Source organism: uncultured Actinomyces sp., assembly GCA_900541895.1.
In the GTDB taxonomy this organism is placed as follows: domain Bacteria; phylum Actinomycetota; class Actinomycetes; order Actinomycetales; family Actinomycetaceae; genus Pauljensenia.
In genome coordinates, this window is record UWSI01000011.1 from 1 (window position 1) to 50961 (window position 50961).

At 56.0% G+C, this 50961-nt stretch carries 48 protein-coding genes; 22 read left to right on the plus strand and 26 right to left on the minus strand.

The features are described from left to right. Both QZR18_RS04230 and QZR18_RS04235 read left to right on the plus strand, forming a co-directional pair. Positions 1-1784 (plus strand): helicase HerA-like domain-containing protein (locus QZR18_RS04230; protein ID WP_295910431.1); only part of this gene is annotated, 1784 nt, incomplete at its 5' end. A gap of 178 nt (positions 1785-1962) precedes the next feature. Next, positions 1963-2418 carry a Dps family protein gene (locus tag QZR18_RS04235; protein WP_178705681.1) on the plus strand — a complete coding sequence of 152 codons (456 nt, stop codon included), beginning with the start codon at positions 1963-1965 and terminating at the stop codon, positions 2416-2418. A 113-nt stretch (positions 2419-2531) separates the two neighbouring features. On the opposite strand, the gene aroD is transcribed toward QZR18_RS04235, so the two are convergent. From aroD to QZR18_RS04250, 3 genes are all read right to left on the minus strand, one after another. After that, positions 2532-3386, minus strand: a complete 855-nt coding sequence (gene aroD / locus QZR18_RS04240) for a type I 3-dehydroquinate dehydratase (RefSeq protein WP_178705678.1) — start codon at positions 3384-3386, stop codon at positions 2532-2534. 25 nt (positions 3387-3411) lie between these two features. Continuing rightward, a complete protein-coding gene (gene dusB, locus QZR18_RS04245) occupies positions 3412-4644 on the minus strand; it encodes a tRNA dihydrouridine synthase DusB (RefSeq protein ID WP_178705725.1) in 1233 nt (410 codons plus the stop codon). An 84-nt stretch (positions 4645-4728) separates the two neighbouring features. Next, positions 4729-6123: a glycine--tRNA ligase gene (locus QZR18_RS04250; protein ID WP_178705675.1), complete on the minus strand. Its 1395-nt coding sequence runs from the start codon at positions 6121-6123 to the stop codon at positions 4729-4731. Positions 6124-6291: 168 nt separating this feature from the next. On the opposite strand from QZR18_RS04250, the gene QZR18_RS04255 reads away from it, so the two are divergent. From QZR18_RS04255 to QZR18_RS04280, 6 genes are all read left to right on the plus strand, one after another. After that, positions 6292-7212 carry a hypothetical protein gene (locus tag QZR18_RS04255; protein ID WP_295910457.1) on the plus strand — a complete coding sequence of 307 codons (921 nt, stop codon included), beginning with the start codon at positions 6292-6294 and terminating at the stop codon, positions 7210-7212. Further along, positions 7209-7997, plus strand: a complete 789-nt coding sequence (locus tag QZR18_RS04260) for a hypothetical protein (protein ID WP_178705669.1) — start codon at positions 7209-7211, stop codon at positions 7995-7997. The genes QZR18_RS04255 and QZR18_RS04260 overlap by 4 nt, the downstream gene beginning before the upstream one ends. Before the next feature lie 231 nt (positions 7998-8228). Continuing rightward, positions 8229-9530, plus strand: a complete 1302-nt coding sequence (locus QZR18_RS04265) for a hypothetical protein (RefSeq protein ID WP_178705667.1) — start codon at positions 8229-8231, stop codon at positions 9528-9530. 3 nt (positions 9531-9533) lie between these two features. Next, a complete protein-coding gene (locus tag QZR18_RS04270) occupies positions 9534-10403 on the plus strand; it encodes a hypothetical protein (protein WP_178705664.1) in 870 nt (289 codons plus the stop codon). Further along, positions 10400-11194 carry a hypothetical protein gene (locus tag QZR18_RS04275; protein WP_178705661.1) on the plus strand — a complete coding sequence of 265 codons (795 nt, stop codon included), beginning with the start codon at positions 10400-10402 and terminating at the stop codon, positions 11192-11194. The genes QZR18_RS04270 and QZR18_RS04275 overlap by 4 nt, the downstream gene beginning before the upstream one ends. 37 nt (positions 11195-11231) lie before the next feature. Beyond that, positions 11232-11534, plus strand: coding sequence for a hypothetical protein (locus QZR18_RS04280; protein WP_178705658.1), 303 nt, complete (start codon positions 11232-11234; stop codon positions 11532-11534). Between the two features lie 52 nt (positions 11535-11586). Here the strand turns inward: QZR18_RS04280 and QZR18_RS04285 are convergent, their stop codons facing one another. The 6 genes from QZR18_RS04285 to QZR18_RS04310 all read right to left on the minus strand — a co-directional run bounded on the left by QZR18_RS04285 (position 11587) and on the right by QZR18_RS04310 (position 17598). Beyond that, positions 11587-12309 (minus strand): hypothetical protein, encoded by a 723-nt coding sequence (locus tag QZR18_RS04285; RefSeq protein ID WP_178705655.1) that lies wholly within the window; start codon positions 12307-12309, stop codon positions 11587-11589. Beyond that, positions 12306-13202: an ABC transporter ATP-binding protein gene (locus tag QZR18_RS04290; protein ID WP_178705652.1), complete on the minus strand. Its 897-nt coding sequence runs from the start codon at positions 13200-13202 to the stop codon at positions 12306-12308. The genes QZR18_RS04285 and QZR18_RS04290 overlap by 4 nt, the downstream gene beginning before the upstream one ends. Further along, positions 13199-13588 (minus strand): GntR family transcriptional regulator, encoded by a 390-nt coding sequence (locus QZR18_RS04295; RefSeq protein ID WP_178705649.1) that lies wholly within the window; start codon positions 13586-13588, stop codon positions 13199-13201. Before QZR18_RS04295 ends, QZR18_RS04290 begins: the two co-directional genes overlap by 4 nt. A gap of 190 nt (positions 13589-13778) precedes the next feature. Then, positions 13779-14675 (minus strand): sugar ABC transporter permease, encoded by an 897-nt coding sequence (locus QZR18_RS04300; RefSeq protein WP_178705646.1) that lies wholly within the window; start codon positions 14673-14675, stop codon positions 13779-13781. After that, on the minus strand, positions 14675-16261 hold the full coding sequence (locus tag QZR18_RS04305; protein WP_178705643.1) for an ABC transporter permease subunit: 1587 nt from the start codon (positions 16259-16261) through the stop codon (positions 14675-14677). Before QZR18_RS04305 ends, QZR18_RS04300 begins: the two co-directional genes overlap by 1 nt. Positions 16262-16371: 110 nt before the next feature. Next, positions 16372-17598, minus strand: a complete 1227-nt coding sequence (locus tag QZR18_RS04310; RefSeq protein WP_178705640.1) for a maltose ABC transporter substrate-binding protein — start codon at positions 17596-17598, stop codon at positions 16372-16374. 170 nt (positions 17599-17768) lie between these two features. Here QZR18_RS04310 and QZR18_RS04315 point away from each other — a divergent pair, with 170 nt between their 5' ends. The 6 genes from QZR18_RS04315 to QZR18_RS04340 all read left to right on the plus strand — a co-directional run bounded on the left by QZR18_RS04315 (position 17769) and on the right by QZR18_RS04340 (position 22551). Then, on the plus strand, positions 17769-18785 hold the full coding sequence (locus QZR18_RS04315) for a LacI family DNA-binding transcriptional regulator (RefSeq protein ID WP_178705637.1): 1017 nt from the start codon (positions 17769-17771) through the stop codon (positions 18783-18785). Positions 18786-18818: 33 nt separating this feature from the next. Next, positions 18819-19802 (plus strand): metal ABC transporter substrate-binding protein, encoded by a 984-nt coding sequence (locus tag QZR18_RS04320; RefSeq protein WP_178705634.1) that lies wholly within the window; start codon positions 18819-18821, stop codon positions 19800-19802. A 91-nt stretch (positions 19803-19893) separates the two neighbouring features. Continuing rightward, the gene (locus tag QZR18_RS04325; protein ID WP_178705631.1) at positions 19894-20661 is read left to right on the plus strand and encodes a metal ABC transporter ATP-binding protein; all 768 of its coding nucleotides are present in this window, start codon (positions 19894-19896) and stop codon (positions 20659-20661) included. Next, positions 20658-21590: a metal ABC transporter permease gene (locus QZR18_RS04330; RefSeq protein ID WP_178705628.1), complete on the plus strand. Its 933-nt coding sequence runs from the start codon at positions 20658-20660 to the stop codon at positions 21588-21590. The genes QZR18_RS04325 and QZR18_RS04330 overlap by 4 nt, the downstream gene beginning before the upstream one ends. A 44-nt stretch (positions 21591-21634) precedes the next feature. Then, positions 21635-22030 (plus strand): Fur family transcriptional regulator, encoded by a 396-nt coding sequence (locus tag QZR18_RS04335; protein ID WP_178705625.1) that lies wholly within the window; start codon positions 21635-21637, stop codon positions 22028-22030. Further along, entirely contained in the window at positions 22027-22551 is a 525-nt protein-coding gene (locus QZR18_RS04340) for a VTT domain-containing protein (protein ID WP_295910441.1), read from the plus strand. The genes QZR18_RS04335 and QZR18_RS04340 overlap by 4 nt, the downstream gene beginning before the upstream one ends. A 159-nt stretch (positions 22552-22710) precedes the next feature. Here QZR18_RS04340 and QZR18_RS04345 read toward each other — a convergent pair whose 3' ends face one another. Both QZR18_RS04345 and recO read right to left on the minus strand, forming a co-directional pair. Then, entirely contained in the window at positions 22711-23550 is an 840-nt protein-coding gene (locus QZR18_RS04345; protein WP_178705619.1) for an isoprenyl transferase, read from the minus strand. Continuing rightward, a complete protein-coding gene (gene recO, locus QZR18_RS04350; protein WP_178705721.1) occupies positions 23547-24287 on the minus strand; it encodes a DNA repair protein RecO in 741 nt (246 codons plus the stop codon). The genes QZR18_RS04345 and recO overlap by 4 nt, the downstream gene beginning before the upstream one ends. A gap of 213 nt (positions 24288-24500) precedes the next feature. Between recO and QZR18_RS04355 the strand changes: the two genes are divergently transcribed. Further along, positions 24501-25469, plus strand: coding sequence for a Dyp-type peroxidase (locus tag QZR18_RS04355; protein WP_178705616.1), 969 nt, complete (start codon positions 24501-24503; stop codon positions 25467-25469). Positions 25470-25606: 137 nt separating this feature from the next. Here the strand turns inward: QZR18_RS04355 and leuA are convergent, their stop codons facing one another. From leuA to lepA, 14 genes are all read right to left on the minus strand, one after another. Further along, positions 25607-27367 (minus strand): 2-isopropylmalate synthase, encoded by a 1761-nt coding sequence (leuA, locus tag QZR18_RS04360; RefSeq protein ID WP_178705612.1) that lies wholly within the window; start codon positions 27365-27367, stop codon positions 25607-25609. A 79-nt stretch (positions 27368-27446) separates the two neighbouring features. Further along, positions 27447-28736: a threonine/serine exporter ThrE family protein gene (locus QZR18_RS04365; protein WP_178705718.1), complete on the minus strand. Its 1290-nt coding sequence runs from the start codon at positions 28734-28736 to the stop codon at positions 27447-27449. A 162-nt stretch (positions 28737-28898) separates the two neighbouring features. After that, positions 28899-30035, minus strand: coding sequence for a GTPase Era (gene era / locus QZR18_RS04370; protein WP_178705609.1), 1137 nt, complete (start codon positions 30033-30035; stop codon positions 28899-28901). 5 nt (positions 30036-30040) lie between these two features. Continuing rightward, positions 30041-31351 carry a hemolysin family protein gene (locus QZR18_RS04375; RefSeq protein ID WP_178705606.1) on the minus strand — a complete coding sequence of 437 codons (1311 nt, stop codon included), beginning with the start codon at positions 31349-31351 and terminating at the stop codon, positions 30041-30043. Next, entirely contained in the window at positions 31348-31797 is a 450-nt protein-coding gene (gene ybeY / locus QZR18_RS04380; protein WP_178705603.1) for an rRNA maturation RNase YbeY, read from the minus strand. The genes QZR18_RS04375 and ybeY overlap by 4 nt, the downstream gene beginning before the upstream one ends. Positions 31798-31800: 3 nt before the next feature. After that, positions 31801-32808: a PhoH family protein gene (locus QZR18_RS04385; protein ID WP_178705600.1), complete on the minus strand. Its 1008-nt coding sequence runs from the start codon at positions 32806-32808 to the stop codon at positions 31801-31803. A gap of 1 nt (position 32809) precedes the next feature. Beyond that, positions 32810-33625 carry a 16S rRNA (uracil(1498)-N(3))-methyltransferase gene (locus QZR18_RS04390; RefSeq protein ID WP_178705597.1) on the minus strand — a complete coding sequence of 272 codons (816 nt, stop codon included), beginning with the start codon at positions 33623-33625 and terminating at the stop codon, positions 32810-32812. A 16-nt stretch (positions 33626-33641) separates the two neighbouring features. Continuing rightward, entirely contained in the window at positions 33642-34763 is a 1122-nt protein-coding gene (dnaJ, locus tag QZR18_RS04395; RefSeq protein ID WP_178705594.1) for a molecular chaperone DnaJ, read from the minus strand. A 21-nt stretch (positions 34764-34784) separates the two neighbouring features. After that, positions 34785-35801, minus strand: a complete 1017-nt coding sequence (gene hrcA / locus QZR18_RS04400; protein WP_178705591.1) for a heat-inducible transcriptional repressor HrcA — start codon at positions 35799-35801, stop codon at positions 34785-34787. A 91-nt stretch (positions 35802-35892) separates the two neighbouring features. Continuing rightward, positions 35893-36777 (minus strand): DUF3097 family protein, encoded by an 885-nt coding sequence (locus QZR18_RS04405; RefSeq protein ID WP_178705715.1) that lies wholly within the window; start codon positions 36775-36777, stop codon positions 35893-35895. Positions 36778-36881: 104 nt separating this feature from the next. Continuing rightward, positions 36882-38150, minus strand: a complete 1269-nt coding sequence (gene hemW, locus QZR18_RS04410) for a radical SAM family heme chaperone HemW (protein ID WP_178705588.1) — start codon at positions 38148-38150, stop codon at positions 36882-36884. Further along, complete coding sequence (locus QZR18_RS04415; protein WP_178705585.1) at positions 38147-39409, minus strand: CynX/NimT family MFS transporter; 1263 nt, start codon at positions 39407-39409, stop codon at positions 38147-38149. The genes hemW and QZR18_RS04415 overlap by 4 nt, the downstream gene beginning before the upstream one ends. Before the next feature lie 422 nt (positions 39410-39831). Next, complete coding sequence (gene trmB, locus QZR18_RS04420) at positions 39832-40575, minus strand: tRNA (guanosine(46)-N7)-methyltransferase TrmB (RefSeq protein WP_295910459.1); 744 nt, start codon at positions 40573-40575, stop codon at positions 39832-39834. A 125-nt stretch (positions 40576-40700) separates the two neighbouring features. Beyond that, positions 40701-42560, minus strand: a complete 1860-nt coding sequence (gene lepA, locus QZR18_RS04425) for a translation elongation factor 4 (RefSeq protein ID WP_178705579.1) — start codon at positions 42558-42560, stop codon at positions 40701-40703. 290 nt (positions 42561-42850) lie between these two features. Here lepA and rpsT point away from each other — a divergent pair, with 290 nt between their 5' ends. Both rpsT and msrA read left to right on the plus strand, forming a co-directional pair. Next, positions 42851-43114, plus strand: coding sequence for a 30S ribosomal protein S20 (rpsT, locus tag QZR18_RS04430; RefSeq protein WP_009408961.1), 264 nt, complete (start codon positions 42851-42853; stop codon positions 43112-43114). A gap of 98 nt (positions 43115-43212) precedes the next feature. Then, positions 43213-44007: a peptide-methionine (S)-S-oxide reductase MsrA gene (gene msrA / locus QZR18_RS04435; protein WP_178705576.1), complete on the plus strand. Its 795-nt coding sequence runs from the start codon at positions 43213-43215 to the stop codon at positions 44005-44007. A gap of 166 nt (positions 44008-44173) precedes the next feature. Here msrA and QZR18_RS04440 read toward each other — a convergent pair whose 3' ends face one another. Next, on the minus strand, positions 44174-45694 hold the full coding sequence (locus QZR18_RS04440) for an amino acid permease (protein ID WP_178705573.1): 1521 nt from the start codon (positions 45692-45694) through the stop codon (positions 44174-44176). A gap of 360 nt (positions 45695-46054) precedes the next feature. Between QZR18_RS04440 and QZR18_RS04445 the strand changes: the two genes are divergently transcribed. The 5 genes from QZR18_RS04445 to QZR18_RS04465 all read left to right on the plus strand — a co-directional run. Next, positions 46055-46639: a hypothetical protein gene (locus QZR18_RS04445; RefSeq protein WP_295910451.1), complete on the plus strand. Its 585-nt coding sequence runs from the start codon at positions 46055-46057 to the stop codon at positions 46637-46639. A 112-nt stretch (positions 46640-46751) separates the two neighbouring features. Further along, positions 46752-47570 (plus strand): hypothetical protein, encoded by an 819-nt coding sequence (locus tag QZR18_RS04450; RefSeq protein ID WP_178705568.1) that lies wholly within the window; start codon positions 46752-46754, stop codon positions 47568-47570. A gap of 176 nt (positions 47571-47746) precedes the next feature. Continuing rightward, complete coding sequence (locus tag QZR18_RS04455) at positions 47747-48766, plus strand: hypothetical protein (RefSeq protein WP_295910453.1); 1020 nt, start codon at positions 47747-47749, stop codon at positions 48764-48766. Between the two features lie 176 nt (positions 48767-48942). Then, positions 48943-49932 carry a hypothetical protein gene (locus tag QZR18_RS04460; protein ID WP_178705562.1) on the plus strand — a complete coding sequence of 330 codons (990 nt, stop codon included), beginning with the start codon at positions 48943-48945 and terminating at the stop codon, positions 49930-49932. Positions 49933-50108: 176 nt separating this feature from the next. Next, a partial coding sequence (locus tag QZR18_RS04465) for a hypothetical protein (protein ID WP_295910454.1) occupies positions 50109-50961 on the plus strand: 853 nt, incomplete at its 3' end.

Below are 50961 nucleotides of genomic sequence, written 5' to 3' on the forward strand. Positions count from 1 at the left end.
ACGAGGCCGCACCCCAGGCTGATTCAACCGAGGTAGCAACCCAGCAGGCGGCTCCTGCCGAAAGCCCGGAAGCTGCGCCTGCAGAAAGTGCGCCGGCTGTTCCCGCTACCCCGACCCAGGCCTCGGCAAGTGAAGGCGAACTGCAGGGCTACGCGGAGCAGGTCCGCGCGGGCTACTCCTTCACTTCGCCTTCAATGCGACTGGGCGCTTTCCTGGATGGAGATACTTCGGTTCCCGGCGCACCTGTCGGAATCCCGCTGGGGCTCATGAACCGCCACTGCTTGGTTGCGGGCGCAACCGGTACCGGTAAGACTCGAACCCTGCAACTGATGGCCGAGCGCCTCTCAGAAGCCGGAGTCCCCGTTTTTGTCACCGATATCAAGGGTGACCTCACCGGTCTGGCTCAGGCGGGTACCTCTTCGGAGAAGCTCCTCGCACGTTGCGCAAGCATTGGCCAGAACTGGGAAGGAAAGGCGTTCCCCACGGAACTGCTCACTCTGGGTGGCCGCGGTGAAGGCGTGCCAATCCGTACAACCATCACCGAATTCGGCCCGCTTCTGCTTTCGCGCGTGCTGGGCTTGAACGACACTCAGGCCTCAGCCCTTCAGTTGATCTTCCACTGGGCCGACGGTCAGCAGCTCGCGCTGATCGACCTCAAGGACCTGCGCTCGGTCATTGACTACCTGACAAACAATGACGAAGGCAAGGAAGAACTCAAGGGAATCGGTGGTGTTTCCCCAGCAACTGCAGGCGTGATCCTGCGCGAGCTTGCTGCTCTGGAGGCCTCGGGCGGCGATGTATTCTTCGGTGAGCCCGCCTTCAATATCGCCGATCTCATGCGCGTGTCAATGGACGGTCGCGGCGTCATTTCGTCGCTGGAACTTCCCGACCTGGGCAGCCAGGGCGCTTTGTTCTCGACCTTCCTCATGTGGCTCTTGGCTGAGCTCTTCGAGACTTTGCCGGAAGTGGGCAACCCCGATAAGCCGAAGTTGGTCTTCTTCTTTGACGAGGCTCACCTGCTCTTCACCGATGCCTCGAAGCAGTTCCTCCAGGCGGTCGTGCAGACAGTGCGTCTGATTCGTTCCAAGGGCGTGGGCATTGTCTTTGTTACCCAGTCCCCCACCGATGTCCCCGACGAGGTTTTGGCTCAGCTCGGTTCACGCGTTCAGCACGCACTGCGCGCGCACACTCCAAACGATGCGGCAAACCTCAAGAAGGCAGTTTCGACCTTCCCGACCTCTCCCCTGGATCTGGCTGAGGTGCTGACTTCGCTGGGTACCGGTCAGGCTGTCGTGACGGTTCTGGATGAGAAGGGTCGCCCGACCCCGGTTGCTCCGACCATGTTGGATGCACCCGCCGCTGTCATGGGCCCGGCTGATCCAGGTGGTGTCTCTTCAATCATTAATTCCTCACCTCTCCTGTCGCGTTATCGTGACGCGGTCGATAACGAATCGGCATTCGAATTGATGCAAGCGCGTCTTGCAGATGCCGCTAAGGCCGCTGAGGAGAAGGCCGCTGAGGCACAGCGTCAGCTTGAAGAAGCGAAGGCGCAGAAGGAAGCCGAGAAGCAGGCCGCGAAGGAAGAGGCAGCGCGCCAGAAGGAACTTGAGCGCTTGCAGCGCGAGGTCGAGAAGGCCGAAGAACGCAAGCGTCGCGAGGCCGAAAAAGCTGAGGAGCGTCGTGCACGCGCCACGCAGCGCGTGATTGAGTCGACGGTCAAGTCCGTTGGAACGACTGCAGCGCGCTCGCTGACGCGTTCAATTTTGGGAACACTATTTAAGTAATATTCGACGATTCTTGAGTACTTCTGACGCTTTATCGATGTTGTGTCACAACCCTTGTCGGATATTTCACCTTATGGTGCGAAAGGGAATGCAATCGCCAAAAATGGAGTTGTCAGAAGTGATAGCAGTGGTGCGGCCCTTACGGTTCGCACGTTCAGTTAGGTTTTAGGAGAACAATATGACTCACGCACACCCCGTAGTTGCAGCAGCTTTGCAGCAGGCTCTTGTTGATCTGACCGATCTGTCGCTTCAGGGCAAGCAGGCACACTGGAACATCGAAGGCCTCGGCTTCCGTTCGCTCCACCTGCACCTGGATGAAATCATCGACCAGGTTCGCCTTGCCGCTGATGATGTTGCTGAGCGCATGTCCGCCATCGAAGTTGCACCCGATGCGCGTGCAGCGACCGTTGCAGCGACCTCACTGGTTGATCCGATGGACCCCGGCTTCCTGCCCACCGATAAGACTGCTCGCCAGTACGAAGAGCGCCTGCTGGCGACCTCCGAGCGCATCAAGGCAACCCTTGATCCCGTTGACGAGCACGATCACCTGTCCAACGATCTGCTGATCGGCATTGCAACCGGCCTGGAGAAGCAGGCCTGGATGCTGCGCGCAGCAACCAAGGATCTCAACTGATTAGTTGAGTCTGGCGTCAACTGGGGCGTCTCTTAGGAGGCGCCCCAGTTTTGTCTTTCAGTCCCAGGAACCTCTCAAGGCATAGTTCACCCCGAAAAGCACTCCGGAGGCCTTTATTCGCGCCCGAGCCTCTGGGCCAATTCCTGAGCACTCCACTGACCGGGCGCGCTCTCACGTCCGCTCACGGCAACGAAAGAGGCAACTCCCCCATCTTCAGGTTGAGTCGCACGCGTCTGGCGTCCAAACTCTCCCATCGCTAAAACGATTGAGGGAACCGACACGTACTCAGCCGCCCACCTCTGGACCAATTCAACATTGAGCGCGTCTCGCTCTGAATTTGCCAAAACCGCAAGCTTTGCGACGTCTGCACCCAAGGCCGCCATAGTTTCCAAAAGCTCTCGCATGATCTCCGATTCGGGAGTTACCTCGAAGTCATGGAAGGACATGACGACCTTTGCACCCGCGGCGTGTACCTTCTCGGTCAATGCAGGTGCCGCCGGAGCCATTTCCACATCTACCGCGTCCATCCCGCACTCAGCCAGCAGCTCAACGATCTGGGCATAAACCGGCGTTGAAACTTCAGCATTTCCGCCCTGAGCAACTGTGCGGACAGTAGCCAAAACGGGCACATCCGAAGCCCCCAAGATCTTAGCCGCAGACCTCGAAATTTCTTCACGGGCCTGGTCACTCAGTTCCTCACCTGAAAGCCCCGTAAGAACATCCAGGTAGTCCACGCGCCACTCGAACATATCGTGCGGCTCACCCGAAGCAGCCTCGATCTGTTCAAGGACTCCATGCGCATCCCCCGCCATCAGGGGAACAATGAAAACTAGCGGCTGCCCACCGCCCAGAAGCACTCGGCCTCGTGGGGAAATAGCACCCGCGGGGTCAAGCGATCCCGCGCCCACACCCGAAGGTGCTGCGCCGTAGGCCTCGCCCAAATCACTGCGTCCAATAACAGGCTCCATGACGTCCCCTCTACTCAGCAACCCTTTAGTAGCCAACTTCCGCATGATGAATCGACGCCCGCTCGGCGTCCGTCAAGTATCGGTGATCCAACCATCCGTCGGGCAGGTGCGGGGTCTTCTCTCCCCCAGCGCGCCCACGAGGCCCACGCGCGGCCTCGGGAAAATCTTGATCGAGGTCCAAGTCCGCCAGGCGAGCGCTGAGCTCATCGAGAGTGGAGACCATCCCCAACGCGTGGCGCTGAGGCCCACCCACCTTGAAACCACGCAGGTACCAGCCGATGTGTTTGCGCATTTCACGCATCGCTCGGTCTTCGTCGCCTTCTTCTTCCACACACCAGCGCGCATGGGTTTCAATGATGGAGGCAACCTCGCGAAGCGACGGTGCTGGGAAAGCCGGCCTCCCGTGGTAGGCGGCGACGATATCGCGGAAAATCCACGGACGCCCCTGAGCGCCTCGGCCAACAGAAATGCCATCGCACCCGGTTTGGCGCAGCATCTCTATCGCATCCGCGGCCTCGAAAACATCGCCGTTACCGAAGACCGGAATATCCAAGGCTTCTTTGATGCGCGCAATGTAATCCCAATGCGCTTGGCCCGCGTAGTGCTGAGTTTGGGTGCGAGCGTGTACGGTCACGGCTGCAGCACCGAGTTCTTGAGCGATCTGCGCGGCCTCGAGGCCGGTTTCGTGCCCGCTATCAATTCCCATGCGGATCTTCACCGTCACCGGAATCTCGCGGCCACATGCATCCCCGCTGGCCCGCGCCTGGGTCACAACCGCGCGCAGCAGGTCGGTGTAGAGGTCCCGTTTCCACGGAAGTGCTGCTCCCCCACCCTTTCGCGTCACCTTGGGGACGGGACAGCCGAAGTTGAGGTCAATATGGTCGGCGTATTCGCCTTCGATCATGATCTGGGTTGCGCGCGTCATGACCTGGGGGTTCACTCCGTACAGCTGCACGGAATGCACGCGTTCGGCGGAGTCAGGGCGAATCATCGCCATCGTGCGCGCATTGCCCTCGACCAGGGCTCGCGAGGTCACCATTTCCATGACGTACAGGCCCACTGGCGCATCGACGTGGGGCGTGAGTTCCGCGCCCGCTCTAGTTTCTTCCTCGTTTTCCGCGGCCGGGCGAGCGCTTTCAGTTGCGCCGGGCAGAGCAGCAGGGCTGGGAATTCCAGTCAGGGGCGAAGGCCCACCCAAGGCCTCTTCACCAAACATGCGGCACAATCGGCGGAAAGGCGCATCCGTCACTCCGGCCATTGGAGCCAAGACGACGGGAGTAAACAGCCGCAGTGGCCCAACCTGCAAACAGGCTGGGCCACTAACGTGAGATTGCGAGGTCACTCAGCAAACTCCCAAGCGCTCAATCAGGTAGGACTTGACCTGGTCGAGCGGAATACGGACCTGCTCCATCGAGTCACGCTCACGAATGGTGACGGCGTGATCCTCAACGGAATCAAAGTCGTAGGTAATGCAGAAGGGGGTGCCGATCTCGTCCTGGCGACGGTAGCGGCGGCCAACGGCACCGGCATCGTCGTACTCGATGTTCCACAGGTCGCGTAGTTCCTGAGCCAGTTCCTGTGCCGGACCAGTCAGTTCGTCCTTACGGGACAGTGGCAGGACAGCAACCTTGACGGGAGCCAGACGCGGGTCGAGCTTGAGGACAACGCGCTTGTCGACGCCGCCCTTTGCGTTGGGGGCCTCGTCCTCGTGGTAGGCCTCGATGAGGAAGGCCATGAGGGAGCGGGTCAGGCCGGCGGAAGGCTCGATGACGTAGGGGGTCCAGCGCTCACCGGTCGTCTGGTCGAAGTAGTCGAGCTTGGCACCACTGGCCTCAGCGTGAACACCGAGGTCGTAGTCGGTACGGTTGGCGATACCTTCGAGTTCGCCCCATTCGGAGTTCTGGAAACCGAAACGGTATTCCAGGTCAACGGTGCGCTTGGAGTAGTGGGAAAGCTTTTCCTTGGGGTGCTCGTACTCGCGCAGGTTTTCCTCGGCGATACCCAGGCCGACGTACCATGCCTTGCGGTAGTCGATCCAGTACTGGTGCCATTCTTCATCAGTTCCGGGCTCGCAGAAGAACTCAAGTTCCATCTGCTCGAATTCACGGGTACGGAAGATGAAGTTACCGGGCGTGATCTCGTTGCGGAAAGACTTACCAATCTGGCCGATGCCAAAGGGCGGCTTCTTACGTGCCGCGGTCATGACATTGGCGAAGTTAACGAAGATTCCCTGTGCGGTTTCGGGACGCAGGTAGTGCAGGCCGGCCTCGTCGTCAACGGGACCAAGGAAGGTCTTCAGCAGACCCGAGAATGCCTTGGGCTCAGTCCACTGGCCACGAACGCCACAGTTGGGGCAGGCGATGTCTTCCAGGGACAGGGAGGATTCTTCAACACCCTTCTTATCCGCGAGCTCTTCGATGAGCTGATCTTCGCGAGAGCGCTTGTGACAGTTCAGGCACTCAATCAGCGGGTCGGTGAAGGCCTTGACGTGCCCGGAAGCGACCCACACCTCGCGGGGCAAAATCACCGAGGAATCCAAGCCAACAACGTCCGCGCGGCGGCGAACCATGTAGTTCCACCACTGACGTTTGATGTTCTCTTTGAGTTCCACTCCCAGCGGGCCGTAGTCCCAGGCGGAGCGAGTACCGCCATAAATCTCACCGCAGGGGAAAACAAAGCCGCGACGCTTAGCAAGAGAAATAACTGAATCAAGACGAGAGGTGGATGGCTGTGCCACGAAAACTCCTTTAATAGGGCTCACCGCACCTGGCTGGCGCAGTGGTCTGTGCATATTTTAGCCGGTGAATGCTTGGGGGGCTTGGAGAGTGCCATGCGAGCCAGTAATTGCTGAAAAGTCAGCAGATTGCTTTGCAATATTCCCATGTCATAGCATCAAGGCGTGCGCATGGTGATTTCGACCTTGGCCTACACGATCCCGCGCGAAATGGTCATCGTGTGGGTCCTTGCTTTTGCTCTGCGTCTTCTTTTTATACTTTTTGTCGCATTCAGTAAGTCGCCTTTGGCTCTGAGGTCTTGGCCCTATACAAACGTCCAAAAACTAGATCCGGCAAATTTCCTGCGGTTATGCGCATGGGCATTGACTGCGTTACTTGGCGGAATGGCAATTTTTGCCCGGCAACACGGCTTGAGCACGGACATCGTTCTTGCCCTTGGCTGGCTCACAATCGCTTCAGCCCTTCTTATTCCCCTGTGTCATCTCCCTCTGAACTTTCCGACATGGCTGGATCCCAGATGGCACGACAGTGTCCGCAAAGGGCTTGTTGACGAATTAGGAAATCTTCTTCCCCGCGGCGGCACGGTTCGTACCACTACAGAACTCACGCTGGGCGATAGCCAGAAAAAAGAGTTCTCAACTCGTATTGGCCTTCCTCTAGGCTGGCAGCGCGTTGAGGAAATGCCCTCTTATCTCACGCCTACTCCTTTGGCCCCCGTTGTTCTGATCGCCCAAGGACCTATGGATTACAAGAATCTGCGGCCATCAACGCTGACAATCTGCGCAACTCCGGCAAGCAGTGAGCAACGTCTACCGCTGGGCACTTTGAGCGAGGCAATTTCCAGACAGATTCCGGGGTGGTTTACGCTCGACGAGATCACGCAGAGCAAGCCGAAAGCGTCCCTCATGTGTACGGGAACATACACTGATGAAGGCGTTTCCTTGACAGCTATTCAATGGTCATGGGTTGAAAAACTTGACTCGTCGACATTCGTCAGGATCACCGCCACAGCAACAACAACAACGCGCATGTTTCCCGAGCATTTCAAGGATATGGGAACGATGGTGACGAAGATGAGCGTGGCACCATGAGCACGTATTTCTCCGCTCCCCTCACCCTACCGACAGCCTCGGTTCCCGCGTTCATTGCCCTCGCGGGCCCCGAAGAATCTGCGCGGGAAGGTATTTCGGGGGAAGCCCAGATGGGCCTCGACACTATTTACGAGGCCGATGGTGCTTTGGGCGGGCAAGCGCAGATGCTCCTTGCACCGATCCGTGAGGACAGTACTCCCCTCACGCAATTTGCGGTGTCACCGCGTTACCCCTCTTCCGGGGTTCGCAGGCAGTGCGCCTTCATCGCTCCGGGACAATCGACCATTCTCAGTAGTTTAAAAGAACCTGAAACAACCCAGGTTTATCGTGCGGAAACGCACGATGTACCGCAGATCGTCGCAGAGTTTTCAACCTTTCCTTCCCTCAAGAATCGGTTCGATGGTCCCAAACGTATGCCCATCGAGTTCATTGATGCGGCAAATTCCGGTGATGCCGTAGCCGCGCACGACATCCTTCTTGAAGAGTTGGAGAAATCGAAGAAGCGGTCATCTTTTACTCGTTTCGTTAGGGAAAAGAACTGGGAATACGCCGTGTGGACAAGCTGGATGCGAACCCCTCAGGGCTATCATGTGCACCGCAGTTACACTGTTCTCTCTGTTCCTTGGGCGGCATACGTGGTGAATGCACGCACCCTTCCCGAAAGCTATCTGACACAGCCCTCCAATGCGCACGATCTTGCTCAGCCTTCGGGTCCGGTAGGAGACTTGGAGAAGTGCACGCGAACAGAGCTGTGGAGCCAACTGGCACGCTTCTTCGCTGTGTAGCCAATATCTTTCTCAGCCGAAGAGCTCTTCTCAGTTCCTCACTGTATCGATGTGAACTGGCAATGGCACAAACGCCGCTAAATCCTCGACAAGAATAGAAAAACACACTCTAACGCCATTCCTTGAAAACATCTGATCAACATACTTAGGCTTTACGGGGAGCTCTATGCTGAAGTCCTTGCCCAATGGACATACCGCGCGTACCCTCTGTTGTATACGCAGCGACGCGTCATGACCACAGCGAATGCGGGGTACGCAATGTTACCTGAGACAGCAATATCCAGTATCCCTCATTGTGTTTATGCCCCCGTCTCCGGACGCACCTGGAGTTTCTCCTGGAGCTTCCCAATAGATGTCGAGGGATTGTTCGCTGCTGACAGCCAGTTTCCTGTACTCATTACCTCAGTAAGGAATGCCGCTCAGTACGCTCATGATGCTCGACGCGCTATCGAACAACAGATCGCATCATGTATCCCTGACGCCAGTAATGATCTAAAACGCCTTGAGGATTGCGCTTTAGATACTGTTAAACTTCTCGAATCACTTCGAGAAATCGTGTCCACTTACGCACACGCATCCTATAAGAATCGCGAGAAATTGCGGGCAATTCGCGCCAATGCGAAAAACGCTGGGCTAACCGTACGCGAATGCGGAGAAAGCGCAACAATCATCCTCGAAGACATTAATATTGAAAAGCTTAAAGCGACATTCGATGAGTTAGATTGGCAAAAGCATTGGATACAGGAAGACTTAGATAGCGCCGACTACGAGTTCTATATGGACCTTAACCGCCTCAATACATCGGTACTTGAGCAGTCCCTTTCAGGCTTGGCAAAATTCTTTCTTGCTAAATTCTTTCCTCCCAATGGCAGACACGCACTTTATAAGCTGCCTTCATATTTAAACGGATGTGCACAAAATCTAACGAAGATCGCGCATGGTACTTATCTAGTTCACATGAATGCCACATTCCAGCCCAGTTCTGGCAGTGAAGGCGTTATGGAAGTCAAGCAGTTTTTTGATCAAGGTAAACTTGAAAACTGGCAGCCCAAACGTGGCGCACACGCGCCTGACATACATATCCCGAAGCACAAAACTCCCATAGGGACTGCCTCGGGAAAGACATCCGAAATTTCGGTCCCTATTAAATCACCACACACCCCACAAGAATTCTCACTCTTAGAAAAAGGAGGAAAAATCGCGGGGCGTGGTTTTGCCATCATCGGAGGAGGCCTAAGCGCATACGAATCTTACCAATCAGACAGTTACCATCATCCTGAAATGGGAACAGGCGAAAAAATCGCACGAGCCGGTATTAAAGGCAGCGTTTCTGGATTAAGTGCATATGGAGGGGCCATAGGCGGTGCCAAAATAGGGGCCGCAATAGGAGCATTCGGAGGAGTTCCTGGAATCATTATCGGGGGATTTATCGGTGGAATAGTCGGAGGCTATTTTGCAGAGAGAACAGGAACTTTCTTAACAAATATGGGAACTGATGGGGCCGACTATGCAATCGAGCATTTCTTTGGATAAATCATGTTCGTAGTCCTTATTCCGCTCACCGTTGTGAGTATCGGCTTGTTCATGTGGTGGATTGAAACCTATACCGACTCACCGCTTGCAGTTTTCTGGCGTGCCACTTCATCAGCCAGCCATTCAACTCGTGGTTTCTCGGTACGAATTCCTCTGTTCTGCTTAGGTGGCCTCATAGTATGCACGTCTGTTTTGGCAGAGCTCTCTGGCGTACCGCAGTGGACCTACAAGTCTCTAAGGCTATTTGGCTACTTCTTGTTCGCCGTTGCAGCAGCCTATTTCCTTCCCCTCCCAGTTCCTCACTGCATTGATGCGAACTGGCAATGGCACAAACGCCGCGGACTCATCGACGAGAACGGAAATATTATCCCCACTGGCTCCGCCATCGCTGAAACCTCGATACTCCAGATTGAAAACACCGCCATGACACTCACTGCAACTTGTACACCTCCTAGCAGGTGGCACTCGCTTGCCACGTCTGCAATTCAGAAACCCACGCGAGAAACACTCCTCCTCGCACTCACCGGTCCGGATGATCCCAACGCACGTTTTTCCTCTACGATCACCCTTACCGTGTCACCCATCAACACTATCCCTCAAATAGGCGATCTCACCGAGGCTTTACGTACCACAATCCCCGGGTGGATCACCCTCGAAGAGATTCCTAGTCCCCGACCGCCAGGAGCCATCATGTGCACCGGAATATACATTGATGAGGGGACATCTTTTACGAGTATCCAGTTCCAATGGGCGACACCCACTACACCGGCGCCTCTCCGCTTTACAGCAACGCTAACCACAACGACACATCTATTCCCAGCATGTGCCTCTGACATCTTCACTGTGATCAATACTCTGAAAATTACGCAATGAACACTCAAGATCGACCAGTCATCGAAGTACCAACGTCTCTCGCTCAGACTCTAATCGAAGCGACAATGCGCCGACATGCAACAGAGCTAACTTTGCAGGAATTTCGGGAGGTGGGTGCTGATCTCTTCGAGCTTTTTGATTCCAGCGGAATACTTAGCGAGGAGGCTCAATTGCTGGTTGCACCTATCAGCGAATCTCAGACGCCGCTAACTCTGTACTCTCTCTCGCCAACATACAAGCCATCGTATAAACGCCGCCTTTGCGCATTTATTGGGCAAAAACAGACAACGGTATTTCGAAGTACCACTGACCCCACGCAAACGACGATTTATCTCGTTGATACCGAAGAAGTCCCCCACATCGTGGCAGCAAACTCACCAATCTTCACACGGCGAAACCTCAATGACGGTCCCGCTTCTATTCCATCGGCATTTATTGATGCGGCAAACCATGCCGATCTGGAAACTGCGAGAAATATTCTGCTCACTGGACTGGAGTTCCCCCAGTCAAGCCCCGCCTTTTTACACGATATTCAGAAAAACCGGTGGGAGTACACAATCTGGACAAGCTGGCGACGTACTTCCTCAGGTTTTCATGCACACACTACGAACGCCGCACTATCAATGCCATCGGGAACCTACATGATCAATACTGTTGAATTACCAGACAACTTTCTCAGGCATACTCCCAGCATGCTTGAAAAGATGCGAAAGCCACATACCACAACCGAATTGACCTGCTACAACCAAACAATGCTCTGGATGCAGCTTGCATCCCAAGTTGCACCCTAAGAATCTTCACAACATAAAGGCATCAAAGGAGATTGCCATGACCTCATCAGATCGGATTGAGTGGAGCCCCGAACAAGTCTCGCGTGCCGCACGAGACTGCGACCAGGCAGGAGAGCTTCTCGCTTCTAACAAAGACCTAGAGATCAATGGCGGCGGATCCTACCAAGATCTACTTTCACACAAGACCGAAGCTATCAACGAGCTCCTCTCACAAATGACTTTTATTGCTGCTGGGATCACAGAAGCAATTAAAGAAGTGAATACAGGTTTCATCCGCGCAGAAGAAGATAACCTCTCCATGATCAGAACCAACCAGAGTAGAGTGACGCGAGAGAAATGAGTGTGGGGAGCAGCTGTAGCTGCTCCCCACACTCATTTGGCCGATGTGCCTTTCAGCCGACGCGCCGGATGTGCCCAGAGGCGGTCAGCGACCAGCCAGCGGCCACGACCATCAGAGAGATAAGGCCCAGCAGGTAAGCGGCCGTGGGCATCGGGGGCAGGTAGCCAGACTTGTGGACAAGGCCGAGGACCAGCCACATGACCGGCACACCAATGCCACAGATACCCAGCGGAATCGCACCCATGAGCACAAAGACTCGCTTCCAGGTCACCCCGATGCAGCGGGAAAGTCCACCAATGAAGCGCCCGGCTCCGTCGCACGCCACCCATGCGAGAAGAACGAAGATCCACGAGTCGACGCCGAGCGGGAAGGACTGCTGTCCCATGATGAAGAGCAAGGGATGGATGGCGATAAGAAGCCACCAGATAAGAGACCCCAGGACAATGATGACAACGGAGTGCACGTAACTCGCCACGGTGAGTGCGGTACGTGATCCACCGCTGAGAGCAGAGGCTCGCAAGTCGACGGTGGCGCTGACGATCCCACAGATAAAGAGGAAAGTACCCGTGACAAAAGCGGAGTTTGTGGCGGTCTGTTCAATGTTCTTGGTGACATCGGAGACTGATAGGTAGACGATGCCGTTGATCACGAAGTTGACCAGGAACTGGCAGCTCACTACCAGCAGGTAGAGCACCACAGTGAATCTCGAGTTGACAAGGCCAATGCGCAGGGGGGAGGGGGTGGATTTGATGAGGTCGGGGGTGGCAGTGCTCATTGGTCGTTCTCCTGGATGAGGTAGGCGAAGGCGTCCTGGAAAGAACAGGGCGAAGAGGTCAAGGAGTGGGATGCAATCTCATGGTCAGCGACACCACGGCCACGCAGATCCACGATGACTTCTCGTGCGGACCCAAGCGCACGAGAAGTGATGACGGCGATATCGGAATGATCGGCCAGGAAGCGTTCCACATCGGCGGCGTTACCGGTAATCGCACGGATACGCGAAGTAAACTCGTCAACGCTCTCATGGGCAAGCAGACGCCCATTTTTGAGGGCGACGACATCTTCGGCAACGTTTTCGAGTTCGGAGACCATATGTGAGGACACAACGAAGGCGCGCCGCGGGCGACGTCCCTCCATGCTGTCGGAGGCCAGGGTGAGCAGTTCCTCGTAGAACGCGTATCGGGTGGGAACATCCATGGGAGCCTGAATCTCATCAAGGACGGTAATGGGCGCACCCGATGCCAGTGCCACAGCGCCGGCCAGGATGGCAGCCTGCCCCGAGGACATCTTGCGCAGCTTCTTGCGTCCCTTCAGCTGGAAGGAGAAACGCTGAACGTAGTGGTCGAAGAGTTTCTGATCCCAGGTCGGACGGAGCGCGGCGTAGGCAACCAAGGCCGAAGCCGATGAATTATCAAAGTCCCTGTCGGAAGAGACCACGATTGAGTAACCGAGTAGGTCGTTAGAGCTCACCTCCGTTCCACACAGGGACACATTTCCTGACGACGGCGGAAGCAGGCCACCAAGGATCTGCATGAGCGTCGTCTTGCCCGAGCCGTTGGGGCCGACGAGGGCGGTGACGGTGGCGTCTCCGAGGGTGAGGGAGACATCGCGCAGCGCCGCCTCATTCTCTCCTGGATACGTGTGACTGATTGAGTTGAGGGTGATCATGAGTTGTCCTTGGCGGTCGTGTCGGCGCTGTAGGCGCGGACGTGGTCGATGATGGCGTCAATATCGAGGCCCAGGGCGAGGCCCGCTTCGACGGCGGGGTTCAGGGTCTCCTCCACGTAGGACGCGAGCCCGTCGGCTACGAGCGCGTGCTGTGCGCCTTCGGCGACGAACATGCCGATACCGCGCCGCTTTTCAACGAGCCCCTCGTCGACGAGGATCGCAAAGGCCTTGCCGACGGTAGCGGGATTGATGCGGTAGGTGGCGGAGTACTCCGTGGTGGAGGTGAGCTGGTCCCCGGCGCGCAGAGCGCCGCGCAGGATCTGCGCGCGAATGTCGTCGGCGATCTGGACGTAGATCGGGATCCCCGAGACGAACGTGGGTGCCATGGGCAACCTCCCCGGTTCAATGGTTCATTACATGACTAATGAACCATATAACCAACCAACCTGTCAAGTCCCCGATCAAAATCTCTTGCGAAGCACCGCCCACTTCCCCACTTTCGCGCATAAAAAGAACCCCGGCCTCGTCCCCACAATGAGGAACGAGGCCGGGGCCAGGTCAGCGAAAAGCGGGCGCTCAGCCCTTCACCGCACCGGAGGTCAGACCGGAAACGATGTACTTCTGCAGGTACTGGAAGAGCAAGATCACCGGAATTGCAGCGATGATCGAACCAGCCGCGAAAACACCCCACGGGGCATTCAGTTCACTCGACCCCCAGTTGTACATACCAACCGCCAGCGTGTACTGATCGGGAGTTTGCATAACAACCGTGGCAATGACGAAGTCGCCGAAGCTGGAAATGAAGCTCAGCAAACCAACAACAGCCAAAACCGGCAGAACCAGCGGCATGATGATGGTCCAGAAAGTCTGGGCATGCGATGCGCCATCAATCTCTGCGGCCTCGTCAAGTTCACGAGGAACGGAGTTGAAGAAACCGAAGAGCAGGAAGGTGTTCGAACCCAATGCGCCACCGAGGTAGACGCAGATCAGGCCGAGCTTCGAGTTCAAGCCCAGAACCGGGAAGATATCCTTAATTCCCAGCAAGAGCAGGAACAGCGCCACGAAAGCTAGCATCTGCGGGAACATCTGAACCAGAAGCAGGAAGGCCAGGGTTCCACGACGGCCTCGGAAACGGAAACGGCTGAAGGCGTAGGCTGCGGCTGCGCCCATGAGAACCGTTCCAATTGCCGTAACGCTTGAAACCACCAGTGAATTAAAAATCCACTTCCAGTACATGCTGTACTGGTCACTCCCCAACGCCTTGAAGTGATCGAGGGTTAGTCCATCAGAGAAGCTAATATTAGAGGTCAGCGTCGCGTTCGGAATGAAGGACACCGAAAGCACATAGAGCAGCGGGATAAGGCAGTAAATAATCACCGCAATACCCACGATGTGCTTCCAGCCGACTTCCATAAACCAACGTAAGCCGTGGAGCGTTGTCAACTGCGTCTTTTCTTTTCTTTGTGCAGCCATCACAGTTCCTCCAATGCCTTCGTCTGACGGAATCCAAGCCAGGCAATCACGCCAACCACCACGAAGATGAAGATCGACATCGCCGAGGCCAAACCATAGTTGTGCTGGTTACCAGCGAAGGCAATCTTATAGACCATCGAGATCAAGATGTCGGTCTGCCCCAAACCATGGGGCGCACCATCGAAGTCCGGGCCACCCTTCGTCAGCATGTAAATCAAGGAGAAGTTGTTGAAGTTAAATGCGAAAGAGGCAATCAGCAGCGGGGTCGTGGACTGCAAAACCAGCGGCAACTTAATTGACCACACGGTACGCAATCCAGATGCACCGTCCATCTTCGCGGCTTCTTCAACGTCTCCCGGAAGAGACTGAAGCGCGCCCAAGCAGACGAGGAACATATAGGGGAATCCCAGCCAGAGATTCACACCGAGGATCGCGACCTTTGCCAAAAGTCCATTGGTCAGCCAATGGATCTCCGCCCCACCGAGCAAGACCTTGTTAATGAAGCCAAATTCCTCATTGAGCATGCCCTTCCATACCAGGGTTGCCAAGAAGGCTGGGAATGCGTAGGGAAGGATCATCAAGGACTGGTAGATCTTTCGACCTCGGATGCGCTGATCCGAGAAGATCAGCGCAAGGACCAATCCAAAAGCGAAAGTCGTCAGCACCGAGCCAATAGCAAAAACGAAGGACCAAACAAGCGCATTCAGGAAGGGCTTGACAATTCCGGAACCCGAAAACATCTGCGAGTAGTTGGAAGCGCCAACAAAGACTCGCCAGCCGGTGGGCAGCTGGTTTCCCTGACTATCTTCAAAGACGCCCTTTTGATTATTCGCTTTGTAAACGACGCCAGTCTCAGCGTTCGTCAAAGTATCGGCGGCTTCGTCATAGGTCAAGGTGGACTTGGCGAGGTAGCCAGAAGTTCCATCTGTTGTCAGATAGAAGCCATCATTCGGGTTAGAGCTTACGGGGACCGTCAGTTGAGAAACTTCCGCCTGGCGGCTGGCAAGAGCAGCTAGGTCGAGGACTTTATAGCCCGAAACCTCGGTAATCCCCATTGCAGTGACCGTACCCTGGACACTCTTGAGGGGCTTGCTTACCGTACCAAGCTTCAGTTCGCCGGTCGCGGGGTCTGCGACAACGAGGCCCAGTTCGCTCCCATCTTCAACGACAGCGGTCTGAACGGTGGGAGATCCTTCAACACGCTGACGGCTCGACGAAAGAGCAACTTCAATCGCGTCTGCCTTTGTCGAGTTGTGGCCATCTCCGTAGTTAGTCAGAGAAACATACCCGGTGTAGCCCATGACAAAGAGCTGATAGATCAAAAGGAAGATCATACCGGGAAGAAGATATTTGGCAGGAAGTGCCCTCTTCGAGAAATACACCCAGTTAACGATGATGAGCAGGACCGCCATCACACCGATGATGATCCGAGAATTGACGGCCCATGCCGCCATGATTCCATAGATGCCCAGCGCGTCAATGAGCATCATAATGATGAGTTTTGCAATAAAACCGGGTCGCATGACGTCACGCGCATGCGAGGTTCGGTCCTTCTGAACGGCACTCGAGGAAGAAGCTGCAGGCATTGTGGTCCTTCGTTACCTTGAACAGCGATTAAGGGACCATGAGCACAAAATGCTCAGGGATGGGTTTTGCGGGCACCCGGTTTGGGCGCCCGCAAAACCGGGAGACCTCACTACTTGTTGATGGAAGTCTGAATGTTGTTGACCATGGTCTCCCACGAGGATGCGGGATCGGCGCCATTCACGATGGCAACCTCAGTCTTGCCCCAGTAATCCCAAACGGAACCCATTGCGGGGATTGCCGGCATGGGGAGGCCCTTTCCTGCGATAGCGGCGAACTGCTTGAGGTTTTCATCGCTCAGGGAGTTAGCAACCTCGGTCATTGCCGGAACGCGTCCGCCCAGCTCCTGCAGTTTGGATTGCGCTTCCTTGGTCTCCAGGTACTGGAAGAACTTGCTGACCAGAACCTGGTTCTTGGTCTTGGAGCTCTGGTAGAACATCTGAACGCCAACGAAGGGCTTAGCTTCCTTACCGCCAGCAGAAGGAATCGGAAGGACGGAAACGTCAAGTCCAGCTGCCTTAGCAGCAGTCACGTTCCAGGGGCCGGTCACCATGTAAGCCGCATTGCCCTTGAGGAAAGCATCCTTGGCAATATCGGAGGTGATATTCGGGTTCAGGGTCTTTGCTGCACCCTGTTCCTTCAGCCACTGAGTGAACTCGGATGCGCCTTCGCCGCCCAGAGTCAGGTCTGAGGTGTAGGAACCATCAGCATTCTGCTTGAAGACCTCATTACCGAAGGAACTTTCGAAAGCGTAGAGGTGGTAGGGGTCGCCGTCGGTGCTCATCTGAACAACGAAGGGGTACTCCGAACCGGCCTTCTTACCCGATGCAATCATTTCGTCGAAGGTCTTCGGGGTGTCAGTGGTGAGCTTGTTGTTACGAACCAATGCGACAGACTCGACCGCGTAAGGAACGCCGTAGGTCTTGCCGTCGTAGGTCACGCCCTGGATTGCCGCCTCGGAGAACTTGGACTTTGCTTCGCCCAAGTCAACGGGGGAAACAACGCCGTTCTTCACCATCTGGCCGAGCTTGTCATGGGCCATAACAATCACGTCAGGGCCGTTACCGGTCGGGACCTGGCTAATAAATTCTTGGTCCATGTCAGTTTCAGACTTCTGAACAACCTGGACGTCCACCTTTGTGGCTGCAGTGAAGCCCTTGGCCAGTTCCTGAATCTGCGAGTAACGGGTGTCGTCAGCCCAGACCGTCAGGGAACCGACGGAAGAACCGGAACCCGCGGATGCAGACTGACTGCTTGAAGAGCTCGAGCTTCCATTGGAGCACGCTGCAAGCGTTGCTGTAACTGCCAAAACGCCGAACATCGTAATGCCTCGTCGCATGTCAACTCCTGATCATTTGAGTTCTGCTCGTACACAGTTGTACTTCGCACTTAAGGACACTGTAGCCGCAGAAAATCATTTTCAGCAAGCGTTTTCAGAATTGTTAGAGAAATGATATCTTTACCCCAGATCCCAACCATCGCACCTGCCCACTTCCGAAAGGCACTTCGATGTCGAAGAACCGCACCCGCATGGCGGACATCGCCTCACATGCCGGCGTGTCCATTGCCACAGTTTCTCGCGTATTTAACGGAGTCGGGCAGGTCTCAGACGACACTCGATATCGAGTTCTCACCGCAATCGACGAACTTGGCTACGAACGCCCCAGCATGCAGGCTGACGACAATCGCCTCATCATCGGAGTGATCGTCCCAGAACTGACAAACCCCATCTTTGCCACTTTTGCCCATATCCTTCATTCCGAGGTCGATAGGGAAGGCGGCCAAGCCTTCATCGCCTCGCAAACTCCAGGCACTACCAGCGAAGAGGAACACACTCAAGCTTTTCTTGCGCGAGGAGTTTCTGGATTAATCTTCGTCTCCGGTCGACACGCGGACCTTCAAGCTGACTTAAGTCGCTATGCGAATCTTTCACAGATCCACATGCCCTTCGTCACCATTAATGGCGCACGAAAGGAAGTCCAAGCACCAGATTTTTCAACTGAAGACGCTCTTGGAATCCGCGCGTCCATCCAACATCTCAAAGAACTGGGTCACCGAAAGATTGCCATGCTGGGTGGGCGCCATCATGTCGTCCCCGCGCGACGCAAGGCCGAGGCTTTCCGCCAAGTGATGACTCAAGAATTCGGGATCACCGCCCCCACGGTCATCGAGACCTTCTACACCTACGAAGCTGCGGCCTCGGCTACTCATGCACTGATCGACGCCGGAATCACAGCCATCATCGCCGGCTCAGACCTCCAGGCAATGGGAGCAATCAGAACGATCCAATCTCGAGGTCTCAGCGTTCCCGAAGACATCTCGGTGATCGGCTTTGACGACTCTTTCCTTATGCCCCACCTCTCTCCCGCACTGACGACGGTTCGACAGCCCGTGCAGGCAATTTCACATTCGGCCGTATCGTCACTCTTTGATGCGATTCGGTCCCAGCATCCGCAACAACACCAAGATTTTGCCTTCACTCCCGACCTTGTTGTACGCAGCTCAACAGGACACGCTCGCTTTTGACAATCATTATCACCTTCTCTGATAATGATTATCATGAGTTTTTCGCGTTCACACACCGTATTTGCCATTACAGCCGCCGCAGCGCTTGCCTTAAGCGCATGTTCCTCTTCGGCCTCATCATCTTCAAGCGCCTCCAGCTCCCAAGCTTCTGCTTCTCCAATGAAGGTTATGGCCAGCTTCTACCCACTCCAGTACCTCACCCAGAAGATCGGCGGCGATCTGGTTGACGTCGAATCCCTCACTCCTCCGGGAGCAGAGCCTCACGACCTCGAACTGTCGAACCAAAAAGTTCAGCAACTCTCTCAGGCCGGAGCCGTCGTTTACCTTAAGGGCTTCCAATCCGCTGTTGACAAGGCCGTTGAACTGAACGCCCCCAAGACCGTTATCGATGTCTCCACCAGTGTTGATCTGGTCGATGCCGAAAAGCATGAAAGCGAATTGGATGTCGCTGACGACGGCGAAAAGACCGAAGAAGCTCACGAACATGAGCACGAGCACGGCTCAACCGACCCGCACTTCTGGTTGGATCCCACGCGCATGGCCAGCGCGGCGACCCAGATCGGGGACGCTCTTGCCCAGGCCGATCCCGCCAACGCAGAGACCTACAAGAAGAACGCTGCATCCACGAAGTCTCAGATGGAAGCACTGAGCAAGAAGCTCGTCGACGGCACCGCAAAGTGCCAGCACAAGGAATTCGTCACCTCTCACGAGGCCTTCGGATACCTTGCGGACCGCACCGGCCTCACCCAGTTGGGGCTGTCCGGCCTCGATCCCGACTCCACGCCTTCCCCCGCTCGCCTCAAGCAGATTTCCGACGCGGTGAAGGCCAAGGGAATTACAACAATCTTCACCGAAGAGCTCCTCAGCCCCAAGGTTGCTGAAACCCTGGCCAAGGACCTGGGAATCACCACTGCGGTTCTCGATCCCATCGAGTCTCAAGCTGATGACTCAAAGGACTACGAAGCAGTCATGAATGAGAACCTTGAAGCACTGCAAAAGGCTCTCAGCTGCGAATAAGCACTTCACCACAAGTCAACTGATATCTGCGCGTTGGGGCGGCATGATTCCACAGTGAACCATGCCGCCCCAACGACTACACTCGACACTAATGGGAACGACATTCAATATCTCTACTGAACCGGTGATTTCACTGGACCATGTCCACGTCGCCTGGGACCATGACCTCATTCTTCACGGCATCACCGCATCGATTTCCCAGGGGCAATGCGTCGCAGTCACCGGCCCAAATGGCGCAGGGAAGTCCACCCTGATGAAAGCAATCCTTGGAACTGCACCAATTTCCTCGGGCGATATCACGCTCTTTGGAAATTCCATCCGCAAACGTTCCTCGATTCCATGGCAGCGTATTGGCTACGTTCCCCAGCGGGCCTCCTCCGGCGGCGCGATCTCTTCATCATGCATCGAAGTCGTTCTTTCCGGGCTCCTGGGCACTCGCAAGTGGTGGCACTCCCGCGGTGACCGAGCAAAGGCACTGGAAGCACTGCGTTCCGTCGGCCTCGCACATCGCGCGAAGGATCCCCTCCACATTCTTTCCGGCGGACAACAGCAGCGCGTACTCATCGCGCGCGCGTTGGTCCGAAAGCCCGAGCTCCTGATCATGGACGAACCAATGGCCGGAATCGATGCCTCTTCGCGTAGCAGACTGGCCGAAATATGCCAGGCTGCAAAGGACGAGGGCGTAACGATCCTGCTGGTCCTTCACGAACTGGGCGAACTCGCCCCAGTGCTTGACCGCGAGCTCCATATCCGTTCGGGACACTTCACCTATGACGGGCCCGCTCGAAGCGATGTGCGTGATCCTCACTCTGACCACTGCAACACGGCCGACCACCACGAAATGGAGGGGAGCCGATGATCCTCGACATGCTTGCATCCCCCTTGATGCAACGTTCCCTTCTTGCCGCACTCCTCGTTGGGTTATGCGCTCCGATCGTCGGAACCTACCTGGTTCACCGACGTCTCGCAATGCTCGGTGACGGGATCGGCCACATCTCCCTGACCGGGGTCGCACTGGGATGGCTTGCCGGAACCGCCGCAAATGTCACGCCACACGATCAATGGGCAATCCCCGGAGCCTTAGTTGTGTCTTTGCTTGGCGCGATCACTATCGAGCTCGTCCGACAGTCTGGTCGCACCTCCTCTGATGTTGCACTTGCCATGCTCTTTTATGGCGGGATTGCCGGAGGCGTACTCCTGATCGGCTTGGCAAATGGAACATCCTCCCAGCTCAACGCCTATCTTTTCGGCTCAATTTCAACCGTTTCAAGCAGTGATGTCTGGTCAATTTGCCTGCTCGCACTGGTCATTGTCGCAATCGGCATCGGCCTGCTTCCGGCGCTCTACTCAGTGACAAATGATGAGGAATTCGCTCGCTCGACCGGGCTTCCTGTTCGCGCGCTCACCATGTTCATCGCGATTTTGTCTGCTCTGACGGTTGTCGTTGCCATGCGAATTGTTGGTTCGCTTCTTGTTTCAGCCCTCATGGTTGTCCCTGTTGCCATCGCACAACTGGGGGCTCATTCCTTCCGACGCACTATGGCTTACGCGATGCTCTTGGGAGCCTTCCTCTGTCTGGGAGGGCTAGCCCTGACCTACTACATCGATCTCTCCCCCGGTGCAACGATTGTTGTAGCCGCGATTGCTCTCTATGCTGTTGGATACGGAATCCGAGGGTTGCGTGATCACTTCCGTCGCAAGCAGCGAATGCGTGAACTATCCGCGCCCGCGGAACATCCCGAGGCCTCGCCAAGAGATCGTGCGGACACCACCGTCGCGCGCGGGTAGGGAAAAGAAAACTCACGACAGGCCTCGTCAACGAAAGGGACGCCATGCAGCGAATGACCAAGCAACGCCAGGCGGTTTTCGACAACCTCAGCGAGCACCGCGACTTCCGCAGTGCACAGAAGGTATTTGAGGACCTCACCGCTCGCGGGCACAAAATCGGTCTGGCAACCGTGTATCGCAACCTCCAGGCGCTGGCCGAAGACCACCAAGTCGATGTTCTGCGCTCCGTTGAGGGCGAGGCGCTCTACCGAAAGTGCAACACTCAAACTCACCACCACCATCTGGTCTGCCGTAACTGTGGGCGCGCTGAAGACCTGGGGGCAGGCGAGATTGAAAAATGGATTGCTGCGGTGGCCGCCTCGCACGGATACACTCAGATTGAGCACTCAATTGAGCTATTCGGACTCTGCTCTGATTGCACGCGAAAGGCAGACAGATGACTCCTTCATGGGCTTCCTCAGGACTCCCACTTTTTATCTTCCTCTTTTTCATTGTCTTTCATCGCGCACAGCTGACCTACTGGCTGGGGCGCGCCGCAGCCAAAGGGGGACTGACCGCCTCGGGAAAGAACGGCCTTCGCGGGAAGATCGCTGCTTGGTTTGAGGGGCCTGTCCCCCGTTCGGGTGCTCATCTTTTGGAACAGTGGGGAATTATCATCATTCCGCTGTGTTTCCTGACAGTTGGTGTACAAACTGCGGTCAATGCCGGTGCAGGTATCGTCCGCATGTCGTGGAAAAAGTACACGCTTGCCATGATTCCAGGCTGCATTGTGTGGTCGATCATGTACGGCCTGGGAATGCTCGCAGTTTGGATGGCCGTCGTTCGCGCGGCAGCAGGCTCAGTGTGGGGTTGGCTGGGACTGGCTGCAATCGCAGCGATCATCACCGCAGTTGTCCTGATGAAGCGGCGCCGCGGACGCGAGCAGCCGCACGTCGAATTGACACAGGAAGTCGCGAAATAACACGCGACTTCCGTGCCTTCCTCCGCCCCCTCCCCCAAAAAACACACGAAGTCACCAAAAGACACAGGGCATAGCCTGTGACATTCACCGACTTCATGTGGAGCTAGCGTGGAGCACGGATGAAGCACTAGAAACCGGACGGTTCAGCGCAACGAGGCCCTAAGCGCCAGCCCTGCCAGCCACGCGGTCCTGTGCACCGCCAAAACGCCTCTCACGTCCAGCGTATTCAAGAAGGCAATCCCACAGGGCTTCACGGTCAAACGTCGGCCACGGATTAGGGCTAAACATGAACTCCGCATAGGCCATTTGCCAGAGCATATAGTTCGAAAGTCTTTGCTCCCCCGAGGTTCGGATCATCAAATCAACATCGGGAACATCGGGCAGATACAGGTGGCGAGCGAAAGTTCGTTCATTTACCCCGCGCGGCGACAAACGCCCTGTGGCAACATCTTGAGCAATTGAGCGGGCTGCATCGGCGATTTCTGCGCGGCCCCCGTAATTCACGCACATCACCAAATCCATAGTGGTGTTGTCATGCGTCTTTTCTTCTGCGCGCTCCAAAGCGTGAATGACCGATTTCCACAGTTTCGGCTCGCGACCGCTCCACCGGACGTGAACTCCCCACTCATTGAGCATGTCCGTTCGCCGAGCCAAAACATCACTGGCGTAGCTCATAATGAAGCGGACCTCTGCGGGCGAACGCTTCCAGTTTTCCGTCGAGAAGGTGTAGACGGATAGATAGCGCACACCGGCATCGATAGCCCCGGCGATTGTGTCGAGAAGCGCATACTCACCAGAGCGGTGGCCTTCTGTGCGCGCTAGCCCCCGTTCATTGGCCCAGCGTCCATTACCGTCCATGATGATGGCGACGTGGCGCGGCACTTCCCCGGCTGCAAATTCGGGTGCTTGCCGAGGCCACTGCCCCGGTCCAGCGACCGGCTGACGTGGGTCTTTGGGAGCGCGTTCCATGGGCGTCAGTGACGCAATTTCGGGACTCATGCGTGCGGGCTCCTTTCCAGGAGTTGCAGGGATTTCAGTCGTCGTTCGATATGCCATTGAGTGTAACTAGAGACCAGGCCCATCATCTCGCTGCGCGCCCACGTTGGCGCGCTATCCGCGCTATCCCAATCACCACTGAGAAGAGCACCCATCAATTCCATCGAATCGGGAGCGGGAAGCGAGGCGCCGGGCGGACGGCAGTTATCACACACGGCCCCACCCTCAGTAATGGAAAAACCAAGGTGCGGTCCTTCGCTGCCGCACACTGCGCAGTCGTAACACGATGGCGCCCACCCTGCGATCGCCAAGGCGCGAAGCATGTACGAGGCCAAGATTAGAGCCGGGTCGTGCCGGCGATGAGAAAGCGCGTGGAGAGCTCCGACCAGCAGAAGATACTGCTGGTGGGTTCCATCATCTCCATCGCTCGAAAGCTTATCCGCGGTTTCGACGATCACCGAGGCACGCGAGTACAACTCGTAATCCGCTGCGAGTAGTTCCCCGTGCGAGGCAATTGTTTCTACCTGAATGATCGTGTCGAGGCTCCGCCCACGGTGAAGCTGAACATCAACAACAGAGAAGGGCTCAAGTCGCGCTCCGAACTTCGATGTTGTTCGCCGAACGCCTTTTGCGACCGCTCGAATCTGGCCGTGTTCAGAGGTCAGGAGCCAGATGATACGGTCGGCCTCGCCCAGTTTTTGCGTACGCAAAACCACTGCCTCATCCCGGTAACTCCTGATCACCTTCCTATTTTCGCATTCGCTGCCAGAGCAGGCCCGCCACGACACAAAATTGAAGTCATCATGCGCGGAAGCGTTCTTGCCGCCTTGAAACGTTATTCCACTACTCCACCCCCGCCACTGCGCTGACTGCACTCCCTGCATCCACCCAGCCTCGATACATCAAGCGGCCTATCATCGAAGACGAATGAATAACTGCAAGTGGAGGCCACAATGTCAACTCATCCCCAAGACGTGTACAAAGATGCCGGCGAGTGCGTTCTCTTCGTTTATCTGCGATTCAATCGCAAGGATCAGGCAGCAGAGCTAGAGGCCTTCCGCGACTTCGCTGATCGCAGCCAGGCGATCAAGCGTTCGATGAATATCCGAGCCCAAAATGATGATCTGCGCGTTGCGCTGGGAGTGAGCCGTAAGGGCTGGGACTACCTCTTCCCGGGCGCACCTCGGCCCCAGGAGCTTGAGGAATTCACCGGCCTGACTAATCAGGACGATCCTTCCATTGCCATGCCCGAAGGCATCGGCGAAGATGCCGACCTTTTCCTTCATATTCGCGCACAGCGCGAGGCCGTGGTCTACGAAGTAGCCGAGCAGTACCGCTTGTCCTTCAAAGACTTCGCAACGGTCGTTGATGAGACTCACGGCTTCCGCTACCTCGAAGGCAGAGCAATCATCGGTTTCATTGACGGCACCGAAAATCCGACAAACGCCGATGCCCCCTTCTGGGCAGAGATTGGCGCCGAGGACCCCCAATTCACTGGAGGTTCCTATGCTTTTGCACAAAAGTGGATTCACGACATGGACGCGTGGCGTTCGCTGGGTACCGCTGAGCAGGAGCGTGCGGTCGGGCGCGAGAAGTTCACTGACCTTGAGCTTGATGACGACGCGAAGGCAGCAAATGCGCACAATGTTTCCTCAAAGTTCATCGTCGACGGCGAAGAAAACAAGGTCGTCCGCATGAACGTGCCTTTCTCCGACCCTGCAGCCGGTGTCACCGGCACCTACTTCATCGGCTACTCCGCTCGTTGGAGCGTCACCAAAGGCATGATCACAAATATGGTCGCGAAGAAAGACTACCTACTGACCTTCTCGAGTGTGCTCTTCGGACAGGTATTCTTTGTTCCTTCCCTTGATCTTCTTGATGAGATTGCCGGTGGCGATTTCCCCTCGAACGAGGCCGATTAAGCTTCCGCGTACGACTTCTTCCCCCACCTGCATTGGCGAGGGGAAAACAGCTGAGGGGGCATCTAAGCGATGCCCCCTCAGCTCGCGCTGGGAGTTACTCACTCACCACAAAGTGCGCTTTGGTTGCGAAAACCTACCTACCGATCTCGAAGTGCACGGTTCACTGCTGAGATCACAGCTTTGTACGATGCGCGGGTAATCGAAGAGTCGATTCCAACGCCCCAGACGATCTTTCCATCAACAGCTGCTTCGACGTATGAAGCGGCCTTCGCATCTCGTCCCTGACTCATTGCGTGCTCGGAGTAGTCCAAGACGCGCACGTCCAAATCGAATTGATGCAGTGCTGAGACAAAAGCGTCAATCGGGCCGGTTCCGTTTGCGTCGATTGCGGTGAGCACACCGTTGTCCGTAAGCTCTGCGTGCAATTCAACATGCTCATCGTCGACCGTTCCCACCTGGGACTTACGCAATTCGAAGCGCCCCCACGACTGAAGGCCAGGAGCCGCACTTGTCGGCAAATACTCGTCTGCAAAGATCTTCCACAATGTTTCGGCGTTGATCTCTCCGCCGTAAGTATCGGTGTGGCGCTGGACAATTCGCGAGAACTCTACCTGCAGGCGGCGAGGCAGCTCCAGGTTGTGCGCCCGCGACATGAGGTAGGCAACCCCGCCCTTACCGGACTGGGAATTCACGCGCACAACGGCCTCGTAGGAGCGACCGACATCGTGAGGATCGATGGGCAGGTAGGGAAGCTCCCAGACCACTGCGTTCTCGTCGCCCCCTGCGGAGTCCACCTTCGTCTTGCGAGCAGCAAAACCCTTCTTGATGGCGTCTTGGTGAGAGCCCGAGAAGCTGGTGTACACCAAATCTCCGACGTAGGGAGAGCGCGGCGAAGCCTCCATCTGGGTGCAGTGCTCCACAGTGCGGCGGATCTCGTCAATGTCCGAGAAGTCGATGCCCGGATCAATTCCCTGGCTGAAAAGATTCAGGCCCAAGGTCAGCAAGTCAACGTTACCGGTGCGCTCACCTTGTCCCAAGAGGCAGCCTTCGATGCGGTCAGCACCAGCGAGGAGTGCAAGTTCGGCACTGGCCACGCCGGTTCCACGGTCATTGTGCGGGTGAACAGACAGCGCAATATACTCACGTCGGGAAAGGTTGCGAGACATGTACTCGATCTGGTCGGCGAAGACATTGGGGGTCGCGCGCTCAACGGTCGAAGGCAGGTTGAGGATGATCTCGCGGCCATCTTGAGGCTGCCAGATATCCATAACGGCCTCACACACTTCCAGCGCGAAATCACGCTCGGTGTCAACGAAGATTTCAGGAGAGTACTCAAAACCGAAGATCGTCTCATCGCCCAGTTGACGTTCTGCCTGTGCAATGACTTCACGCGTACCGAAGCGGGCTAGTTCAACAGTTTGCTCGCGGTCTGCATGGAAGACAACCTCACGAAAAACCGGAGCGGTTGCGTTGTACAAGTGCACGGTCGCGCGGGGAAAACCAATAATCGATTCAACAGTGCGCTCAATGAGCTCGGGGCGCGACTGGGTAAGCACCGAAATAGTGACATCCTCGGGAAGCGCGTCATCTTCCAACAGAGAACGAACAAAATCGAAATCAGTCTGTGAAGCCGAGGGGAATCCAATTTCGATTTCCTTGTATCCCAGACGAACAAGAAGATCAAACATCTTGCGCTTACGCACCGGATCCATGGGCTCGATCAGGGCTTGGTTCCCATCGCGTAGATCCGTTGACAGCCACCGAGGCGCGTGGGTAATGCGCTTCGAAGGCCACTGACGGTCAGGAAGATCAACAGGGTTCGTATCAAGGAATGCTCGGTACTTGACCGTGGGCATTCCAGAACCTGCAGGACGAGGAACATTCGATGTAGTCTTCACACCTTCAGTCTATGAAGACCCACTGATACTGGCACTTTGAGTGCACATGGTGGACAGTGTTTACTTGGCCTACCGGCTCTTACTCGACGCCGCATTCCTCGAGCTTCGGGACGCACACTGGTTTCTCCATGAGCCACGCGCGGTCGGTAAGCATTCGTGAAATCGCCAGGCCGATACCAATCGCAACAATCGTGAAGAGGACCGTAAAGAGCTGCGCCAATGCGTCCATGGTCTGCCCATTGTTCAAGTATGTGAGCGAACGGTACAGGGGCACACCCGGGATCATGATGACCACCGCGGGAACGGAGAGTGTCACACGCGAGAAGCGCGTGCGGTTTGCAACTGCTGCCGCAAGAAGACCAGCTGCAAGCGCTGCAAGCCCAACCGCCGCGGGGACCGGAACACCCAGGACAACTGCAAGAAAGATGCGACCGGTATTAATAGCCGCACCGATAAAAGCCGCAGCCGTACATACCTTAGGCGGAGAATTAAAGAGCATCGCGAAGCCATACGCCGCAACGAAGCTGGTAAAGAAGCGCAATATAAAGTGAATAATCGGCGGAAGCTCAACGATGTATTGCGGAGTGACCGACCAATTAAAGACCTCCGAAATTGTCCATACGGCAACGCCAGCAGAGACCACGAGCATTGCAACATACACGATTCGCTGAATACCACCCGCAAAGTCGTGACGGACCAGGTCAATAATTCCTGTCACCAATGGAAAGCCGGGAACCAAGAAGAGCAACGCAGAAACGAAGCCCGCTTGATGTGTGGGTTCAACACCCAGATATTTCTGAGCCAGATAGACGCACAGAATGTAGATGGCAGAAGCAACTGCACCACAAAGCATCCACACACCAAAGTGGTTCATGTGTCGCTTGAGCATCTGGCGCCGGAGGAACTGACCGAAGAAGGCTGCAATTGCCACGACAGAGCACTCAACCCATCCCCCGGCGTTGAGGAAGGAGAAGGCCGCACAGGCTAGACCAGAAGCAAGCGCATTCGCTAGCCAGCCATACAGCGGCTTCACACATTCGATCCGGTCAAGAGCCCTATCGACATCCTCAACAAGCACCTGCTTGCCTTCAATGGATGCCAAGTAGTTTGTAATGCGGTCAATCTTGTCCGCATTCACTCCCAGAAGACGCTGCTCAGCAAGCTCGGTACGGAAAGTACCATTCGCATAAGCTGTCGCAACAATCTCGGTAAAGGTCACCTGAGCATGGTGCTTCTCAATACCAACGGCCTCGGCACAGGTCCGCATCGAAGCCTTCACGCGGTACGAGCCCGCGCCGGCAGAAAGAAGCATCTGGCCAAGGCGCAGGACGACTCGGGACTGATGGGACAGGCGATCATGTGCAGCCATGCGGTGCACAGTCAGTGATGCGTCGTCCTGGTCAAACGGAAAAGGCGCTGAGGCGTTAGGGTTCTGGGGATTTTCGCTCACGGGATAAGCATGCCACGAAGAAGACTGCAAAGCTCGGGACCCTGGTCAGGATCCTTTTGTTGCATCCCCCACGTTCAGGTATTAGAAGCCCAAACGCTGAAGCATCTTCGGGTCGGACTGCCAGTCCTTTGCGGTACGCACATGCAGATCGAGGTACACACGGCGCCCCAGATATTCTTCAATATGTGCTCGGGCCCGAGTGCCGATCTCCTTCAAACGCGAGCCTTTCTTGCCAATAATGATGGCTTTTTGGGAATCGCGTTCGACATAGACATTGACGTGGATATCCAGCAGAGGCGGACGATCATCGCCTTCACGCTTGGGGCGTTCAATGATCTCTTCGACCTTCACGGCAAGCGAGTGCGGAAGCTCATCGCGCACGCCCTCCAGCGCGGCCTCACGAATGAATTCTGCGATCATCGTTTCGCGTGACTCATCGGAGATGTCGTCCTGCGGGTACAGGGGCGGAGAGAGGGGAACCTTTTCCGCTAAAACTTCACGCAGGCGATCGATGCCTTCGTGTTTGAAGGACGAAACCGGAACAATCGCGCTCCACTCCCCCAGCTTTTCAATTGCCAGAAGGTGTTCAAGCACGCGTTCGCGCGGCACGCTATCGCACTTCGTCGCAACCGCAATCACGGGGCGTCGAACAGAACGTAGCTCCCGAGCAATGAACTGGTCTCCCGGTCCGATGCGCTGATCCGCAGGCATGCAGAAGACCACGCAATCAACTTCAGCCAAGGCCTCGCGAACCATATCATTGAGACGCTTACCCAGCAGCGTGCGAGGACGGTGGTATCCGGGCGTATCGACCAATACCAACTGGTAGTTCTCGCCGTGGACGATCCCGCGAATGTTGTGGCGTGTCGTTTCGGGGCGGCCCGAGGTGATGGCGACCTTGTGGCCAACAAGAGCGTTAGTCAGCGTCGACTTTCCGACATTGGGACGACCAACAATGGAGATGAAGCCCGCGCGAAAGTCTTCTGGGAAGTCGGGAACGATGATGTCTACGCCCGCATTTGTTTCTGCACGGAGTTGACGCAAGGATTGGACGGAATCCTCAACGTCGTGGGCGCGCTCATCATCGGCCTCGTCAAGCTCAGCATCGACGTCTTCATCGTCCTGCGAGTCCTCATCAGGAAGTTCAAGAGCATCGAGATCCACGCCTTCGAAGGCGTTCGGACCGGCCATCAATTCATCATCGCTGGGGAAATGCATCTTTCTCACTCCTGGTGATCTTCAGAGTCTTCGGTCTGGGTTTCAGGGACATAGGAACAGACAATTGTGCCAACTTGACGACGGCGGCCTCGGGCTTCTTCGGCAACCATGTGCACACCGAGCATATCGCCAGTTGCCCCCGGAAGCGGAACACGGCCAATCGCTTTGGCCAGCAAGCCGCCAACGGAATCAACGTCTTCGTCTTCAAGTTCTAGTCCCCACAGCTCTCCAAGCTCGCTAATGGAGAAACGCGAAGGAACGCGCCAGATGCCCGGGGAAATTTCTTCGGGCTCGATGGTATTGCGATCGTGTTCGTCGGTGAGTTCGCCAACGACTTCTTCGATGATGTCTTCGAGGGTAACGAGGCCCGAGATCCCGCCATATTCATCGACGACCATGGCGAGGTGGAAGTGTTCGGACTGCATCTGACGCAGCAGATCATCGACCGGCTTCATTTCGATGGTGAACTCGGCAGGACGCATCATCTGATCAGCGCGAAGTTCATGTTCTCCATCATGGTTTTCAAGGCGCTGAACGACATCCTTAAAGAACAAAATTCCGCGGACATCGTCGGTGTCCTCTCCGATAACAGGTAGCCGTGAGAAACCGGAGCGTACAAAGAGGCGTAATGCCTTCCGAGCCGGAACATCGAATGCGATCGTCAGCATTTCGGTCCGCGGGACCATCACCTCACGAACCAAGGTATGCCCTAATTCGAAAACCGAGCGCAACATCTCTCGGTCCTCTTCTTCAAGGCCTTCTGTTTCGCCAACGCGATCAACCATTTCACGCAGTTCATCTGCCATATCTGCACGCATCTCAGCTTCGGTTCGCTCAGACTGCGGAAGGTAGGCCTTGACCTTCTGAGCGGCCGGCGAGAAGAAATGTGCGATAGCGACCAAACGGGTCATCAGGGGCGTGAAGAAGAGCGCGATACCGGTGGGATTGCGCTGTGCCCAGCGCGTGGCAATGATGCTGTTAGCAAAGAATTGCGCAATCGTCACAATGACGATTGCAACTAGCCCTCCCAGCCACCAGTAGTGTGAAAAATGCAGAGCAATGGTCGCCATTGAAACGGCAAAGACAACCTGCATGAAGGTGCGAACGCCTCGAAGGACAAAAATAACTAAGCGACGCTGATCGACCAGCTTAAACAGGGCCCGGGCGTTCTTCTTTTCGTCCTCGATCAGGTCTTCAACCGCAGCGTGGGTGAGCTTAGCGATCGAAAACTCACTTGCCGCAAGAATCATTGCACTCAGAAGAGCAATTGCGGCAAGGATACTCATCCCCGCGACGGGGATAGCAGCTTCGATCATCGCTGTGCGAGGAAGCTCAAGAGGAGCTGGCGTTGCAGGGCGAACATTTCTTCTTTTTCAGCGGGTTCTGCATGGTCATAACCCAGAAGGTGAAGCATGCCGTGAGTCGCCAAGAAGAGCATTTCTTCAACTGAGGAATGTCCGGCCTGGTGAGCCTGCTGCTCCGCGACCTGCGGACAGATGCAAATATCGCCCAGGGTTCCCGATTCCGTCGGATGATCCGCAGTTCCAGGACGGAGCTCATCCATGGGAAAACTCATGACATCGGTCGGACCTTCCAGATCCAGCCAGCGAACATGGAGTTCTTCCATGGGCTCGGGGTCAATGAAAATGATATTGAGCTCGACCTCTGTGGAGACATGCATAGCGCTGAGTACGAAGTCAGCCAAGCGTACGAACTCTTCACAGTCGATCTGGTAGTCGGTTTCGTTCAAAACTTCAGTCATGACTCAGCGTCCATTGTGTCGGGTACGGGCGTGCAGGGAACGGTCACGGCGTGCTTTGAGGCTGGCCATGGACTCATCCCAACGTTCGTATGCGTCAATAATCTGTCCGACAAGGCGATGACGCACAACATCTGCGCTTGTCAGATGACAAAATTCTATGTCATCGATGCCACTGAGAATATCTTCAATGACTAAGAGGCCACTAGAGCGCTCCCCCGCCAGGTCGATCTGTGAGGCATCACCGGTAACAACAACCTTCGAGTTGAAGCCTAGACGGGTCAGGAACATCTTCATCTGTGCAAGCGTCGTATTCTGAGCCTCATCCAAGATGATGAAGGAATCGTTAAGCGTTCGTCCGCGCATATATGCCAAGGGAGCAACCTCAACCGCACCAGAGGCCATGAGTTTTGGCAGTGCATCCGGATCCATCATGTCTCCCAGCGCGTCATAGAGCGGACGCAGATAGGGATCAATCTTGTCCGTGAGCGTGCCCGGAAGGAAACCAAGATTTTCTCCCGCTTCAACCGCAGGGCGGGTCAAGACGATTCGGCGCACCTGTCCGGAAAGCAGGGAGGATACAGCTTGGGCCATCGCAAGGTAGGTCTTTCCAGTGCCCGCAGGTCCCAACCCAAAGACGACGGTCGAACGCTCAATCGCCTCGACATACGCTTTTTGCCCACCAGATTGCGGTCGAATGGATCGTCCCCGCGAGCGCAGAATTTCTTGGGGGCGTTCGTCCGTGGAACTCGCCGTCATGAGCAGAGCAATTGCCTGTTCAACGCCGTCAGCGTCAAGAGAATGTCCATCTCGAGCAAGTTCAATCAGCTCTTCGACCAGCTGAGCGGCCATATCCGCAATCCCTTCGGGCCCAACCATGGATAAAGTGCGGCCAAGTAAGGTGAAGCGGACCTGAGGGAAACCGTTTTCAAGAGCTCGCAAAACGCGGTCTGAAGTTCCAAAAAGCACGACGGGATCCACGCCGCGGGGAATATCAATTCGTTTGGCGTCCATGTCACCATCTCCCAATAGCGTCGCTGATCAGTGAAAGCGCAACGGGTCCGGCGCTTGAAGCGCGAAGGACGGTATTCCCCAGCAGGCAGATTTTCGCTCCCGCGGCCTCGAAAAGAGAAAGCTCATCGGGGTCAACCCCACCTTCAGGGCCAACAATGACGGCAATCTTGGGAGGACAAGAAGACCGGGACTGGGCGGCCGAGGCCGACGAGGCGTGGGCGCTTAGCTCGCGCAGCTGAGGAAGGAGTTTAGTCAGGCGGCGATCGGTACTCTCGTGACAGACCAGAACCCAAGCGCCATCTTGAGTGTTCTGCGCAATCCATTGCGCTAAGGCAGCGGATGAACGGGCTTCTTCAAGGCGTGGGATAAATGCGCGCCGCGATTGTTTTGTCGCTGATCGTAATGTGGATTCCCACTTTCGTATGCCCTTCGCGGCTTTTTCACCCTTCCAGCGAACCTCACTGCGATTTGCCTGCCATGGCATTACTGCGTCAACGCCAACTTCCGTTGCCATTTCGATGGCCATTTCATCGCGTCCGCCCGTTGAGAGGGCTTGGATCAACAGCAGCTCAACCCCCGGCTTATCCTCACCTTCAAGGTAGTCAATGCGCAGCGTTAGGGCCTTTTTTGCGCGGTCAATAACCGTGCAGCGAGCACGAAGCCCCGCCCCGTCAACGACATCAAGCATGGCTCCGACATCGATCCGTCGAACGGTTGCCGCATGAAAGCCTTCATCCCCGTCTAATACGTAGGAATCTCCCCGCGCGCAGGCGCGCAATGCGTCCGCGTCGGGAGCGATGAAAACCGGAAGCGTCATACAGGTGATGTCCTTACTAGGCGCCGAAGGTTTCGCGAAGCTTGTCGAAGAAGGAGGATCCGCGCTTTTCAGGACGGACGCTTTCTTCTCCGCGAACCTGGGAGAGCTCTTCAAGGAGCTCGCGTGAGCGGTCATCAAGTTTGCGCGGGATTTCGACGTTAATTGCGACGTGAAGGTCTCCGCGACCGGGGCGTTGGAGATGGCCAACACCCAGTCCATCCAAGCGAACCTCATCGCCGGGCTGTGTACCGGGCTGAATGGTCACAGACTGAGCGCCGTCCAATGTCTCCAGCTCAAAAGTGCTTCCCAAGGCAGCTGCGGTCATGGGAACGGTCACCGTCATGTACAGGTCGTCACCCTGACGCGAGAAAGTAGGATCGCGCTTTTCGACAATGTCAACGTAGAGATCACCATTGGGACCACCGCCGGGACCGGCCTCGCCCTGTCCGGCAAGACGCAGGCGCATTCCATCACCCGCGCCGGCGGGGATATCAATGGTCAAGTTGCGATGTGCACGAACGCGTCCCTGACCGGAGCATTCGTGACAGGGATGTTCAATGACGGTTCCATAACCCTGACAGCTTGGGCAGGGAACCTGAGTTTGCATAGTTCCCAGCATGGTGCGCTGCTGCTGGATCGAGTATCCCTGCCCCTTACAGGTCGTGCAGGTCACCGCTTCGGTTCCCGGCTCACACATAGCCCCGTGGCACACCTCGCAGGTCACATAGGTGTTGAGCGAAACCTGCTGGTGAGCACCAAAAGCCGCGTCCTTCAAAGTGATTGCAACCTGAGTCAGCTGGTCGCGGCCCTGGCGAGTGCGTGATGCCGGTCCTTGGTTTCCACCAAAGCCACCGGCGAAGGCGCCGCCGAACATTGTCGTCAGAATGTCACCAAAATCGAAGGATTCGGCGCCGTAACCACCGCCGCCGCGCGCAGCATCGGGACCGCCAATGTCGTACATACGGCGTTTTTCTGGGTCGGAGAGGGTTTCATAGGCAACCGACACGGCCTTGAAGGCTTCCTCATCCCCACCATAATCGGGGTGAGTTTCGCGGGCTTTCTTGCGATAGGCCTTCTTAATCTCGCTCTGGTCGGCATCGCGAGAGACTCCAAGGATTGCGTAGTAATCGTCGTTCACAAATGTCCTTTTGTAACCCGTTCAGTGTGTGGAATTCAGGAATTTAGAGAGGTACGAGGCCACGGCGCGGACCGTGGACATTGCCGAGGCGTAGTCCATGCGCGTGGGTCCAAGAACCCCGAGGTGCGCCGAGTTTTCTCCGGAGGCATAGGTTCCGGAGACAAGAGAGGTTTCAACGAAAGCGTCATGGCCGTTTTCAGAGCCAATGGAGACATGAACATCGCCGTTTCCTTCATCCATCTCAGCGAAAAGACGAAGAAGGACAACCTGCTCTTCCAAAGCGTCCAGGACCGGTGCAATGTCGTGGAAATCAACACCACTGCGCGCAAGATTCGACATCCCTGCCATTGCGATACGCGAGGAAGGCTCTCCCTGAAGCAAGGTCGCGACGGTGTCACTCATCTCTGTTGCAAATGCAAGCAGCGTCGGGGGAAGTGTCTGAGAGAGCACCTCACAATGCGCACGCACCTGAGCAGCACTCATTCCCTGGTAAGCAGCATTAAGAACCGCACGAACAGCCAAAAGATCATCTTGAGTGACGTCCTGAGGCATCTCACGCAGGCGTTCAAAAACCTTGCCCTGCTGGGTAATGACAACAACCAACAATCGCTGATCTGACAGGTCAACGCATTCAATTCGACTGAGCGTCGAGCGCGCATGAACAGGGTATTCAATGAGCGCCACCTGATGCGTCACTTGAGCAAGCAAACGCACGGTATTCATGACGACATCGTCTAAATCCTGCGCCTGTGCCAAGAATTTTTCGACGGCTTGGCGTTCTGCCGGACTCATCGGCTTGAGAGTGGACAGCTGATCAACAAAGGCGCGATAGCCCTTATCCGTCGGAACACGTCCCGCGCTGGTATGAGGTTGGTAGATCAGCCCGGCTTCTTCAAGAACGGCCATATCGTTACGAATAGTGGCCGAAGATACCCCGAGGTCTTGAGATTGCGCGATCGCTTTAGATCCAACAGGTTCACGTGTGTGGACATACTGGGACACGATGGCACGAAGAACGTCCAGACGCCGGTCGTTCATTCATCCTCCCTCATTTGGCACTCACGCTATCTGAGTGCCAGTTTACCGCGGGATTACCTTTTTCGTCCCCTCATCAGCACTTTCCACCGAGTTATTCCAAACCCGACTGCGTCACAAAATCAATGAGCTCTTCAACCCGACCCAAAAGTGCCGGTTCAAGATCCTTATAGTTACGAACGGTCGATAAGATCCGCTTCCAGCCATGAGCAATATCCGCCTGGTTTGCGTGAGGCCACCCCAAGTATTCCAAGGTTCCGTGCTTAATATCGGTCCCTTTGGGAACATCCGGCCATGCCTGGAGCCCCAGGCGCTGCGGCTTCACAGCTTGCCAAATATCAACGAAGGGGTGCCCGACCACCAACACCGCGTCTTTCCAACGGATAGATACGGCCTCGGCAATGCGCGATTCCTTGGAGCCCGGGACCAGGTGATCAACCAGGACTCCAGCGCGGACGGTTTTTGTGGGTCCAAAAACTTCAAGAATTTCCTCTAAGTGATCCACGCCTTCTAGAAGCTGCACGGCAACGCCAACATCGGCTAGGTCCTCGCCCCACACGTGCTGGATCAGTTCCGCATCGTGACGGCCTTCAACCCAGATGCGCGATTGCCTGGCAACCCGAGCCACTCGCTTCTCGGGGGCGATCGACCCCGAATTCGTCAGCGCGCGGCCACCCGGAGTGGTGAGCGTAGGAGCTTTTGGAGCAGGAGCAGCCTTCGGAGGGAGCGCGATAATCGGCTTGCCCTCCAACCAAAACCCGCCTCCTAGGGGGAAAGAACGCTTCCGGCCTCGACGGTCTTCAAGCTCAACCAGGTGCACTCCCCCGGATTTTTCAACGCGAGTGACCGCGCCAACCCATCCGCTGGAAATGTCCTCAAGCACCATGCCGTACTCGACGGGTACCTCCACCGAGCGCGGTCGCCGAGCGCCCGGCCCATCGCGGTGCGGGTCGAATTCAAAGATATTTGTCCCGTACATATCTGAAGTCACCGCACAACACTATGAGCGCGAGCGCCCCTGACACGCTTCAACACTCGGATTCGGAGAAGTTGTGCGACTCCTAACTCAGTAGCCGCACAGACTCAGTAACCCAAGAGGCAGCGGGTCACGTAATCCGCCAATAGACGTCCCTGAAGGGTCACGATCGCGCGGCCTTGGGCGGCGGGTGCTGCCTCGATCAGCCCTTCCGAGGCCAAAGTCGGGAGAGCTTGGAGGAATGTGTCGCGCTCGGCTCCAGCGTGAGGCGCTTCCACACCTTCACTGGTGCGCACTGCGAGCAAAACACGTTCCATCTCTCGCGTTTGCGCATCAAGAATTTCACCTGCCTGTGCGGGGGAAAGCCCCTGGGTAACGCGCTGCGCATAGGCGGAGGGATGCTTGACATTCCACCAGCGATAGCGACCGACATGAGAGTGCGCTCCGGGTCCGAACCCCCACCAATCCCAGTCACGCCAATAGGCAAGGTTGTGTCTCGAGGCATGACGAAGCTGAGTCGATAGGCACCCTTCTTCTCCCGATTCCCGCCGGGCAAAATTAGAGATCTCATACCAGGCGTATCCGGCTTCGCCCAGCAGGCGATCGGCAATTTCATATTTCGAGGCCTCATCGTCAGGGTCTGGCATGGGGAGCTCTCCGCGGGCTACCTGCATTCCCATCTTGGTTCCCTCTTCGATGACCAGCGCGTAAGCACTGATGTGATTCGGTTCCATCGCGATGGCCTCGCGAAGAGAAACCTCCCAATCCTGCAGACTTTCACCCGGAGCACCGTAAATGAGATCAACAGAGACATCTAAACCTAGCTGACGAGCAGCTATAACAAGTCCGGGAAGTCTTGTTGGGTCATGACGGCGGTCCAGCGTGCGCAAAACCGCGGGGACAGCAGATTGCATACCAAATGACACGCGGGTAAACCCAGCCTTATGCAGACGTTCAAGAACGGCCTCGTCAAGGCTTTCGGGATTGGCTTCCACCGTGACTTCTGCACCGGGAACAATCCCAAAGTTCTGGCGAATGCCGTCAAGTAGACGGGCGAGCGCGGCGGGGTCAAGAAGGGTGGGTGTTCCTCCGCCGAAGAAAATGCTCGAGGCCGGGCGTGCAGGCATCTGAGCATCGCTGAGAATTTGCGCAGCTAGGCTCATTTCCGCGAGCGCGCTGGAGTCGTAGCTCACGCGGTCTGCACCGGGACCAAAACCCACCGTGTAGGTGTTGAAGTCACAATATCCACAGCGCACCTGACAAAAAGGGACATGGACGTAGATCGACAATGGGCGATGAGCGCTCGCTTCTGCGAGCTGCGGAAGAAGTACGCCGCGTGGATCCCAGGGCTGACCGTCTGGCTGTGCTGGACTCATCGCGAGTGCGGCCTGGAGGTCGAGCGGGCAACAACTTGAGAAATCACAACCAGGCTTCCTGTCAGTATCGTCAATACGATGAAGGGCCAAAACCAGCTCGCTGTCAGATCGAACATGCGCCCAATAGCCCACGGCCCCAACGCACCAAGACCATAACCAAGGCTTTGGACGAGCGCCGAAAGCGTTCGCGTCTGCGCCGTAGTGGTCGTGCGTTCAATAACCAGCGTAAAGGTAATTGAGAAGAATGCACCTTGACCCAGTCCCCCGCACGCGCTCCACACAACCCACAAGGAGGGAAACAGGAGCATCCCAAGGGGCATGAGAAACCATGCACAAGAGACTATCCCCAGGATTGTCGACGTTTGGCCACGGATCAGTCGCTGAAGGGCCATCATTGTCAGAGGCGCGATGACTCCAATGACGTGGTAGATCGAGGCGGCAAATCCGGCATCGGTACTGTTCATCTGCAGCATTTCTGCCAAGATTCGCGGCAACCATGCAGCAACACCGAAATAGCAGAAAGTATTGATTGCGAAAGCACACGCCATGAGCCAAGCGATCGGCCAGCGATAGATTTCCGAGGCCGTGGCCGCTCCGCTGGTGACGAGCCCATCGTCTGAGCGAAGCTTCCAACCTGCCTTGCGTGCCAGAAACGGCCGGATTCCCGGGTGTTTGAAGGGGTAGACGATCAAGCAGGCCACTAGGGCAAGTAGAGCTGGACCGACTCCCCATATTCCAGCAGCACCTTGCCAACCAACATAGGCAACTAGGGGAAAGGTAAAAGCCGTCGAGGCCGCGATCATCACATCGATCATCGTGGAGTAAATGGCAGTCATGATCCCCGCGCGGTGGCGAAAGTCCCTGCTGATCAGCATGGTGATCACAAGATTCCCCGCCGTTGTTCCAAGGCCAATCAGGAAAGTCCCCAGAAAAAGGGTTGAGCTGTATCCCAGAGAGCGCACGATCGCACCGACGATGACGATCACCAATCCAAGTGACACAGCGTGGTTAAGACCAACACGGCGAAGGACAATCGAGGTCAGCGGGGTGAAGAACCCGAAGCAGAAGACCGGGATAGAAGTGACCAAGCCGGCCTCGGCGGCAGAAAGTCCCAGTTCTTTTTGAACAACGTCAATAATCGGAGGCAGCGCGGTGATGCCTCCTCGCAACGATCCGGCAAGAAGGATGAAAGCGCTGAGAATGATGAGGATCCACACGAACCTACGCTGGAAAAATCGCGCGTAAGCACCCTGTTTCACGGCAAGCTCTTTCTTCGTTGTGACCACACACCCATCAGCAATGTTTTCACAGTTCGCGGTGGAAATCACCTAGCGTACAAATTCCCCCCGGGCAGCGGGTACAACTCGAAAAGAATATGACCGTGCCCGCTTCCTCTTACGGGGAAGCGGGCACACGTTGCGGACCGAGGCGGGGGATTCTCGGTTCATCGAGGAAGCCCCGCCCCGCGCGTTCTCGAGAGAACGCATCTCCACTCTTCGCAGATCCGCCTATCGCGAAGAGGAAGCCGGCGTTTCACGCAAGGTGAAAGCTCAATGCATCAGACAGCATATAAAACTTTGTCAACCACGTGAAATATTGACACCCAGAATGTCACGTGAATCTCTTTGTGACACGGGAGAAAAGGATGGTGAGCATGCAACAATTTGGGGTCCGATCGCCATCATTTCCGAGGCACGCGAACTCCAACGACATCATGAGCCCTGCGCCCCGCGTCAATACCTCGGGTTTCAAAATGGGTGACGACTCGCCCCTCATATCGGGGAGCAAATCCACCGCGCTGGGGTTGAGGATCTTCTGGATCAGGCCTTTGCCCCACGTGAGGATTCTCAAAGAGCGGGCAGGCTTCGATGACATCACGCATTTGCCAGGCGTAGTCATCCCAGTCGGTCGCAAGACGCCACACTCCCCCATCGCGGAGCACTCGGGCAACTTGGAGCGCGAAGGCATCGCTAACGAGGCGGCGCTTGCGGTGGCGCGCTTTCCTCCACGGGTCAGGGAAGAAGGTCCAGACCTCGTCAAGGCAGGCATCCCCCAGCATGATCGGGAGCGCCTGCGCAACATCGGCCTCGAGAACTCGAATATTGTCGACGCCGGCTTCTACAGCCTTTGAAACTAACTTCGCAATCCCAGGAACCCACACTTCAAGCGCAAGATAATCACGATCGGGATGAGCAGCAGCCGCAGCGACGATCTGTTCGCCCGTTCCCGATCCGATCTCCAAAGTCAGCGGAGCGCTACGACCAAATAGTTCAACGGGGTCCAGTCGAAAATCCTCGGCAACGGTCGTGTAGCCAATGCCTCGGCGGGGCTCAATGACGTAGCGTTCGGCGTGAGCATCCCACGTCCGCGCAAGGTTTGGAGGAAGCTCACGACTGCGCCGAGTGAAGGATTTGGTCCGGCTCATGAAGACGGTCCCCTCGGGTGCGCCTCCCGGCCGACGACCATTGCGCGTGTTGACGCCAGCAGACTGAGCGATATCTGCAGCCTGTGCTGCCGCCCCGCCCGCGGCCTCGTTATCCTCTGCCACGATCATTTCTTTCCGGTGGGCACGTCAGAGGTCAGCGCAGCGATGAAGGCCTCTTGGGGCACGTCCACGCGCCCGATCGACTTCATACGTTTCTTGCCTTCCTTCTGCTTCTCCAGCAGCTTGCGCTTACGAGTGATATCGCCGCCGTAGCACTTGGCAAGCATGTCCTTGCGAAGAGCCTTGATGTTTTCACGGGCAATAACGCGTGCGCCCACCGCAGCTTGGACGGGGATTTCGAACTGTTGACGTGGGATCAGTTCCTTCAAGCGCTTCGTCATTCGCAGACCATAGGCATAGGCCTGATCCTTGTGGACAATAGCGCTGAAGGCATCCACGCGGTCACCGTTGAGCAGAATATCGACCTTGACCAGGTCGGCAACCTGCTCGCCGCTCTCGTGGTAGTCCAGCGAGGCATAGCCGCGAGTGCGCGACTTCAGGTGATCGAAGAAATCGAAGACGATCTCTGCGAGAGGCAGCTGATAGTGCAGCTCAACGCGATCCTCAGAGAGGTAGTCCATTCCTCGCATGGTTCCACGGCGATCTTGGCACAGTTCCATAATCGTGCCCGTGAATTCAGTCGGAGTCAGGATCGTTGCATTAACAACTGGCTCACGGACCTCAGAGATCTTCCCCTCGGGGAATTCTGAGGGGTTATCGACCTGAATTTCGGTCCCATCTTCAGCAACGACCTTGTAGACAACGTTCGGAGCCGTGGCAATCAGGTCCAGCTTGAATTCACGCTCTAAGCGTTCGCGGACAATTTCGAGGTGGAGAAGCCCCAGGAAACCGCATCGGAAACCAAAGCCCAGTGCCGCACTGGATTCGGGTTCGAAGGTGAGCGCTGCATCATTGAGCTGAAGGCGCTCAAGTGCGTCACGCAGGTCCGGGAAATCCGAACCATCGACCGGGTAAATGCCCGAGAAGACCATGGGTCGCGGATCGCGGTAACCGGCCAGCGGTTCCTCGGCACCGCGAACTGCGGAAGTCATAGTGTCACCAACACGGGATTGACGAACGTCTTTCACGCCGGTGATGAGGTAGCCGACTTCACCTGCACCAATCCCTTGCGAGGGGGTTGGTTCTGGCGAAATAACACCAATCTCAAGAAGCTCGTGGGTCGCGCCCGTCGACATCATTCGGACGCGCTCGCGGGTGGAGAGCATGCCATCGACAACTCGGACGTAAGTAACAACGCCTCGATAGGTGTCGTAAACAGAGTCGAAAATCATCGCTCGGGTCGGGGCGTCGGGGTTACCCGAAGGCGAGGGAATCTGGCGCACGATCTCATCAAGAAGGGCGGGAACGCCTTCGCCAGTTTTGCCTGAAACTCGCAGAACTTCATCGGGCTCGACGCCAATGAGCTGACCAATTTCTTGGGCGTACTTTTCGGGCTGAGCTCCGGGAAGGTCAATCTTGTTCAGCACGGGGATGATCGTGAGGTCATTTTCCATTGCCAGGTAGAGGTTTGCCAGAGTCTGGGCCTCAATACCCTGTGCGGCATCAACAAGGAGGACTGCTCCTTCACATGCGGCCAAGGACCGCGAGACCTCGTAGGTAAAGTCGACGTGTCCGGGGGTATCGATCATATTCAGGGCGAAAGGCTCACCTTCGAAGGCCCAGGGCATACGCACTGCCTGGCTTTTGATAGTGATGCCGCGTTCGCGCTCAATATCCATGCGATCCAAGTACTGATCGCGCATATCTCGACTGGCGACCACACCGGTGAGTTGGAGCATGCGGTCAGCCAGAGTGGACTTGCCGTGATCGATGTGAGCGATGATGCAGAAATTACGGATACGTTCCTGCGGAGTGGCCGCGGGTTGGATCTGCGCGAGCTGCTCAGGAGTAGGAATCGGGGACAAGCAAGACCTCCGGAAGGGTTGTGACGTCTGGTCTATCGTCCCATTAGTAAGCACCGGGGTGCCAATTCCACGCCGATAGGGTGTGCGTTCTCACCATTTATCGGGCTTTTATAGGGATATCGGAGGTCGTTCTGCGCTTCTATTTCTGCTAAAGTTGTCCTTCGGACTCCCAGCCTGGTCGGGCAGGGGGTCTGGTTAGAGTCGTTTGCGGGTGTCCCCATGCCCCAGTCCCGACACTGACACAGCCCTCACCGACCTGTACGAACGAAAGACCAAGGAGTAATCCGACTGTGGCGAACATTAAGTCTCAGATCAAGCGGATCCGCACCAACGAGAAGCGCCGTCAGCGCAACCTGGCAGTCAAGTCTGAACTGAAGACCCTGGTGCGCAAGACTCGCGAAGCCGTCGAGGCTGGCGACAAGGAAGCAGCTATTGAAGCTCTGCGCGTCGCATCGCGTAAGCTCGACAAGGCCGTCTCGAAGGGCGTTATTCACCGCAACCAGGCCGCGAACCGCAAGTCCAAGCTTGCCCGTCGCGTCCAGTCGCTCGGCTGATTTAATCGCTTGATGTGGTCCTTGCAGGAAACTGCAGGGGCCACATTTTTATGTGCCAAGGGTGAGTATCTTTATCTACCAAAGCTAAGGAGCCAAAGATGACCGCTATTCCTTCACCCACTACTCAGCGCCACGCCGCAGGGCCACACCAAGACTGGCCTCGTTTACCAAAGGACGCCGAGCGCTACCTAGACTCCCCTACTGCGGGCACTCTTCCCGCAGATATCCCGGGAGGCAGGCACCCAATCGTGGACGCGCTCGAACTTCACCCGGTAAACGGAACGCGCGCGACTGATCCGGTCCCCAACGGCTTCGAGGTTCTCTACCTTGCCGCAGGTTGCTTCTGGGGTGTTGAACGTATCTTCTGGCGCCAGAAGGGCGTGTGGGCAACGGCTGTGGGCTACATGGGCGGCGGAAATGCAAACCCCACCTACCGAGAGGTGTGTACAGGACGCACGGGCCACGCTGAGACCGTTGCTGTTGTCTACGACCCTTCCGTAACCGGCGAAGGCGGAGCGAGCCTGATCAAAACCTTCTTCGAGAACCACGATTCCACTCGCCCCAACCGTCATGGGAACGACGTGGGCACTCAGTACCGCAGCGCGATTTGGGTGACGACGCCGAGGCAGGCTGAGGTGGCATCGCTTCTGCGCGGTGCGTGGGTGGCTGAGTTGGAACGCGCGGTGCCGGGGGCCCGCTGCTATACAACGATTGGCGAGGCCGGGGCCTGCTTTGCCCAGTCAGGTGGCCCTTTCTATCTGGCCGAGGACTACCACCAGGCCTACTTAGAAAAGAATCCCGATGGCTATTGCAATCACGGGCCAAATGGCGTGAGCTGCCCCGTGGGCATCCTCAATATGCCCGCGCAAGTAAACATCGAACCACCGAGGTAGAGATTCATGCGCTGTGCAGTGTGCTGCGGATATTTTGGGCTTGAGAGAGCCGCGATGTCCGATGCCACATTTCTCAGTCTCTATTGAGAGCAGCCCCAATACTGGAACAAATAATTCGGGGGAGGCAATTTCTGCCTCCCCCGAATTGCGTTTAACAGCTAGCGACTCATGCCTCTTCAGGCGTAATGGTCACGCCCTCAACGTCCATTTCGTCCAAGCTGACTGTACGGTCCTTCTTCACCAGGTGGTAGCCCAACCAGATGAGTAAGAAAATCGGAAGGCCGATGTACGAGGAGGCAACCTGCAGGAGCTGACCACGGAAGACGGCCTCGTAATTCTGGCCCAGCAGAACGATCAAGCACATGGTGAAGGCCAAGATCGGACCGAAGGGGAAGAAGGGCGCCTTGTAGGGAAGCTCGTCAAGGGAGCGCCCCTGCTTGACATATGCCCTGCGGAAACGCCAGTGGCATGCCGCAATACCCAGCCAGACGATGAATCCGGAGAGGCCTGAAACGTTGAGCAACCACGTGTAAGCGGTGTCTTCACTCACCAGTGCCGCAACGAATCCCAGTGCACCAACAGCCGAGGTCGCGAGCATTGCGTAGATCGGCACACCATGGCTTGTGACCTTTCCAAAGAAGCGAGGAGCCTGGCCGCTCAGTGCCATCGAGTGAAGCATACGAGTGGATGCGTAGAGTCCAGAGTTTCCTGCGGAGAGAATCGCGGTCAAAATGACGGCGTTCATGACGGCTGCCGCGGCAGCAACACCCATACGCTCAAAGACCAAGGTAAAGGGCGAGTATGCAATATCCGAGGCAGAATCGCGCAGCAGGTTCGGATCGGTGAAAGGAATCAGAGTGCCGATGATGGCGATCGCACCGATGTAGAAGAACATGATGCGCCAGAACACGGTCTTGATTGCGCGAGGCACATCGCGGCGAGGATTAGACGATTCGCCTGCTGCAACACCGACAAGTTCGGTTCCTTGGAAGGAGAAGCCTGCAATCATGAAGACTGAGATGATGGCCAAGAATCCACCGTGGAAGGGAGCATCGCCGGTCGTCCAGTTCTGCACTCCCGGAGAGTCGTTGAAGATTCCGAAGATCATCAGGGTGCCAGAAATCAGGAAGATGACGACGGTGATGACCTTGATCAGGGCGAACCAGAATTCTGCCTCGCCATAGACACGGGCACTCAAGGCATTAAGAACAGTCAGTAAGACAAGGAAGGAAATCGCCCAAACCCACGAGGGAACATCTGGCAACCAGTAAGACATCACCAATCCCGATGCCACAAGTTCAGCTGCGACGGTAATCGCCCAGTTGAACCAGTAGTTCCAGCCCATTGCAAAACCGAATGAAGGGCTAACGAAACGCGTGGCGTAGGTCTGGAAAGATCCTGCGACGGGCATGTGTGCGCTCATCTCACCAAGAGACTGCATGAGCAGAAGGACCATGAGGCCAATAACGGCGTAGGCAGCCAAAGCACCGCCGGGGCCAGCCGTTGAGATTGTTGCGCCTGAGGCGACGAAGAGGCCGGTACCGATCGCGCCACCGATCGCGATCATCTGCATGTGGCGTGCCGATAAACCACGCTTAAGTTCCGTGCGCTGGGGCTTGTCCTTGGACTGGACCTGCTGGTCAGTCTCAAGGTTCACTTCCATTGCACTGGGGTTCGGCGTTTCCATGCCGCACGCTCCTTTGGTTTATCGGTCCGCGGCCGGACGCCGCCGACTCTGGTTCCATTAGTGTGACATCCAATGACCTATCTTTTCCAATTTGTTTACCTTTTGGACGCGATTGTGAGGGAATTAATATCCATGTTACTTCGCCAACATATTCAACCAGAAACCCTAAGAATGGCAGTATCCTTGAGAAAAATAGACATATCCCCCAACCGTATGATTGGAATAATTATGAGGCGAAACCTTCCGAAGATGTTATGGGTATGCAGCCTGTCTCTTTCAGCACTCTGCATTGGCAGTGCAAGTTACGCAACCCCTACCCTCAGCATCGACGAAAGCTACGACTTCAGCACGCCTTCGCACATGAGTTACACAGCATCTATCACCGATGCGTCAGGGACAACCCTCACGGAAGACACGTGCAGCAAGCTCCAGCTCGGTGGAGATACCCCCATTTTTATGTCCAACGGATCAGCTCATACATGCAGGATTTCAGCAGATTATGAGGGATCAACGCTCTCACAGTTCCTGACCGTCACCGAGAAAGGTTTTTCTTTCACATCCCAAACGTCAATAATCTTGGCGGGAATCACCGACGGTGCTAATACAAGCGGCGATAGCCCAACAGTCAACATCAACGTCCAATTCCCCGAGGGATACGTACCAACATCCGCCGATACTTCAGGAGAAGTTGATCCAGCCAAGCGAGCAGTGCATTGGACCAATGCACCTTCCATAGTCAGTGCCACTGGAGAGGTCGACTCTACACAACAAGCGGCTCCTTCGGCATCGACCAATGATGATCAGTCTTCTTCCCAAGGCGAAAGCCGAGGGGTACCAGCGAAGTACATTGCTATTGGAGTCTCCTTCCTTGCGTCGATCATCGTTTTGACCACCAGACTACGCAGGGGAAAGGATTGTCGACCTGCCCAGCACCAACAGCGCTAGCTAGGGGCTTTTCCCATTTCAAGTACTCTCACGTCGATACAAAACTGGATCATCTGGCGCCGGTTCTGTATTCTGTCTTCGCTTTAAACATCACATATAGAGGGGGCGATTTATGAAGCGCCGTATTTTTGGATCTCTTGGAGCTATCGCAATCACCGGGGCGTTGGCCTTGTCTGCTGGTACTGCCAGCGCTGATTCCACCATCACTCTTGAAGAGGAGTACAACTTCTCTTCTGCAACAAAGATGACCTACACCTTAAGGATGAGCGATTCTTCGGGCACCGTGGTCACGAAGGAGGCGTGTGAGAAGGCGCAATCATCTGGTGCAAATACAGTTTTTAAGCAGGTGAATTCCAGCACTACCTGCGCAATCTTCCAAGACGCTCCTTCTGACGAAGTCGCAAAAATCCTGAAGGTCAGCGACGATACTTTCACTTTCGAATCACAGAGTCGCTCTGTTTTAACCGGTCTCGGTTCCCGCATGGGCATTGAAAACATGAAGGTGATCGCGACATTCCCCAAGGGATACAGGATCGAGTCTGCAGTTGTTCCAGACGGTGGTGACACGCAGATTGCCCCAACCGGCGATTCGGTTACCTGGATCAATGTGTCAACGGATGTACATACCGAAGGCAAGATCTATTCATCTTCGCCATCCTCGACAAAGTGGATCCTCCTGCTGATCCTTGGAGTTGTTGTTATTGGCGGCATTGGTGCGTTCGTTGTCGTGAGCAACCGCAAGAAGAAAGCCCAGCCGCAAACCGGCCAATTCCCGCTCCCACCCCTCGGAGGCCAGTACCCCGCACCGACCGGACAGCCCCAGTCAGGTGTTTCCCCCTCGCAGGATCAATACCCGCAGGCTCCGCAGCAACCTGAGCAGGGCCAAGTTCCTGAACAAGGAGAGCAGCCAGGTCAGTACCCCCAAGCCTGAGCAATACTCGTGATACATACGGTGGGTGGCGCACTATATACGCGCCACCCACCACACTTTTGCACTCAATTCAGCTTCTTTAAAGCCTTTCGTTATTCAAACGATACTCAATTCGTCACAGCCCTTAATTACTGCTTATCCTGTGAACAAGCTTCCCTCTAGGCAAAGGAACTCTCATGAAGCGACGCACGATCGGGGCAGCAGGCACCCTGGCACTCACAGCCAGCCTCGTGTTGGCAACAGGACCAGCTTTCGCTGACGAACCACCTCTCGGCGTGGACGAGACCTACGATTTCGCCTCTGCAACTCAGTTGAGCTACATCCAGCATTACAGGGACAGCTCAAAAACTTTGATTACAGAGCAAACATGCAGCTACATTTCAAGCACTAACTCGGACCTCAAAACCAAGTTCCACACAGAAGGCTCAGTGAACGTCTGTGATGTAATCACCGAGGTTAAGGATACTGATATCGATGAGTTCTTGGAGGTCTCTGGAAACAACTTCACCTTCACTTCCGAGTCTGATGGCGTGTTGAAGTCCCTGTCTAAAGAGTTCCCCAACGGCAAATTTGACAGCATTGGGAAGGTGACTGCGAAGTTCGCTGGAGGCTTGGTTCCCAGTTCCGCTGATAATGGTGGCACGATCGATAAGTCGACGGGCACAGTTACTTGGTCCAATGTCAAGATTAATGTCAAGGTGAAGGGCAGTACGGACGGTAAGGCAGCTGCTTCTTCCACAGCGAAGAGCGGTTCAACAAGCAGTGCCTCAGCTGACTCCGACTCCGCCAGCGCAGCATCCTCAACGCCTGATTCCACCTCGTCTTCCTCCTCTTCTGGTTCGAAGTGGATCCTCCTGCTGGTCCTGGCAGTCATCGTCATCGGTGGCATCGGTGCATTCGTTGTCATGAGCAACCGCAAGAAGGCCCAGCCCCAAGGCGGCCAATACCCACAGGGCCAGTACCCCGTCCAGCCCATGGGCGGCCAATACCCGCAACAGGGTCAGTACCTCGCACCCGGACAGTACCCGCAGGCACCTCAGCCCGGCCAGTACCCGGCACCCACAGGACAGCCCCAGCCCGGTCAATACCCCGAGCAGGGACAGTACCCGCAGGCGACTCAGTACCCGCAGGCACCTCAGCAGCCGGGGCAGTACCCTGAGCAAGGCCAGCAGCCGGGACAATACCCACAAGCCTGAGCGGTTTTAGGCCAATAATTGAAATGGGTGGTGTGTAGAGCTTGCACACCACCCATTCACATTCGCAGCTTTCTTCAAACCACGGCATTTTCAGAATTTAAATGTCATCCAATTCGTCTGTATTCACAAATGCATTTATTCTGTTGAATACATTCCCTCTGAACAAAGGAGCTCCCATGAAACGACGCTCAATTGGAGCTATCGCCATTCTTGCCATTGCAAGCTCTGTTGCGTTGGCAGCAGACCCTGCTTTCGCAGACCCAGAGATCGCCGTGGAAGAAATCTACGATTTCTCTTCTCCAACGGAAGCCAGCTACACACTGAGCACTATCGATGTCAACGGAGTTCGCATCACCAAGGAGAATTGCGATAAGGCTCGACGAGGAACTGTGACTCCTACCTTCCGCACTGAAGGTTCATCGACGATCTGCGACGTGACCCAGAAGATTTCAGGTAGCAACGTTAAAGAACTTCTCACAACTTCGGGGAGCAAATTTACTTTCACGTCCCAAAGTGACGATGCATTCAAGAAACTATCAAAGACCATGGCGATCGATAAGATCCAAAAAGTAACTGCGAAGTTCGCGGGCGGCTTGGTTCCGACCTCTGCTGACAATGGTGGCACCATCGATAAAGCTGCAGGTACGGTCACGTGGACCGACGTGACGACTTCGCTCAAGGTCGAAGGCAGCACAAACGGCAAGGCAGCTGCTTCTTCATCAGCGAGCTCAACAGCGAAGAGTAGCTCAACAGCGAAGAGCAGTTCGACAAGCAGCGCCTCAGCAGACTCCGACTCCACCAGCAAAGCATCCTCGACACCTGACTCCACCTCTTCTTCCTCTTCCTCCGGCTCGAGGTGGATCCTCCTGCTGGTCCTGGCAGTCATCGTCATCGGTGGTATTGGCGCATTCGTTGTCATGAGCAACCGCAAGAAGGCCCAGCCCCAAAACGGCCAATACCCCGTCCAGCCCATGGGCGGCCAATACCCGCAACAGGGTCAGTACCCCGCACCCGGCCAGTACCCGGCACCCACAGGACAGCCCCAGCCCGGTCAATACCCCGAGCAGGGACAGTACCCGCAGGCGACTCAGTACCCGCAGGCACCTCAGCAGCCGGGGCAGTACCCTGAGCAAGGCCAGCAGCCGGGACAATACCCACAAGCCTGAGCGGTTTTAGGCCAATAATTGAAATGGGTGGTGTACAGAGCTTGCACACCACCCATTCACATTCGCGGCGATCTTCAGGCCACGACATTTTCAGAATTTAAACGTCATCGAATTCGTCTGTATTCACAAATGCATTTATTCTGTTGAATACATACCCTCTAAACAAAGGAACTCCCATGAAACGACGCTCAATTGGAGCTATCGGCATCCTTGCCATTGCAAGCTCTTTTGCGTTGGCAGCAGGCCCTGCTTTCGCTGACGAACCGCGTCTCGGCTTGGACGAGACCTACGATTTCACCTCTGCAACTCAGTTGAGCTACATCCAGCATTATAGGGACAGCTCAAAAACTTTGCTGACAGAGCAAACATGCAACGTAATTTCAACCAATAACCCAGAGCTCAGCACCAAGTTCCATACAGAAGGCTCAGTTAACGTCTGTGACGTGATCAGCCAGGCCAACGACACTGATATCAATGAGTTCTTGGAGGTCTCTGGAAACAACTTCACCTTCACTTCCGAGTCTGATGTCGTGTTGAAGCTCCTGCCTGAAATGTTCCCCGGCTACAACTTTGACAGCATTGGGAAGGTGACTGCGAAGTTTGCTGGCGGCTTGGTTCCCAGTTCTGCCGATAATGGCGGTACGATCGACAAGTCAACGGGTACGGTCACGTGGTCGAACGTCAAGACCGCTGTCAAGGTCGAAGGCAGCACGAACGGCAAGGCAGCTGCTTCTTCCACAGCGAAGAGCAGTTCGACAAGCAGCGCCTCAGCAGACTCCGACTCCACCAGCAAAGCATCCTCGACACCTGACTCCACCTCGTCTTCCTCCTCTTCCGGCTCGAGGTGGATCTTCCTGCTGGTCCTGGCAGTCATCGTCATCGGTGGCATTGGCGCATTCGTTGTCATGAGCAACCGCAAGAAGGCCCAGACCCAAGGCGGCCAATACCCACAGGGCCAGTTCCCCGGCCAGCCCATGGGCGGCCAGTACCCCGCACCCGGACAGTACCCGCAGGCACCTCAGCAGCCTC

What these genes read in the sequence shown, in the direction of transcription:
- QZR18_RS04340 (WP_295910441.1), top strand. Translation starts at nt 22,027, where the DNA reads ATGACTCCTTCATGGGCTTCCTCAGGACTCCCACTTTTTATCTTCCTC.
- msrA (WP_178705576.1), top strand. Translation starts at nt 43,213, where the DNA reads ATGACCGCTATTCCTTCACCCACTACTCAGCGCCACGCCGCAGGGCCA.
- QZR18_RS04295 (WP_178705649.1), bottom strand. Translation starts at nt 13,588, where the DNA reads ATGGCACCCACGTTCGTCTCGGGGATCCCGATCTACGTCCAGATCGCC.
- hrcA (WP_178705591.1), bottom strand. Translation starts at nt 35,801, where the DNA reads ATGAACGACCGGCGTCTGGACGTTCTTCGTGCCATCGTGTCCCAGTAT.
- QZR18_RS04365 (WP_178705718.1), bottom strand. Translation starts at nt 28,736, where the DNA reads ATGGCTGCACATGATCGCCTGTCCCATCAGTCCCGAGTCGTCCTGCGC.
- QZR18_RS04460 (WP_178705562.1), top strand. Translation starts at nt 48,943, where the DNA reads ATGAAACGACGCTCAATTGGAGCTATCGCCATTCTTGCCATTGCAAGC.
- QZR18_RS04235 (WP_178705681.1), top strand. Translation starts at nt 1,963, where the DNA reads ATGACTCACGCACACCCCGTAGTTGCAGCAGCTTTGCAGCAGGCTCTT.
- QZR18_RS04275 (WP_178705661.1), top strand. Translation starts at nt 10,400, where the DNA reads ATGAACACTCAAGATCGACCAGTCATCGAAGTACCAACGTCTCTCGCT.
- QZR18_RS04260 (WP_178705669.1), top strand. Translation starts at nt 7,209, where the DNA reads ATGAGCACGTATTTCTCCGCTCCCCTCACCCTACCGACAGCCTCGGTT.
- hemW (WP_178705588.1), bottom strand. Translation starts at nt 38,150, where the DNA reads ATGAGTCCAGCACAGCCAGACGGTCAGCCCTGGGATCCACGCGGCGTA.
- QZR18_RS04450 (WP_178705568.1), top strand. Translation starts at nt 46,752, where the DNA reads ATGAAGCGCCGTATTTTTGGATCTCTTGGAGCTATCGCAATCACCGGG.
- QZR18_RS04290 (WP_178705652.1), bottom strand. Translation starts at nt 13,202, where the DNA reads ATGATCACCCTCAACTCAATCAGTCACACGTATCCAGGAGAGAATGAG.
- trmB (WP_295910459.1), bottom strand. Translation starts at nt 40,575, where the DNA reads ATGAGCCGGACCAAATCCTTCACTCGGCGCAGTCGTGAGCTTCCTCCA.
- QZR18_RS04310 (WP_178705640.1), bottom strand. Translation starts at nt 17,598, where the DNA reads ATGCGACGAGGCATTACGATGTTCGGCGTTTTGGCAGTTACAGCAACG.
- QZR18_RS04390 (WP_178705597.1), bottom strand. Translation starts at nt 33,625, where the DNA reads ATGACGCTTCCGGTTTTCATCGCTCCCGACGCGGACGCATTGCGCGCC.
- QZR18_RS04285 (WP_178705655.1), bottom strand. Translation starts at nt 12,309, where the DNA reads ATGAGCACTGCCACCCCCGACCTCATCAAATCCACCCCCTCCCCCCTG.
- QZR18_RS04255 (WP_295910457.1), top strand. Translation starts at nt 6,292, where the DNA reads ATGGTGATTTCGACCTTGGCCTACACGATCCCGCGCGAAATGGTCATC.
- ybeY (WP_178705603.1), bottom strand. Translation starts at nt 31,797, where the DNA reads ATGACTGAAGTTTTGAACGAAACCGACTACCAGATCGACTGTGAAGAG.
- QZR18_RS04445 (WP_295910451.1), top strand. Translation starts at nt 46,055, where the DNA reads ATGAGTTACACAGCATCTATCACCGATGCGTCAGGGACAACCCTCACG.
- aroD (WP_178705678.1), bottom strand. Translation starts at nt 3,386, where the DNA reads ATGGAGCCTGTTATTGGACGCAGTGATTTGGGCGAGGCCTACGGCGCA.
- QZR18_RS04345 (WP_178705619.1), bottom strand. Translation starts at nt 23,550, where the DNA reads ATGAGTCCCGAAATTGCGTCACTGACGCCCATGGAACGCGCTCCCAAA.
- era (WP_178705609.1), bottom strand. Translation starts at nt 30,035, where the DNA reads ATGCATTTCCCCAGCGATGATGAATTGATGGCCGGTCCGAACGCCTTC.
- QZR18_RS04270 (WP_178705664.1), top strand. Translation starts at nt 9,534, where the DNA reads ATGTTCGTAGTCCTTATTCCGCTCACCGTTGTGAGTATCGGCTTGTTC.
- dusB (WP_178705725.1), bottom strand. Translation starts at nt 4,644, where the DNA reads ATGGCCGGAGTGACGGATGCGCCTTTCCGCCGATTGTGCCGCATGTTT.
- QZR18_RS04385 (WP_178705600.1), bottom strand. Translation starts at nt 32,808, where the DNA reads ATGGACGCCAAACGAATTGATATTCCCCGCGGCGTGGATCCCGTCGTG.
- QZR18_RS04440 (WP_178705573.1), bottom strand. Translation starts at nt 45,694, where the DNA reads ATGGAAACGCCGAACCCCAGTGCAATGGAAGTGAACCTTGAGACTGAC.
- QZR18_RS04305 (WP_178705643.1), bottom strand. Translation starts at nt 16,261, where the DNA reads ATGCCTGCAGCTTCTTCCTCGAGTGCCGTTCAGAAGGACCGAACCTCG.
- QZR18_RS04320 (WP_178705634.1), top strand. Translation starts at nt 18,819, where the DNA reads ATGAGTTTTTCGCGTTCACACACCGTATTTGCCATTACAGCCGCCGCA.
- QZR18_RS04355 (WP_178705616.1), top strand. Translation starts at nt 24,501, where the DNA reads ATGTCAACTCATCCCCAAGACGTGTACAAAGATGCCGGCGAGTGCGTT.
- QZR18_RS04265 (WP_178705667.1), top strand. Translation starts at nt 8,229, where the DNA reads ATGACCACAGCGAATGCGGGGTACGCAATGTTACCTGAGACAGCAATA.
- QZR18_RS04335 (WP_178705625.1), top strand. Translation starts at nt 21,635, where the DNA reads ATGCAGCGAATGACCAAGCAACGCCAGGCGGTTTTCGACAACCTCAGC.
- QZR18_RS04375 (WP_178705606.1), bottom strand. Translation starts at nt 31,351, where the DNA reads ATGATCGAAGCTGCTATCCCCGTCGCGGGGATGAGTATCCTTGCCGCA.
- QZR18_RS04325 (WP_178705631.1), top strand. Translation starts at nt 19,894, where the DNA reads ATGGGAACGACATTCAATATCTCTACTGAACCGGTGATTTCACTGGAC.
- QZR18_RS04315 (WP_178705637.1), top strand. Translation starts at nt 17,769, where the DNA reads ATGTCGAAGAACCGCACCCGCATGGCGGACATCGCCTCACATGCCGGC.
- QZR18_RS04455 (WP_295910453.1), top strand. Translation starts at nt 47,747, where the DNA reads ATGAAGCGACGCACGATCGGGGCAGCAGGCACCCTGGCACTCACAGCC.
- QZR18_RS04405 (WP_178705715.1), bottom strand. Translation starts at nt 36,777, where the DNA reads ATGTACGGGACAAATATCTTTGAATTCGACCCGCACCGCGATGGGCCG.
- QZR18_RS04300 (WP_178705646.1), bottom strand. Translation starts at nt 14,675, where the DNA reads ATGGCTGCACAAAGAAAAGAAAAGACGCAGTTGACAACGCTCCACGGC.
- QZR18_RS04280 (WP_178705658.1), top strand. Translation starts at nt 11,232, where the DNA reads ATGACCTCATCAGATCGGATTGAGTGGAGCCCCGAACAAGTCTCGCGT.
- QZR18_RS04330 (WP_178705628.1), top strand. Translation starts at nt 20,658, where the DNA reads ATGATCCTCGACATGCTTGCATCCCCCTTGATGCAACGTTCCCTTCTT.